Here is a 57,671-nt window from a genome sequence, read left to right on the forward strand (position 1 = left end):
CTAGTAAGACCCCTTGAAGAACACAAGGTTGATAGGTCAGAGGTGTAAGTGCAGTAATGCATTCAGCTGACTGATACTAATAGGTCGAGGGCTTGATCTAGAATTTTAGTACTCTGTGCAATTTTGAGAGAACAACTCTCAATAAAAATGGTTATAATGAATAACCTAAAAAGGAAACTCCTCAGCGTAGCTGATGAGTACTCTATCTCTAGAAAATCGAAGATTTTAAGAGCTAGAGCATCTGGTGATTATGGCTTGAAGGTAACACCCGTACCCATTCCGAACACGAAGGTTAAGCTTCAAAGCGCCAATGGTACTGCCGGGGAGGCCCGGTGGGAGAGTAGGTCGTTGCCAGATGAATTTATTCCGTGGTAGCTCAATGGCAGAGCATTCGGCTGTTAACCGAAGGGTTGGAGGTTCGAGCCCTCTCCACGGAGCCATTTTTATTTTTTGAAGAATTAAAGCACAACGAGTTTAATTAATGCAAATATTAATTAACTTATTGTGCTTTTTCGTATTTAAAATATCCTAAGATTTCTAAAGGTATAACAAAACACAAAAGAAGTGGCAAGTAGTACCGGCAAGTACAAATAGGTGCCAGATTGCATGGTTATAAGGTATTTTATGGAACATAAATAAAACTGCACCTAAGGTATAAAGAACTCCACCAGCTACTAAAAGAAATAAACCAGTGGGCGGAAGAAGTATGATCAATCTTTTTATAGCAAATACTATAATCCATCCCATCCCTACATAAGCTGAGGTAGACAATAATTCATATTTTTCAACCCAAAAGGATTTTAGAATAATTCCTACAATAGCAAGTCCCCATACAATCCCAAATATAGTCCAGCCTAATGGCCCTCGAAGTATAGTAAGAGTAAAGGGAGTATAGGTACCAGCAATAAGCAAGAAAATGGAACAGTGATCAAAAATCCTAAATATTCTCTTAACTTTTTTATTTGGAATGCTATGATAAAGTGTAGATCCAAGATACAGTATAATCATACAAACTCCAAATATAGTGTAACTTACAACATGCCAAGGATCCTTATAAAGAGCTGCAAATACAATCAAAAGTACTAAAGCTGCCACGGATAGAAGTACACCTAATCCATGTGTTATGGCATTAGCTAATTCTTCTCCAAATGTATAAAAGTTATCTTGATCCTCCAAATTAAGACACCTCCTTTATATTAAATCTCTATCTATAATATATTAACTTATAAAACATATTGTAACATTTATATATTATACTTGCATTAATATATTTTATACAAGTTAAAAAGTTTATAAAATTCTTAAATATTATTTTATACCTTTTTTACAAACAGACTATTTTTAAATTGTAAAACATATATTAATTTATGGCTTTGAATCTTTATAAAAGTAAATAAGGTTGAGTAGAAGTTTATATTTTATTAAATATTGTAACAAAAATGGATATTTTTATGTAAAAAATGTGATATAATGGAGAATGAATATTTCTTAATAAGGGAGGCAGTTATGAAATATATGGGTTGCTTTAAAGGTAATATAAATAAATATATCATTCATATAGTTTTTGGAGTTTTTTTTATAATAGCTATGTATATAAGTTCGTTTAAATATCTGATGTTTCATACCATTTGTGAACTTCTTATTATAATTGTAAGTTTTAGTATTATGATTATAACACTTAACATGAGTAAAAGCCCCAAAAATGATTATTTCATATTTTTGGGAATAACTTATGGATTCGTAGCTTGTATTGAATTATTACACACTTTATCTTATAGAGGTATGAATATAATAGATATAGGTAGTACAGCAAATATACCTACTCAATTATGGATAGCTGTAAGATATTTAGAATCAATTTCTATATTAGTGTCATTTAGTTATATTAAAAAGAAGATTAATATTTTAAAGGTTTTTGTTTCTTATGCAATTATTGTAGTATTAATTATTTTAAGCATATTTAAGTTTCATATATTTCCTAACTGTTTTATAGAAGGATATGGATTAACACCCTTTAAGATGATAAGTGAATATATAATAATTGTAATTTTAGGAGTATGTTTGTTTATATCTTATGATGAGTATAATATAAATTTTTTATCTGATAAATCCTATAGTTATTTTATTATATTTTCAATAGGATCAGAATTGGCATTTACTATCTATAGAGATGTGTATGGAATTATTAATGGAACTGGACATGTACTTAAATTTATATCCTTTTATATTTTATATAGTGCAATTATAAAAGAAACTTTGGGTAAGAATATCCATAAAATTACGGATAATGGGAAGATACTTAAGGAAACAGAGGGAATCTAAAGACTATTGGAAGTTTATTTTTTATAATTACAATTAATAATAATTATTTGTTAATAGATTATGTATGAATTGTAATATTTTTTTACTTATATCCCATAATATAGAAAACAGGTTTGAGATGTGTTATTATATTTCTATAAAAATTATGGATAAAAGGGGATGGGGAATATAAGCTTAGATAGAATAGAAAAAGATAAATCCATGCTAGAATTTTTAGCGAACATCTCTCATGAACTTAAGACTCCTATAAATCTAATATATAGTATCAGTCAGGCTGAGGAATATTTTATTAATGAAGCAAATCTACAAAAGATAAGTGAATATAATAAAATAATTAAGCAAAACTGTTATAGACTTATTAAATTAACTAATAATATAATTGATGTTACTAAAATAAATGAAGGGTCTTTAAGACCTAAAATAGCTTATGTTAATATAGTTGAGGTAGTAGAAAATATAGTCATGTCAGTAGTACCTTATCTTGAAAAAAGAGGAATAAATATAATATTTGATACAGATATAGAAGAGGAGTATGTAAATATAGATAATAATCTCATGGAAAGAATAATGCTAAATTTAATATCAAATTCAATTAAGTATGGCAATAATAATGGTAATATAAGTATAAGTTTATATCATGATAATAAAGATTATATAAATATAAGTGTAAAAGATGATGGAGTAGGAATTCCAAAAGAAAAACATAAAATAGTTTTTGAAAATTTTACTCAGGTGGACAATTTGTTTACAAGGAAATGTGAAGGAAATGGTATGGGATTAGCCTTGGTGAAGTCACTTGTAGAGCTTCAACAAGGAAAAATAAGATTAATAAGTGAAGTAGGACAAGGTACTGAGATAATTATAAGTATACCTATAACAGAAATTAATGAAGTTGCATGTACTACATTGAATTTTGACAACATAGAAAATAAGTCTATCATAGAAAAAATGAATATAGAATTTTCTGATATATACTGGTAAATTAAGACGAGCTATCTAAAAACCGCCTACTGTTTTACAATATAAAAAATTGAGGATTACTCCTCAATTTTTTTTAATGGCTTTTGTGCAGGCCCTTCAACTACATCCCCATTTATAGAAAATCTAGAACCATGGCATGGGCAATCCCAGGTTCTTTCTGCATCGTTCCACTGAACTTCACATCCCAGATGGGTACAGGTAGTGTCCAAAATATGAAGTTCTCCTTGCTCATCTCTATATGCCCCGGCTCTTTTGCCATTTATGAACACAACTGCGCCTTCATCATTTTTCAAATCATCAGGTTTTCTATTATTAGCTGATACTTTTCCTTTAATAAGTTCTTTAGCTACATCTGTATTCATTGAAATAAAGTTTTTCACACTAGGATCAGCATTAAACCTAGAAGGTGTATAGAGATTAGAATAAGGATTTTCTTTCTCCAAAATAGAATCTCTTATAATTAAAGCAGCTAGGGTTCCACTTGTCATACCCCATTGTTTATACCCTGTTGCAACATATATGTTTGGATTGCTATCAGTAATATGTCCTATATAAGGTATATTATCTAAAGTCACTAGGTCTTGAGTAGACCATCTGTAAGGTATACTTTTTATTTTAAACAGTTCATCACCAAAGGATTTTAAAACTTCGTATCGACCAGATGTGGGAATATCACTTTGGCCAGTTTTATGACTTTCTCCTCCAATTATAACTAAGTTTTTTCCATTAAAAGGTGTATATCTAAGAGAACGTCCAGGATTTTCAGCATTTATATACATACCACAAGGATAAGGCTTCTCGGTTATAGCTCCTAATACATAAGATCTAAGTGGATACATTCTTGAAAAATATAATCCCATTCCATCGTAAAAAGGATAGTGGGTACAAATAACTACATTATCACAGCTTATTTTATGGCCAGCTTTTGTTATAACTTTAAGTTCTGGAGATTTTTCAATATCTATTGCTTGAGTATTTTCATAAATAATATTTCCATCTTCATTAATAGAATTTACAAGACTATTTAAATATTTAAGTGGATGAAATTGAGCTTGATTTTTCATAACTAATGCAGCTTTTATATCTAATGGTATAGGTATACTATTTAAGTATTCTCCAGGTATGCCTAAGGATTCATAAGCCTTTGATTCATTTAATATTTTTTGCACATAATCTTCAGATTGAGTGTATATGTAAGCATCTTGTTCAATGAAATCACAGTCGATATTTTTTTCCTGTATAGTGCTTTTTATAAAGTTTAATGCCTCTATATTAGACTCATAGTAAAGCTTAGTCTTTTCATGACCTATTTCATTTAAAAATTCATCATATATTAATTCATGTTGTGCCGTTATCTTAGCCGTAGTATGACCTGTAGTTGCGCTTAATATTTTACTGGATTCTAAAATTACAACTTTTAGACCTTCTTTCTTAAGTAAATAAGCTAAAGTGATACCAGTGATTCCTCCACCGACTATAACAACATCTACTTTCATATTGTCAGAGTAATTTGAGAAGGATGGGAACTTTGTAGACTCCATCCAATAGGCTTCAGGGTATTTAGGGATATCTTTATTTTGTAAATTATCTTCAGTCATATTATATGCCTCCTGTGTTATCAATTAAGATTAAAGTAAAAGATAAGTTAATCAATAAATCTTATCAAATGACAATTTCCTAATTATTACTTAATCAATAAGATTAATTTTTCCTTAAATTTAAATTTAATACATGTTCTTAATTATAAGTAGGATGGCATAAAGTGAAATTATATAACTGTAAATATTTAATGAAATATTGGACAAATGAAAACGAATTCTGTGGTATATGTTGGAAATGATATGAATAATATATTAATGAAATTCAATTAATAAAATATTAATATTATAATGGGGGTAACTTTATGAAAAAGGTAATGGCAAGTATAATCCTTGCTTCTGTACTTACAGGGGCTTTGGTAGGGTGCTCAGGTGGACAAAAACCAGCAGGAGATAAGGCAGAAGATAAGAAGGATAAGCCAACTATAGGATGTGCTATTTATAAGTTTGACGATACATTTATGACAGGAGTTCGTAATGCAATATCTGAAACGGCAGGAGATAAGGCAACAGTAGACATAGTAGATAGTCAAAATTCACAGCCAACTCAAAATGACAAAGTGGACTTATTTATAACAAAGAAAGTAAATAGTCTTGCAATAAACCCAGTTGATCGTACTGCAGCAGGAGTGTTGATTGACAAAGCTCAAAAGGCAAATACACCAGTAGTATTTTTCAATAGGGAGCCTTTACCAGAAGATATGAAAAAATGGGATAAAGTTTATTATGTTGGAGCTAGAGCTGAGGAATCCGGAACAATATCAGGACAACTTGCAGTTGATTATTGGAAGGGTCATCCTGAGGCTGATAAGAACAAAGATGGAGTTATGCAGTATGTAATGTTAAAGGGAGAACCAGGGCATCAAGATGCAGAGCTTAGAACTAAGTATTCAGTTCAAGCTGTAACAGACGCAGGTATAAAGGTAGATAAGCTTGCTGAAGATACAGCTATGTGGGATCGTGTAAAAGGACAGGAAAAGATGGCTGCATTCCTTGCTGCAAACGGCGATAAAATAGAAATGGTATTTGCAAATAATGATGATATGGCACTTGGAGCTATTGAAGCATTAAAAGCAGGTGGATACTTCAAAGATAATAAATATATGCCAGTTATAGGCGTTGATGCAACTGCACCAGCATTAAAGGCTCTTGAAGAAGGAACTATGCTTGGAACAGTTTTAAATGATGCTAAAAATCAAGGTAAGGCTACATTTAATATAGCTGAAGTATTAGCTAAAGGTGGAACTCCAAGCAAAGAAACTATAGGATTTGACTTAACTGATGGAAAATATGTATGGGTACCATATAAAAAGATTACAAAGGAAAACATGAACGAAGCAAAATAAGGATTCATTAAAGAGTGAAGGGTTAGTGAGGGTTAAAACTACATTAGCTTTTCACTCTTAATTCTCAATAAATAGCTGAAAATAAAGTAAGCGGAGGTGATTAAATGAGCGAAGATGAATTTATTCTCCAGATGAATGACATATCTAAAGAGTTTCCGGGAGTTAAAGCATTAGATAATGTAACTCTAAAAGTAAGAAAAGGAAGCGTTCATGCTCTTATGGGGGAAAATGGAGCTGGCAAATCAACTCTTATGAAATGTCTTTTTGGCATATATAAAGAAGATTCAGGAGAGATAATTTTAGATGGAAAAAAAATTGATATAAAAGAACCTAAGATTGCACTAGACAATGGTATTTCAATGATTCACCAAGAACTACATCCTGTGCCTTATAGAAATGTTATTGAAAATATATGGCTTGGAAGATTTTCAACTAAAAAAATAGGACCATTAAAATTTGTAGATGAAAAAAGCATGTATGAGGCCACAAGGAAGCTTTTTGAGAATCTTAATATAGATATAAATCCTAAAGACATAGTTCGAAATATGTCTGTATCTAAGATTCAGTTAATAGAAATTGCAAAGGCAGTATCATATAATTCCAAAGTTATAATAATGGACGAACCTACATCATCCTTAACTGAAAACGAAGTAGAGCATTTATTTACGATAATAAATAAATTAAAAAATCGTGGAGTTTCTATAATTTATATATCACATAAAATCGAAGAAATACTTAAAATATCTGACGAAGTGACAATTATGCGTGATGGTAAATATATAGGTACATGGAAGTCTTCAGAGCTTACCACAGATATGATAATCTCTAAAATGGTAGGACGTGATATGACAAATAGATTCCCGCCTAAAAGTAATGTCCCAGGAGAAGTAGTGCTGAAAATTGATCAATTGACATCTATCATGGGAAAATCCTTTAGTGACATTTCATTTGAATTGAAAAAAGGAGAAGTATTAGGAATAGGTGGACTTGTAGGGGCACAACGAACAGAACTTGTGGAAGCGTTATTTGGACTAAGGGGAATTAGTAGTGGAAAGATATTTATTAATAATAAAGAAGTTAAAATAAAATCACCAATAGATGCAAAGAAGCATAAAATTGCACTTTTAACTGAAGAAAGAAGAGCAACGGGAATATTTCCAGTACTTTCAATACTGGAGAATACTGTGGTTGCAAATATAAATAGATATGTCACACCTTTACGCATTATAAATGAGGGTAAAAGACGAGAAGATGTAAAGAAAAGTATAAAAATGCTTAAGGTAAAAACCCCTTCGTTTAGAACGCTCATAAAGGATTTATCTGGTGGAAATCAACAAAAGGTGCTTATAGCAAGGTGGCTTTTAACAGAACCTGAAATACTTATATTAGATGAACCAACTCGCGGGATTGATGTTGGTGCAAAGTATGAAATATATACAATTATTGCAGATCTTGCAAAGCAAGGCAAAAGCATCATAATGATATCTTCTGAAATGCCAGAGCTTATTGGAATGTCTGATCGTATAATGGTTATGTGTGAGGGACATCTCTCTGGAATTATAGATGGGAGCGATGCAACAGAAGAAGAAATAATGCGTCTTGCAACAAAGTTTAGTTCATAGGTAAGGAGGATTTATTATGGAAAAATCCGATATTAAGAAAATAGATATGAAGAAAGTAAAGGGATTTTTATCCCAGCATGCAATTTATATAGTTTTAGTAATGCTTGTACTGGCTATTGCCGTAAAGGATTCAAGATTTTTATCGCTTACTTGCTTAAAAGACATTTTACTTCAAAGCTCTACAAAGGTAATTATTGCCCTGGGAATAGCCTTTGTACTTATAACAGGTGGCGTTGACCTTTCTGCAGGGCGTGTAGTAGGATTTGCAGCAGTATTATCTGCATCTATGCTTCAAACTCCTGATTATGCAAGAAGATTTTATCCCGATTTACCTCAACTTAATTTAATCATACCTATTTTAATTGCCATAATTGCAGCACTTTTAGCTGGTGCCGTAAATGGATTTATTATTTCAAAGTTTAGTGTACCACCTTTTATAGCAACTTTAGGTACCATGGTAATTGTGTATGGATTAAATTCAATTTATTTTGACCTACCTCCAAATGACTCACAGCCTATTGGAGGACTTAGAAAAGATTTTACTAATCTAGGATCAGGGCATATATTTTCATTTCCTGTTATAGTATTAATTGCAATAATAGTATCAATAATAGTTTGGGTAATATTTAATAAAACTCGCCTTGGAAAGAATATGTATGCTATAGGTGGAAATAAAGAAGCAGCTAAAGTTTCAGGTATAAATGTAGGACTTACACTTTTAATATTATATGCAATTGCAGGTTCGTTATATGGACTTGGAGGAGTGTTGGAAGCTGCCAGAACTGGAGGGGCTACAAACAACTATGGGAACATGTACGAAATGGATGCCATTGCTGCCTGCGTTGTAGGGGGCGTATCCACCTCAGGAGGAATAGGAACTGTTCAAGGAATTTTGGCTGGAGTTTTAATATTTAGTGTAATAAATTATGGACTAACATTTATAGGAGTAAATCCATACTGGCAGCTTATAGTAAAAGGACTTATTATAGTAACCGCTGTGGCTTTTGACATAAGAAAATACATTGCGAAAAAGTGATATTTAGGAATTAGTAGTAAGGTGATAGGTAGAAGTATTGGAAGAAACTTTGACTAGTCAAGATTTCTCCATTTTATGGTACCTAAATCCTAGAAACTAATTCCTTTAAATTTATAAATTCGGTAATAGCCTCACTTATAAATTTAATTGTAATAATTATTCAAAAAGGGGTAAAAATATTATAGAGTTTTAAAAATCAATAATGTTAAAAATAACTATTACAATTGGAAGGGTGATTCAAGTGAGTGAAACAATTTTAGAAAAAGCTGAAGGACGTGTAAGCTATCATGATTCAGTTGAAGAAATGCTTAAGCGTATTAGAGAAGATGGAATGTCCAATGTTTTTGACAGGTGGGTACAACAAGAAAAAATACGTTGTAAATTTTGTCTTCAAGGATTAAGCTGCCAATTATGTTCTCAAGGTCCTTGTAGGTTAAATGATAAGGGTGAACCAGACAAGGGAGTATGTGGAATTGGGCCAGATGCAATGGCAATGAGAAACTTTCTTCTTAAAAATATTATGGGAGCTGGTACATATAGTCATCATGCCTATGAGGCATTTAGGACATTAAAAGCTACAGGAGAAGGAAAGACTCCATTTAAGATTAAGGATGTTAATAAACTTAAATGGATGTGTGAAAAGTTAGGAATCGATACAAATCAAGATACAAATAAAATGGCTATACAATTAGCAGAATTATTACAAAGACAGCAAGAAATTGGTGAAGATGACGAAAATCTTATGGTAGAGGCTTTTGCACCAAGAAAGAGAAAGGAAGTTTGGAAAAAGATAAATGTTTACCCAAAAGGAACAATTCATGAAGAGCAAAATTGTGTAGCAAGCTGTTTAACAAATGTAGATGGAAGCTATGTTTCCTTAGCAGCAAAGGCACTTCGCTTAGGAATAGCTACTATATATAACTCTCAAATTGGGCTTGAAATGGTTCAAGATATATTGTTCGGAACACCAACTCCTCATGAAGTAGATACAGACTTAGGTATCATGGATCCAGATTACATAAACATAGTATTTAATGGTCATCAACCTTGGATAGGTGCTGCAATGATTGAAAAGGCTAGAACCCCTGAAGTTCAAGAAAGAGCAAGAAAAGCTGGAGCAAAGGGACTTCACGTAGTAGGATCTATAGAAACTGGCCAGGAATTATTACAAAGATATAATGTAGATGATACTTTTGTAGGACTTATGGGAAATTGGCTTACAATAGAACCATTACTTGCAACAGGTACAGTGGACGTTTTAGCAATGGAAGAAAACTGTTCTCCACCTGCTATTGATATGTATGCTGAAAAATATCAGTTAACTTTAGTATCATTAAGTACCATCATTGATTTGCCAGGAATAGAACATAAACTTCCATATTACCCTGAAAAGGTAAATGAAACAGTAGATACATTAATTAATCTTGCAGAAGAAAACTTTAAAAAACGTCATGGCAAAATAACACCTATGGTTCCTAAAAAGATTCAAAAGGCAATTGCAGGTTTCTCAACAGAAGCAGTACTAGGTGCTCTTGGAAATAGACTTGAACCACTAGTAGACGTAATAGTTGCAGGAAAAATCAAGGGAGTAGTAGCTCTTGCAAACTGCTCGACCCTTAGAAATGGTCCACAGGACTGGAATACAGTAAACTTAACAAAAGAGTTAATAAAGAAAGATATATTAGTTGTTAGTGGTGGCTGTGGAAACCATGCACTTGAAGTTGCAGGACTTTGTACTTTGGATGCAGCGAACACCATGGCAGGAGAAGGATTAAAGGAAGTTTGTAACTTACTTAAGATTCCTCCAGTATTAAGCTTTGGAACATGTACAGATACAGGAAGAATATCAATGCTTGTTACAGCTCTTGCAGACCACTTAGATGTGGATGTACCACAACTTCCTATAGCTGTTACAGCTCCAGAATGGATGGAACAAAAGGCTACAATAGATGGTATATTTGCAGTAGCATATGGTGCATATACTCACTTATCTCCAGTGCCATTTATGACGGGTGCTCCTAAACTTGTGAAGTTACTTACAGAAGAAGTTGAGGGATTAACTGGCGGTAAAGTTGCTCTTGGAGATGATCCTGTAGAAGTTGCAAATAATATAGAGGCTCATATTATTTCTAAGAGAAAAGGAATGGGGCTTAGTTAGTAAGTAATATAAATTAATATTAAATTAAAGGGGACTTCGAAGAGATTTGAGGTTCCTTTTGATTTTTAAATATTAAAATAATGATATAATCTTTATAGAAATTATAAGAAATAAGCCAATAATTAATGATTAGATACCATATAATTAATAGAGCATGAAAAAGGGGTAATAAAATGAAAATAATAGAGGTAGTAAAAAAAAGGACATCAGTAAGAAGTTATAAAAATCAAGAACTAAGTAATGAAATTAGAGAGGATATATTAAATCATTTAAATAACACTAAAGGGCCTTTTAACGTGAATGTAAGATTTTCGATTGTAGATTTAAATGACAAGAGTTTAGATAATCTAAAGCTTGGAACCTATGGAATTATAAGAGGATGTAATGTATTTATAGCAACAGCTGTTAAAAAGGATCCTAGAAGTATGGAACAGCTTGGGTATAGGCTGGAAAGCGGAATACTTTATGCTGCATCTAAGGGTCTTGGAACTTGTTGGCTTGGTGGGACATTTAAAAGAGAAGAATTTAAAAAGGCAATAAATTTGAAGGATGAAGAAATACTTCCAATAATAACTCCTATAGGATACGCTAGAGAAGGTAGAAGCATAATAGATTCAATCGTGAAATTTTCATCAGGATCAAAAAATAGAAAAGGTTTTGAAGAAATCTTCTATAATAAAGGTTTTCAAAATGCTTTATCAAGAAAGGATGCAGGAATGTATGAAGAAGCATTTGAAGCTGTAAGACTTGCACCATCTGCAGTAAATGCTCAGCCTTGGAGAATAATAATGGATAATAATAAATTTCATTTTTATATAAAAAGAAAAAAAGCCTATAAAGAAACAGTACCTTATGATATTCAAAAAATTGATATAGGTATAGCAATGTGCCACTTCGAGCTTGCAATTAATGAGCTTGGATTTAAGGGAAAGTGGATAGAGGATGGAGAAGCTCCGAAAGGTGAAGGTGAATATATAATAAGTTTTGAAATTTAAGTTTATGAAAAAAGGAAGTTTGTCTTGCAAGCTTCCTTTAAATGTCCCCCGATATTATAAATAATATTAATTTTAAATCTTTGCATGAAGTGACGATATAGAATATAATTGTAATGCTAGACATTTAGTTAATATCTAATATTTTGAAGTTAATGCAAAGACTTGTTTAGGTAGATTTTATACATTTGAGTATGTTTTGCCAAAAATTAAATGAACTAAGGAAGGTAGTAGTTATGAATCTAATAACACTTGAAAATATATCAAAGAGCTATAGCGAAAAGGAACTTTTTAATAATATAAACTTAGGAATTAATGAAGGAGATAAAATAGGAGTTATAGGTATAAATGGTACAGGAAAAAGCACTCTTCTTAAAATAATTGCAGGAGTTGAAGTAGAAGACAGCGGAAGAATTATAAAAAATAGTTTAATTAATATAGAGTACTTACCACAATTACCTGAATTTGATGCTGAAAAGACAGTTATTCAGGAGGTTTTCAGAGGTAATTCTCCTATAATCAAGGTTATTAGAGAATATGAAGAAGCACTTGAAGATAAGAACAGTAATCCGGAAAGAATAATGAGACTTACTCACAGTATGGATAATTTAAATGCATGGACTATTGAAAGTGAGGCTAAAGCGGTGCTCACAAAGCTAGGAATTATGGACTTTAATGTGAAGGTAGGAACACTTTCAGGAGGACAAAGGAAAAGAATAGCACTAGCAGGAGCCTTAGTAAATCCATCTGATTTACTTATATTAGATGAGCCAACTAATCATTTAGATAATGAAACTATAGATTGGCTGGAGCAATATTTAAATAAGAGAAAAGGTGCTCTCTTAATGATAACTCATGATAGATATTTTTTAGATAGAGTTGCAAATGAAATAATAGAGTTAGACGGGGGGAAGCTTTATACCTATGAAGGGAATTATAGTGCTTTTCTGCAAAAGAAAATTGAAAGAGAAGAAATAGAGGCTTCTAGTGAAAAGAAAAGACAGAGTCTTTTAAAAAAGGAACTTGCTTGGATAAGAAGAGGAGCTAAAGCAAGAAGTACTAAGCAAAAGGCAAGAATTGATCGTTTTGAAAAGCTAACCGATGAAGCAATAGACTTAAATGAAGATAGGCTTGAAATATCTCTTGCAGGAACAAGACTTGGGAAGAAAGTTATAGAGCTTAATAATATTACAAAGGTCTTTCGAGATAAAAAAGTTATAGATGATTTCAGCTATATAGTACTTAGACGTGATAGAGTAGGAATTATAGGACCTAATGGAGAAGGAAAATCCACACTTATGAATATTATAAGTGGTAAACTAAAACCTGATAGTGGAACTATAGAAGTTGGAGAAACAGTGAAAATAGGTATGTTTTCACAGGAAAGTTATCATATGGATGAGGATATGAGAGTTATAGAATACATAAGAGAAGGAGCAGAATTTATAGAAAATAGCGAAGGATATAAATTAAGTGCTTCTCAAATGCTTGAAAGATTTTTATTTACTGGATCAGATCAATGGACTCCTATTTCTAGGCTTTCAGGTGGTGAAAAAAGAAGACTTTATCTTTTAAGAGTTTTAATGGAATCTCCAAATGTTCTTTTATTAGACGAACCTACAAATGACTTAGATATAGAGACTTTAAAGGTATTAGAAGACTATATCGAAGAGTTTCCTGGAGCAGTAATATCAGTATCTCATGACAGGTACTTTTTAGATAGAATGGCAGAAAGAATTTTCTCATTTGAAGGAAAAGGAAAAATAGCTCAGTATACGGGAAATTATAGTGATGTAAAGGAATTAAGAGATGAAAATACAAAGCTATTAGAAGAGGAAAATAAGTCTTTAAAAGATGGAAAAGCTAATCAAAAGCATAAGGAAGATATAAATGTATCAAAGAAAAAAAATAATACTTTAAAGTTTTCCTACAAGGAACAAAGAGAGTACGATGAAATAGATAATATTGTTGCAGATTTAGAGCAAAAGTTAGAGCAAATTGAACAAGATATGCATTATTACTCAACAGATTATGGAAAACTTAATAACCTTATGAAAGAAAAAGAAGAAACAGAACAGCTTTTAGAAGAAAAAATGGATAGATGGATGTATCTTAATGAATTAGCAGAAAAAATTGAAGAAAGTAAAAAATCCCTACTTTAAATAAGTAGGGATTTTTTAGCGTTTTTGGAGAAAAAAAATTTAAAATTGGTCCTTTAGTTTACAAGGGAGCAGATGCACAAACTGTAGTAAAGAGTTCATAGATAACTAAACCTAAATATGCCGCAAGTAGTATTTAACCTGCGGCATATTTTGTTAAGTTATTAACATTATTATAGGTTTTATAATGAATGCAAATGACATTCTAGAATTATATTTATTATAAGAATTTTTTACATGTATATACATATGAATTTACTGTAACGAATGCGCTTAAAATTCATAAAAAATAAATATAGTTAGAAAAAAATTAAGGTATATGGAATTATTTTACATAAAATGCATAGTATAAACTATAAACAATTTCAAAGTGAAGAAAATTACAAAACAAAAAATTAACATTATAGGAAGAGATACTATATGACAAGAGCATTGAGGATCAATGGACCTTAAAAGTGGAAAAAAGAAACTTGAAGAAATGTTTGATAAAGATGGAATACCTTACGGGCTAGTAGTTAATATGAAGGATGGTAAAATAATTAATAAAATTTTTACAAAATATGGAATAAAATTCCAAGGTGGTGTATAATATATATCAGATGGAAATAAATTACATCTAAGCTGATAAATTAAATTAATATTAATTTAATTTAAACTTTTATACTAAATAAATATTTTTAAATTTGGGGGTATGGAAAATGGCATTTATTAAACCAGAAAAAAATTATGAAACTATGATTCGTCTACGTATGTCTTCAGGAGATGCTCATTATGCTGGAGAATTAGTTAATGGGTCACATACAGTAGAGCTTATGGGAGATGTTGCTACAGAATTAATGGCTATGTATGCTGGAAGTACAGGAGAATGCATAGGCTATGATAAAATAAGCTTTACAGCTCCAACTTTCGCAGGAGACTTTGTTGAAGTATGCGGAAGAATCATTGGTGTAGAAGGAAACAAAGTAAAAGTTCAATGCAGATCCTTTAAAATAGCTGAAAATGCTAGAATTGAAGCTCAAAACTCAGCAGTAAACGTTCTTGAAAAACCAGTTATGACAGTTGAAACAGTTTCAACTTATGTAGTTCCAGAAAGATAATCAAAAAAATAAGATTAAGCTAAAAGGATCTTATAATAAATTATTTTAAATAAAAGAAAATTTATATAAATTTGGGGGTGCCTCTTATGGTAAGAGAATCAATATTAAGATATAGAATGGACGAAGGAAAGTATGCAGGTGAAGTTGTTAAACCTAACATACATTTAGATATATATGGTGACGTTGGAACAGAACTTTGTGTTTTACAGGATGGAGACGAATCATTATTTGCAGGTTATGAAAATGTAGAGTACTTAGCACCTGTATATGCAGGAGATTATGTTGAGGCTAGAGGCAGAATAATAAAATTAGGTAACAGCTCACGTAAATGCGAATTTGAAACTTACAAAGTTGCAACACCATCTAGAAAAAATGGAAAACCAGATGCAGCTGAAACAGATATGGATGTATTAGATCCTCCAGTACTTGTAGCTAAAGCTATTGGAACTTTAATCGTTAAGAAACCTTGTCAGCGTGGAGTTCAGCCATCAGGCGTTGTAGAAAATAAATGGGAATAAGATACTAAATAAATATTTTTAAATATTGGGGGTATGGAAAATGGCATTTGTTAAACCAGAAAAAAATTATGAAACTATGATTCGTCTACGTATGTCTTCAGGAGATGCTCATTATGCTGGAGAATTAGTTAATGGATCACATACAGTAGAACTTATGGGCGATGTTGCTACAGAATTAATGGCTATGTATGCTGGAAATACAGGAGAATGCATAGGCTATGATAAAATAAGCTTTACAGCTCCAACTTTCGCAGGAGACTTTGTTGAAGTATGTGGAAGAATTATTGGTGTAGAAGGAAACAAAGTAAAGGTTCAATGCAGATCCTTCAAAATAGCTGAAAATGCTAGAATTGAAGCTCAAAACTCAGCAGTAAACGTTCTTGAAAAACCAGTTATGACAGTTGAAACAGTTTCAACTTATGTAGTTCCAGAAAGATAATAAAAGAAAATAAAATTTATATGAATTTGGGGGGTGTCTCTTATGGTAAGAGAGTCAGTGTTAAGATATAGAATGGACGAAGGAAAGTATGCAGGTGAAGTTGTTAAACCTAACATACATTTAGATATATATGGTGACGTTGGAACAGAACTTTGTGTTTTACAGGATGGAGACGAATCATTATTTGCAGGTTATGAAAATGTAGAGTACTTAGCACCTGTATATGCAGGAGATTATGTTGAGGCTAGAGGCAGAATAATAAAATTAGGTAACAGCTCACGTAAATGCGAATTTGAAACTTACAAAGTTGCAACACCATCTAGAAAAAATGGAAAACCAGATGCAGCTGAAACAGATATGGATGTATTAGATCCTCCAGTACTTGTGGCTAAAGCTATTGGAACTTTAATTGTTAAAAAACCTTGCCAGCGTGGAGTTCAGCCATCAGGCGTTGTAGAAAATAAATGGGAATAAAATAATAAATATTTAATTAGAGTAATAGGTTGCTAAATCTTGTATTTAACAGCCTATTATTTTTAGGTTATAAAGGAATTTCAGGACTTCAAAAGATACAATTTCCAAATACGTATTAGATAGTAAATAGCATAAGGGGGCAAAAGTAAATGAAAGTTATAGTTTGTATTAAACAAGTTCCAGATGTAAATGAAGTTAGAATAGATCCAATAAAGGGAACATTGATTAGGGAGGGAGTTCCAAGTATTATAAACCCTGACGATAAAAATGCCATAGAGGAAGCTGTAAGAATAAAAGAGAGTATGGATGATGTGCATGTAACTGTTATATCTATGGGACCACCACAGGCAGAAAGTGCTTTAAGAGAGGCTCTTGCTATGGGGAGTGATGAAGCTATACTTTTGAGTGATAAAGAATTTGCAGGTTCAGATACTTGGGCAACTTCAGCAATACTTGCTGCTGCTATAAACAAAATTGGGGATTATAACATAATACTTTGTGGAACACAATCTACAGATGGATACACTGCACAAGTTGGTCCCAAAATAGCAGAGCATTTAAAATTACCACAGATAACTTATGTTAGCAATCTTAAAGTCAATGGAAATGAGGTAATCACATATAGGGCAGTTGAAGATGGATATTATGTGATTAAGTCACAAATGCCAGTATTACTCACAGCTATAAAGGACTTAAACACTCCAAGATATCCTTCCATTAAAGGAATATATAAGGCCTATAGGGAAAAAGAAATAAAGGTATGGAACATAAATGACATAATTGTTGATAGGGAGAATATTGGCTTAAGGGGTTCTCCAACAAATGTTAAAAGTTCATTTACCCCTTCTGTTAAATTTAATGGAAAAATCCTAAATGGAACAACCAAAGAAGTAATAAATCAATTGATAGCAAAACTTAGAGAAAAACAGGTTATATAGGGGAGTGACAGATATGAATATAAATGATTATAAAGGTATTTGGGTATTTGCAGAGCAAAGAGATAATAAAATTTTAAATGTATCACTGGAGCTACTTGGAGAAGGAAAAAAAATAGCTGATAAATTAGGAGTAAAGCTTACAGCAATACTTCTCGGAAATAATATTGACGATATGGCTGAAAAGCTTGTAAAATATGGAGCAGATGAAGTATTAAGTATTGATGATAAGTTTTTAGAAGTATACTCAACAGAATCTTATACTAGAGTAATAAGCGAGCTCATAAAAGAAAAGAAACCTGAAATAGTACTCATAGGGGCAACAGCTATAGGTAGAGATTTAGGACCAAGACTTGCAGCTAGAGTTAAAACAGGCCTTACAGCAGATTGTACTAAACTTGATGTAGATTTAGAAACAAGAGGACTTCTACAAACTCGTCCAGCTTTTGGAGGGAACCTAATGGCAACAATAATTTGTCCCAAACATAGACCACAAATGTCTACAGTAAGACCTGGAGTTATGGAAAGAGGAAAATTTGATGAAAACAGAACAGGAACTATTAACAAAGTTTTCTTTGAGCTTATGGAAGAAGATAAGAATACAGAGGTGCTTGAAGTTGTTAAAACTCAAAAGCATGAAGTTAAACTTGAAGAAGCAAAGATAATTGTATCTGGTGGAAGGGGACTTGGGGATGCTAGGGGATTTCAACTTTTAGAAGCTTTAGCTAAAAAGCTAGGTGGGGAATTAGGTGCTTCTCGTGGTGCAGTAGATGCAGATTGGATACAACAAAGTCATCAAGTTGGGCAAACGGGTAAGACTGTAAGACCCAAATTATATGTAGCTTGTGGAATATCTGGAGCAATTCAGCACTTAGCAGGAATGAATGATTCAGAGTGTATAGTTGCTATAAATAAGGATAAAAATGCGCCTATATTTCAAGTTGCACACTATGGAATAATAGGAGACGTATATGAAATATTGACAGAGCTTATAGAGTCCTTAGATAATGTAAATGATATTGTGGAAACTCTTAAAAGTAGATAATAATTAACAATTAATATAAAAAGTCAGCCCAAAGGCTGACTTTTATCTTAAATTGTTAGTTGTTATTTACCATTTCTCATTTCTAGATACTCGTCATAGCTCATTTGTCTATCGATTAATCCATCTTCAGTTAATTCGATTATTCTATTTGCTATAGTTTGTATAAATTGATGGTCATGAGAAGCAAATAATATGTTACTATTAAAGTCTCTTAAACCATTATTTACTGCTGTAATTGATTCAAGGTCTAAATGGTTTGTAGGCTGATCTAGTAAAAGTACATTCGCATTATTAAGCATCATTTTTGAAAGCATACATCTAACCTTTTCACCACCAGATAAAACCTTAGCTTCTTTTAAAGCTTCTTCTCCAGAGAAAAGCATTCTTCCTAGGAAGCCTCTAAGATAGCTTTCAGACTTTTCTTCTGAAAATTGTCTTAGCCAATCTACAAGATTTAAGTCAACATCGTTGAAGAATTCAGAGTTATCTTTAGGGAAGTATGACTTAGTAATAGTAACACCCCATTTAAATTCTCCACTGTCTGGTTCCATTTCTCCCATAAGTATCTTAAATAATGTAGTAATTGACATTTCATTTTCACCAACAAAGGCAATTTTATCTCCCTTAGTTATGATAAAGCTTACATTATTAAGAACTTTTACACCATCAATAGTTTTTGATATTCCATCAACTCTTAAAATATCATTTCCAACTTCTCTTTCAGGTTTAAATCCTACGAAAGGATATCTTCTACTTGAAGGCTCTATATCTTCTATGTTTATTTTATCAAGAAGCTTCTTACGAGAAGTAGCCTGCTTTGATTTAGAAGCATTGGCACTAAATCTTGCAACGAATTCTTGAAGAGCTTTAACTTTTTCTTCTTTTTTCTTATTTTGATCCTTCATTAATTGTAGAGCAAGCTGACTTGACTCATACCAGAAATCATAGTTACCCATAAATAACTTGATTTTTCCAAAGTCCACATCTGCCATGTGAGTACAAACTTTATTTAAAAAGTGTCTGTCATGGGATACAACAATAACTGTTCCTGGAAAGTCAATTAAGAACTCCTCAAGCCAGTTAATTGATTGAATATCTAAGTGGTTAGTAGGTTCGTCTAAAACAAGTATTCCAGGATTTCCAAAAAGAGCTTGCGCAAGAAGCACCTTAACCTTTTCTCCACCTGAAAGTTCAGACATTTTATTTTCATGAAGACTTGTAGGAATTCCAAGGCCCTGTAAAAGTGATGAAGCTTCTGATTCAGCTTCCCAACCATTTAATTCAGCAAATTCTCCTTCAAGTTCAGATGCCTTTATACCATCTTCATCAGTGAAATCAGCCTTTGCATATAATTCCTCTTTTTCAGTCATGATTTCATATAATCTAGCATTACCCATAACTACTGTTTGAAGTACGCGGCAGTCATCATATTCAAAGTGATCCTGCTTAAGTACTGACATTCTAGAACCAGGTGCAATAGAAACTTCTCCGGTATTAGGCTCAATTTCACCAGATAAAATTTTTAAAAAGGTACTTTTTCCAGCACCATTTGCACCTATTACTCCATAACAATTTCCTGGAGTGAATTTAATATTTACATCTTCAAATAATTTCTTATCACCATATCTTAAACCAACATTTGTAACTGTAATCAACGCTAATCATTCCTCAACTTTCTACTTTTAATCTAACCGTCATATTATAACATAAAGATGTAATAATCGCTAGACTTTAAAATAACATTGACAATTAGTAATTAATAACTTAAAATTGACATTTGATAAATGAATATAATAGAAAAAATTAAAAATCGATAATCAACACAGGGGGAAGTATTTATGTCAGATAAGAATATAGAAATGATGAAAAAGCTTATTGAAGCAAAACAGAAAAAAAGTGCTGAGCAAAAGGGAAATGGAAGACCAACCAAAAGCATGGGAGGGGCTAAAAAGGCTGTAAGAAATAAGAAAACAGGTGGATTATTCGATAAATAGTAAGCCTATGGGGAGCCTTTTTAAGAATAATATTTATATGATTATCAAAATACTTTAAATCTTGGTGTTTATGTGAAGTAAAAATTACCCACACCAAGATTTATTTTATTTGTATTCTATGAGCATTTTCATTGATTACGGGTGAATAAAATTGGCGGTTATGGCAAATTATATTAAGATAAGAATTAAAAAGTTATTTAAAAGCTGAAATAAAGCCTAACATATAATTAATATCTAGTAATTAACACTAAAAATCTCAATTGTTATTCAGAGGTGAATGAGATGGAAAGTCATAGAGTTTTAATGCAAGAAGTGGATAAATTTATAAATATAGATAGTGATACCAAAAAGGTGGAACTAGATAATTTTTTTGTTGTTTATTTTGTTCAAAGTCTTATAGAGAAGTCAGCACTAACTGAAAATGTTAAAATACCTTACTTTAATAGGGATTTAAACTTTAATTCATATATTCAAAGTATTAGTACAGAAATAACACTTGAAGAGGTAAGTAAAAGTATTACAGAAGGAAATGTTATAGCAATTTATAAAGGTACATTAAGAAGTATTAATGTTTGTGTCAGAAAAAACTATAGAGAAGTTCAACAAAACATAAAAGAAAGCTCTTTTCAAGGAAGTTTAGAGGAATTCGTAGAAGAGATAACCTTAAATATAGGTCTTCTGCGAAGATATTATCCAAGTTCCAATCTTATAATAAAGGAAACTGAAGTGGGAGAGTTAATTAAAAGTAGAGTTGCTATAATATATGATGAGGAGAAGGTAGATAAAAGTTCATTAAACTTTATAGAAAAAAATATCAGTGAAGTTAAGGCTCCTGTAGTTCAAACATTAAGAGAACTAGAGCAGCACATAATAAAGAGACAATGGCTTTTCCCAAGAGTTTTTATAACTTATAGGCCAGATAGAGTGGCAAGGCTTATAGCTAAAGGAAGGACCGTTATATTATTAAATGGTACTAATGGTGCAGGAGTGGCTCCTGTGACTTTTCATGAATATTTTGTTGCAGTAGATGATTATTATTTATTCCCCATACCAGCCTTTATGCTTATAATACTAAGATACATAGCATTTTTTTTAAGTATAACGCTTCCTTCATTATATGTTGCAGTTACTTCATATAATCCTGAAATATTTAGAGTACAGCTAGCATTATCCATTACAGAAAGCCGCTCAGGGGTAACATATCCATCTTATCTAGAAGTACTATTTATGCTTGCAATGATAGAGTTTTTGATTGAAGCCAGCATTAGACTTCCTAAAACTATAGGTCAGGCAGCAACAACAGTTGGAGGACTTATACTAGGCCAGGCAGCTTCACAGGCACAGCTTGTAAGCAATATACTTATAATAATAGTTGCAGCAACTGCTATAACTAATTTTTGCATGCCTACAACTTGTATAAGTATACCTACAAGAGCGTTGAAGTACGTAGTCTTATTATTTGGAAGTTTAGCTGGGCTTTATGGAATTTTTATAGCATTATTAGCTTTAACAGTATATGCATTTTCAATTTATAATTTTAACATTCCTTATTTAAATCCATTAGATGCAATTTCGGTTAAAAATTTAAGGGATTTCTTTAGGAGAACTGAGTTATGATCGAAAAAAAGTATTATTATATGATGCTTATAGTTTGTACGTTTTCTAATTTTATATTTTATAATACGCCATATCTAATTACACATATATTAGATGGAGCAATAATAGCTTTATTTATAGCACTTATAATGATATTATTAAGTTCCTATGTAGCTATTTACGTATTTAATCATTTTAAAAACTTTACTCTAATAGAAATAAATAATGAGCTTTTAGGTAAAAAGTTGGGAAGTATTATATCTTTTATATCAATAATTTTTAATTTTACTTCGGGATATTTTATGTTTATGGGTCTCATTGAAATAACAAGAAAGTTTCTTTTAGCTACTACAAATACTTGGTTTCTAAGAATATTACTTATTATTCCTGTAATACTAGTTTTATTAAATACAAATAAAACATTTTTATATCTTTTGGGATACCTTGGAATATTTATTATATTAGGTATAATTATGTACTATCTGTTAAGTATTAAAGAACTTAGAATTGACTATATAAAAGGAACCTTTATTCATTCTTTAAAAATGCCTGATTTGCCTTTGATTAGTATAGCAGGTTATTTTTATGTTGGAGTTCGACACCTACAAGCATTTAATACTGAATTTGGAAAGATAAGTTATAGGAAAACTATGCTAATATTTGCACTTATAGGACTACCAATGGCGTTGTTAACTATTTTAATTCCAGTATCCTTCTGGGGGGTTGAAGCTGTTAGAAATATTGAACATCCTTGGATTGCTAGTTCAGATGCCATACAAGTTAATCTATTTTTTATTGAAAGAGGTCTATATATACTATTCCCATTATTTTTAACACTTGGATCTGTACAAATCATACTTTATACTTTTGTAGGAAAAAGTTTATTGGACAGGATGAGTATTAATAATAAAATAAAAAAAGGTATTATAGTAGCAGTATTGATTTGCTATGTTACACTAGGTGTTTTTATAAGAAATACAAGGCAACTTACTGAGATGACATTAGTAAATATGGTCGTTAGTAGTCTTTTTACTAATATATTATTTTTTATACTTTTTTTCTTAGCTAAAAGAAGGGAAAAGAGGAGCATATGAGATATTTTAGTAAATTATTAATTGTACTTTTCATATTATCTTTTTTTACAGGTTGTGATTTTAAAGATATAGATAGAAGAACTTTTATAGTAGCAGTAGGTATAGATTCAATTGGTAAAAATGGTGAGATAGAAGTGAGTTTTAAGGCAGCTATACCAAAAACAATTGGGCAATCAGGCTCAGGACAGGGAGAAAAAAATTTTGAGTTTTATACTGTAAGGGGAAACTCACTTGGAGAGATTTTTAGGCTTTTAAAAACCAAAACAGCGTTGGAACCAGATTTTGGTCATATGAAGATTATAGTACTTGGAGAGGGTTATGTTAAGAATAATGAAATTGATGACGTTATAGACTTTTTTTCTAGGAGAAGGGATACGCAGCTTATAGGCTATGTAGCTGTCGGATCTCCAAGTGCTAAGACAGTGCTAAATGTAGAGCCGCAAGGAGAAAAAACTGCAGGAAGTGCACTTTTTATGAAGTTTGGCCAAGGAACAAATTCTGAATATGGGCTTATTACAATGTTAAAGGATGTAAAGTATTCTGCTACGACCAAGGGAATGACTGTATTTTGTCCAGTACTTGAAGTTGTTCAAGGTAAAGTTGTACTAGAAAAGGTAGCATTATTCGATAGAGTTAAATTTAGTATGTTTTTGAATAGAGATGAAACCAAACTGTTTAAGTTACTTTTTGAGGGAGTGCAAAATGGATACATAGTTATAGATACTTTGGAATCTAAGAATCCTTTAGGTATAAATGTTAATAGCGGAAAAGGAAGTATAAAGTTAAAAGAAGCGAATAACGATATTATATGTAATATAAAAGTTACAATTAAGGGGAACCTAGAAGAAGTAGGAGAATATGTGGAATTAAAAGAAGTTGAGGCTAGAGCAAAAAAAATAGTAGATTCTCGTGTAAATGCTTTAGTAAAAAAGCTTCAAGAAAAAGGCTTAGATCCTCTTCAGCTCCAAGTAAAATACTGGGCTAATAATAGAAATTATAATTTTAGTGATGAATGGCTGGAAGACCAATATAAAAAGGTTCAATTTAAGGTAGATAGTAACGTAGTTATAGAGAGGACTGGAATTTTTAAATAATTAAATAAAATTAAAGGGAGAGTTAAATATGGAAAAGATGCTTTATCCAGTAAAAATTAATGGAAAATATGGATATATAGATAATACAGGAGAAATTATAGTAGAGCCAAAGTTTGATTATGCTGAGGACTTTATTAATGATTTTGCTATAATAGGAATAGAAGATAAATTTGGCTTTATAAATAAAGAAGGAAGCTTAATTGGGGAAGACTTATATGATGATGTATATGAGTTCACTGATGGATTAGCTACAATTGAAGTAAAAGGTAAAAAAGGATTTATGAATAAAGAAGGGAAAGTAGTTATAAATCCAGAATATAAAGAAGCTAACGGATTTTCGGATGGGTTAGCAGCTATACAAGTGAATTATAAATGGGGATATATAAATAAAGAAGGGCAAGTGGTTATAGAGCCTGAGTTTTTAGATGCTTTTGATTTCAGTGAAGATTTAGCTTTAGTGCAATTAGGAGGAAAATTAGGATACATAAATAAAGAAGGCAAGATAGTTATAGAGCCTAAATTTGATTATGCTTATGGATTTTCAGAAGGGTTAGCAGCGGTACAGTTAAAATCTAATTATGGATATATTGATAAGGACGGAAATACAGTTATCAAAATTAAGTATCATACGGCTAATGATTTTAATGAAGGGTTAGCATGTGTTGAATTAAACAATAAATATGGATTTATAAATAAAAATGGGGAAGCTGTGATTCCACTTAAATATGATTGGGCAGATAACTTTTATGAAGGATTTGCAACAGTTGCTATTGATGAAAAGTATGGATTTATAGACAAAGATGGAAATGAAGTGATTCCAGTGAAATTTGACAACGTAGATACTATTAGTGAAGGTTTAATATCTGTAGAAGTAAATGGCAAATGGGGATACATAGATAAGGAATGTAATTTTATTATAGAGCCAATTTATGATGAAGTGTCAAAATTTGTGGATGGAGTTTCTAAGGTTATATTAGAAAATAGAACTAAATATATAAACAAAAATGGGGAAAATGTTTTTAGTAGAGAGTGAAAACTTAATCTCTACTAATTACTCAATAGTAAGGCACTAAGCATAAGTTAAAACTTATGCTTAGTGCCTTCATAATGTTTACAACTAAAAATAGTATTTTTATTACTTTCCACCACTAGTACTGCCTGACATACCACTAGAAGTACCTGAATTGCTAGTGCTATTGCTACCATTATTACTGCTATTACCTTTGCTAGAGCTGTTTTTCATATTATTATTATTATTATTATTATTATTATTATTATTATCAGTAGTATCATCATTATTGTTAGTATTTTTATCATTATTATCGTTATTTTTCTCAGCGGAGCTAGAGCCATTGGTATTAGCATTATCTATATTTTCGTTATTGCTATTATCATTGTTATCATCACTATCATCCTTAAAAAAGCTTAAGATCTTTTTGAAAATGCCATTAGGTTTATCTTGTTCATTATTCTCATTATTGCCACTTTGATTCTTAGAATCTACTTCATTAGTATTACGGATATTACTATTATCATTACTTTGATTTTTAGAATCATTAGAATCAGTGTAATTGCTATTATTATTATTATTATTATTATCTTTATTGTTATTTTTGCTAGTTTCATCTTTATTTATATTAGTATTATTATTGTTTTTATCTGAGGTATTATCTTTATCATCACTACTTTTAGCTGGAGAATCAGGATTAGTGGCGTTACTATCTCCTTCTTTATAAAATTGAAGTTGAGGTAAAAATTGATCCTTAATCTCACAGGGAGTAAAAGGTGCAATAGGTTCAGCATAGGGTATTCCGAAGCTTCTTTGGGATATTATATGTACGGCTAGAAAACTTAAGCCTATTAAAAATCCAAATAACCCAAGAACTCCAGTAATCATTATTAAAATAAATTTTAATACATTTAATGGAGTTACAATATTATAATCTGGCAATAAAAATGATGAAATACTTGAAAACGATACTATTACTATTGAAATTGGGCTAGTAAGACCTGCTGCAATAGCACCTTGGCCTATTACTATACCTCCAACTATACCTATGGCACTTCCGATTTTGGTAGGAAGCCTTATGCTAGCTTCTCTCAGCATTTCTATTACTATAGTCATAAAAAAGATTTCAAGTACTGCATTTAGTGGGACAGCAGAACGAGCAGATGCAATACTTAATAGATAACTAGCTGGAAGCATATCAGGATTAAACGATGTAACTACCAAGTAAAGGGCAGGTAATGAATATGTGGATATTATACCAAATATCCTTAAAGAAGTATTAAAAGGTCCAAGAAGTACAGTACCATAATGATCATCGCCTGAATCTAAAAAGTCAATAAACCTTTCAGGAAGCATTAAGGCAAGGTTACTTCCTTCTACCAAAATACAAAGCCTTCCCTTTAATATAGTCGAACAAGCCTTATCGGATCTTTCAGCAATCGATACAGTTGGCAATATTTTACGACTTTTGCCGTTTAGAACTTTTTGAATATAGGATGACTCAAGAATACCATCTATAGTTATATTACTTATGGTATCCTCTACATATTTTACCACACTTTTATCAGCTAAGTTATCTAAATAAGCGACTACTACTCTTGTTTGAGTCCTTGTTCCAACAATAAAGTTTTTGAAACACAGGTGAGAGTCCTTAATTCTATAGCTTATAAGTGAAAGATTAGTATCTAAATTTTCTACAAAGGAGTCCTTTGGGGCTCTTAGGGCATATTGGACTTCAGGTGCTGAAACATTTCTTTGAGCTACTCCACCAGTATCAGCAACAATATAAGTTGACTCATGAGATATTCCAATGATGGACTTTCCTAAACGAAGATGGCTAAGTACTTTAGAAAAATCATTATCTACAGATAAATCAGATGTATAAATAACAGATTCCCCAATTTGCTTTGCACTTGATATGGTATTTTGATACTGCATAAGTGGTTTTATTATTTCTTCAGTTAATTTATCTTTAGTTGTAATGTATGGGAGATATGCTACATATATCATGGTTTGTTTATTCTTAATTTTTCTAACAACCATATTTGTATTATTATTTTCAATATAAGAAATAACATCATCTATGCTAAAAAAGTTTTCCATAAAATCACCTTTTATCTAATTTCTCTTTATTTTCATATTCCATTGCGTTTTTATCTGTGATATTAACCTTAACATCCACATTAACTTTTGCTTCAGGGTAAACCTTACCCCATTCTATTTGCCTATACTGAATTGGATTTTGAGCTTTAAAGTACTTAATAAATTCAAATATGTCTACTTTATAATTATTTTGAGATTTATTTACTGATTCCATGATAATCTCTTTAATATGCTTACTTAATATAGCTTCAAGTTCTTTTATATCCTCTGGTGACTTTCCTTGTAATTCATATTGAAATGACAATGATGCATTAGTTGATAAAGATACATTTATAATAGCCTTTCCATTTTCCCAACTTGTTTTAATTTTACGATTTTTAACTCGTGTGGTAATAGTTAAGACATTAGTTGGATGTTTTGGATCAGGTAAGGTTAAGATCAGTGGATTGTTAGGAGACATTAAAAACATTATTCCCGTGATATTTGGTATATCTATTATATCTACAAGCTTAAAGTCCTTTATTACACTTAATCCTATGTACTGTGGTTTTCCTTCTACTATATCAATGGTAGGAAGAAGCAGGCCTAAATCCTTTATACGGCTTTCAGAAATTACATTTGCTATAGATATGTCTACATGTGTATCCTTGAACAGGCTTTGTATATTATTTTCTACGAAAAAACCTATGGATGTATTTTGTTTAGTGGATAATTCCATAAGTTCAGCTGGAGGCCTTTTACTTACTAATAAAGTTACAGTTTTTCTTAAGTCATATTGTCTATTTGCCCTATTTAAGTAATCTTCAAAGAAGTTTGATTGCGCAAATCTTTCGCTAACTATTACAGCTGTGGCAGGACCATTGGAAAGTGGGCCTTTAGCTTGAACTTGCAAATTTGCTCTTGCTGCATCAAAGTTGCTGCCTTCCCCAACAAAATGACCTATTTCATAGGTAGTCTGCTGTGCACTCATAGGACGAAATTCAGCTATTTCAGCATCAAAACGAACTCTATCTGCAGCGGGAGTATCTACTCCAAAGGATACTATAAGGGCCCTGTCTTCTATATCTTTATAGTCCCAGCAAGCGGTAAAAAATAAACTAAAACAAGTTGACAACAGTAAAAATAATATTTTTTTATAGTATTTTTTTTCCATAGTTTTTCACCTTAACAATCGTAAATAATATTATTGGTATTATATAAGAAGAAACTACTGCTATATTAGACGTAATTTTAACGTAAGTTTCTGAAGAACATATTGACATAAAACTGATACACATTATAGATGCAAGAATATATATAATAACTGAAATAGCAGGGACAGATATACTTTTAAAATTTAATTTTTGTAAATAATGACTTATTATCATATTTGAGGCATATAAATTAAATGAAACTATCATAAGTGAGCTGAAAATAAAATTAGAAAGTGCAAAGAGGTCCAATCTCCTCATAAGATCAAAGTGATGTAATTCAATACCCCTAATTGAAAGAAAAAAAATATCATCATAAAGTACAGTTTCATTTACGCCCGAAACTGCAAGAGTAGCCTCAAAAGTAGCAATATAGCAAAAGGTAATTAACAGTATACTTATAATTAAATATTTATGAATATTTTTATTTTCTCTTCTAAACAATGGTACAAATAAGAGTTTATCAAAGCCAGCAAAGGCTATTAAATTTCCAAGACTTTCCTTAAAGTAAATAGGTACATCTTCTTTAACAAAAAAAGGTCTTAAATTTATAAAATCACCCTTTGTAAACATTGCTAAAATTAATAAGGAAAATATGAAAGTTAATACTAGCCCGTAAAACTCATATATATAAGATAAAGATGTTAAGCTTTTAGATGACGTATAGCTACAACATGCAATGAAAACTATAAATAAAGCCCACAAAGGAGTAAATTCTAGTATAGTAAGTCTTACTAATCTTGTAATAGATCCAGCTACCATCATAGTTGAAGATAAATATCTTATTAAAAAAAATATCATAATAGCTAATGATAAATATTTCCCAGTAATATCTTCTATATATTCATGAAATCCTTTTTTTTCATAGTGCATGTTTATTGATGATATCATGAATATAGGTGGAGCTGCTAGTAGTGCACATATAATAGCTATTGTCCATCCACCAGTACCTGCATATATAGCAAAGTCCTTAGGAACAGTAAAGGGAAAGCCTACAATGCTTGCAAAGAGTATAAATACTATTTGTTTATTACCTATAGCTTCTTTCAAGTGAATTCCTCCATATACAAATTAACAAATTCAGTCTTGGTATAAATCAGCACATCTCAATTCTGTTGAGATGTTTCCTTATTAATCCTCCTTTTAATCTTAACAATGATAAATAGCACCATAGGAAGGATCATAGAAGTAAGCCATGCTATTTTATAACTAATTAACAGATATTTCCTCAAAGCAAATGTACTAGGGATAATAACACAAAGTACAAAACCTATAATTGATATAACAATACAGGAAAAGGAAAGAGTCATTTTTTTAGGCATTTTAGTTTTTTCTAAATAATACTTAAGTATAACAGCTGCTCCATATATATCTACTGCCACCATCATCAAACTAGTAAAGGTAAATGCAGCAATTGCTAAGCCATCAAGTCTTTTCAAAATTTCTAGATTTTGAATTTCAACACTTCTAACTGCAATGAAAAATATATCATCAAATAATACGGTTTGATTTATTCCTGAAACTGAAACAGTCCCCCAAAATACAAATAGATAAAATAAAGTTATTATCATGTAACCTATCAATAAATACTTCCCAGTTTTTTTATTATCCTTTTTTGAAAATGGCACTACTAAAAGCACACCAGCTCCAAAAAAGATTCTTAAGTTTCGAATACTCTCTTTAAAATAGAGTGGTATATCTTCTTTAACAAAGAAAGGCCTTAAATTTATAAATCCACCTTTACTAAGCAATGCAAAGAACAATATAGAGGATAAAATCAATGCAGTTAAAATAAAAAATTGACATATGTAGCTTAAGGATTTTATCCCTTGTGCTGCAGCATAGCAAGCACAGGCTAAAAATATGAAAGCCAGAGGCCAAATTGGAGTTGTTTCTAATGATGTAGACTTAACCATGCCTAAAAGTGCTCTAGTCATTAGGGGAACTAACATGAAATATCTCATAAAATAAAGAACATTTATAGGTAGAGATATATATTTTCCTAAGATTTCAACTAAATATTCTGGTATGATTCTTCCTTCATACTGCTTATTTAGCCATACAATGGCAAAGCTTGGAGGTAATATTAAAAGCAAATCTATAATGATAATTACCCATCCACCAGTACCAACATATGTTCCGTATTCTTTTGGAATATTAGTAAAAAGTCCAACTACACCTGAAAAGACTAAAAATATAATATATTTGTCTTCTATAATAGTCTTCACATAAACTCCTCCAAATACATGCTAATAAATTTTGCCTTTTTATAGTATTAGTAGTTTTTTTTTTTATTATTCACCAATAATTAAATATAATGGATCCCAATTTGAAAGAAAATATCTCAATAAAAATGTAGTATATCTTTTCACTGAGACATTTTTTTATTAATCCTCTTTTTAATTTTAACAATGATAAATAATATAATAGGTATAATGACAGAAGTAGCCCATGATAGTTTATAACTAATTGAGAGGTACTGGCCTAAAGCAAATTCATTAGGAATAATAATACAAATTATAAAACTTACAATAGATATAATAATACAGGAAAATGAAAGAGCCATATTTTTTAAAGCTTTTGTTTTGTCTAAATAGTATTTAAGCACAATAGCAGCTCCATACATATATAACGCGACTATTAGTAAACTAGTGAAGGTAAAAGCAGCAATTGCTAAAGCATCAAGTCTTTGTAGAATTTCTAGCTTTTCAATTTCAACGCTTCTAACTGCAATGAAAAATGCATCATCAAATAACACAGTGCTATCTATTCCACAAACGGAAATAGTTCCCCAAAATACCAATAAGTAAAATAAGGTTGATATCAGGAGGCCTATTAATAAATATATACTAGATTTTTTATTATTTTTTTTATTAAGAGGAACTACTAGAAGTACCATGGTTCCAAAGAAAAACCTTAGGTGTCGGATACTTTCATTAAAATACAATGGGATATCTTCTTTAACAAAAAAGGGTCTTAAATTAATGAATCCACCCTTGCTAAGTAATGTAAAGAACACTATAGAGGATAGGATTAATGCAATTAAAATAAAAAACTGACATATGTAAGATAGATATTTTATTCCACAGGATGCAGCATAGCATCCACAGGCTATAAATATCAAAGCTAATGGCCAAATAGGAGTAGTTTGCAATGCTGTAGACTTAACCATACCTAAAAGCGATCTAGTCATTGAAGGAATTAGCATAGCAAATTTTATGAAATAAAGTATGTTTATAGGCAATGCTAAATATTTTCCTAAAATTTCATCTAAATAATCGGGTACGATTCTTCCGTCATACTGCTTATTTAGCCATATGATAGCAAGGCTCGGAGGTAATATTAATAATAAGTCTATAATAATAACTACCCATCCGCCAGTGCCTACATATGAGCCATATTCGGTGGGAAGATTAGTAAAAAGTCCAACTATCCCTGAAAAGACTAAAAATATAATATATTTATCTTCTATAATAGTCTTCACATAAACTCCTCCAAATACATGGTAATAAATTTTACATTTTTATAGTATTAGTAGTTTTATTATTTTTATTCACTAATATTTATATATATTGAATAACTAATAACATGTAGCAAATTGGATTAGTTTGAATATTATGATACTGTAGTAAAAAATTGGGGGATTATATTTATGGCACAAGAAAATAAAATAAAAGAGTGTAATGAAAATAACCAAAACATACCGAGGTGTGATTCTAGGGTTAAAGATTCTACGACTTTAAATGAATGCGAAAATCAGTGCAATATTCCTACGGGTAGAACGGGACCACTTATAGCTAAGATTCCTGTAGTGTTATCTGATGTGGAAGTACAAATTGATTTGGAGTCAGAAATTAGATTAGAAGAAAGAGCCTTGGATATTAAAAATGTCGATAAACATATTGTGATTACGGAGTGTAAACTTATTCCATATACAAATAAGCTTTTCATAGCAGGTCATGTTCAAAAGAATATACAATTTTCTACCATTGACTGTACAAATCAAACAAGCATAAGTGGAAGTATTCAGCATACCACCGTTAACATCCCTTTCAAATGTGTAACAAAAATTCACTTTTCCAATTGTCCCATATACGGAAAAGAATATAAGAAAAGATTAAATTCTTTAGATAATAATATGTTAAATAAGAATCAAAAAGAAGACTCTTGGATTCACTACAATAAACTATATGAACCAGTTTATTGTGAATTAGAGCATGCTAGAATATTGGAAACAGATATTTTAGATAGAAATACACCTCTTTTAAATACCTTACCTAATGAAAAATCTTTCCATGAGATAACTGAAAAAATGGTTGTATATATAAGGCTTAAGGTACTACAAAACCAAAATATATGTATTCCTGAGCCTAGCTGTGAAGTAACTGTGGTAAAAGATTGGCCTGGAGAGTGTGGTTCTAGTAAAGATGTAAAATGTGTTGAAATAGAAGTTGGATTTGATCCTGAGAGAGGAATGATTGGCAAGGAGGTACCTGTTGAAGAATTAGATGAAGAATAAGGTGTAATATTGAATACTTAGGAATTTGTATTGGTAAGGTACAAAATTTAAGGATTTGTAGCAAATTAGTCTTCTCAGAATAATATGATAGTAGATATTAAGCTTTAAGAGCAAAAAAGTTAGACCTTAAAGTTTTAATATACTTAAGATTATAAGGAGGGGGGCTTGAGTTATGGATGAAGGAAGAGATCCAGGATGCAGACCAAGGCCAATTCCAGAGTGTGACTCACAGGTTATAAATTGTGAGACTTTGGGAGAATGTGATAGTAAATGCTATGATCCAGTTGGAATATGTGGGCCATTAGTTGCTAAGGTTCCAGTAGTACTTTCAGATGTTAAGGTACAAATAGATGTTGAAGCAGACATTAGATTAGAGGAGCCTGCTTTTGATATAAAAGCTATAGATAAAAAAGTTTGTGTAACACAATGTCACTTAGTTCCTTGCACCAATAAGTTATTTATTGGAGGATTTGTTCAAGCAAATATTCAGTACTCTACTGTAAGGTGCGTTAATGAAACAAGTATTAGTGGAGATATAAGGCATACAACAGTAAACATTCCTTTTAAATGTGTAACTAAAGTTAGGTTTGATAAGAAGCCCATATTTGGAAAGTCCTATGAAGGTGAATTAAACTCATTGGATAATAAAATGACCTGCTCAAATGATGAAGAGGAGTCTAGGATACACTTTCAAAAGTTTCATGAAAAAATCTTTTGTGAATTAGAATGGGCAAAGATTTTAGAATCAACTATTTTAAACCGTGATATAAAATGTACTGGCAGATTCAAAAGAGAAAAATGCTTTAGAGAATTTACTGAGAAAATGGTAATTTATATTAGACTTAAAGTGCTTCAAAATCAGCCAGTATATGTACCAAAGTCACGTTGGTATCCACCATATAAAGAACAATGTGAATATGAAGAATAAAAAAAACTGTAAGTTATGTAACGCTTATTTAAGTTTCTCATATATTATATTAGAAGGCTAGAAACCTTTCTAAAGTTAAAAAATTGATGAGTTAAAGATAATAAAGAGGAGGATTTTTATGAAACTATATTATGACAACAAACAATGTGACGATCAACCAAGATATCCAGCTTGTAGACCATACCCTTACAGAAGATATTGTGGATATGGAAGAGACTATGATTATGACAGAGATTATGATTATGATAGAAACCACAAAGATTGCGATAAAGATGAGAAAAAGTGTATATGCGAATGCAGAGAATGTGAAGAATGCAAGGATAAACATGAATATAGACACTGCTGCCCCAAAAACCCATGCCCATATCCAATATTATTTGAATGTGCACAGGGTACAGGTGCTAGAATAGACAGAACCATAATAGGCGGTCAAGGTGAAGGTAATACTGGAACAACTAACTTCTTCTATCCAAGATCATTAGGATGTATTACTATTGATACAACTTGCTTGAAGAATCCAGTTGTAAAATTTGATTTCTGTAGTATTATTCACTATAGATCTGGCGGAGAAAGTACTGTTCCAGTAAGATTGGTATTTGGATTATTCAAAACTTGTGATGAAGGCCAAGAAGTACCATGCGGAACTTGGGACTTTGCAATTGCTTTAGATGTAGAAGATGAACAATTAACCACATCCTTTAACTTCTGTCACTGTGAATGTAATGGCTGCCCAGGATGCTGCAAATATAGTGTTAGATTAGTTGAAGCTGTAAATGTAAATGAAGACGATATAGTAGATGTATGTAATGTAACACTTTCAGTTATAGCTAAAGCAGGATGCTAAAGATTAGATAATAGATAATAATTAATAATCTAAGATGAAAGTCGCCTTTGGGCGGCTTTCTAAAAATTATCGCATCGCAATTCAGTGGTAGGATTCATTAATTGCTATCTATTATTTATTATATATCTTTTATCAATAATTAAGGAGAGTCTATATGTCAAAGAAACATAGACATAGACGAAGATGTGAAGAGGAATTAGAGCTTATACCTCGAAACAATATGCTCCCACAAAATCCACCTCAAGGAGTAGAAGACTCATCCCTAATGTTTATAGGGTTACTTGAAATGTTAGGCAGTCAATTTAATCTTTTTGGTAATAACAAAGAAAATAATAATAAAGATTTATCAAGTAATGTACAGACAGAAGATGAGAATGATGCATTTAATGTTTATGAAGAAGAGCAGGAGGTGTTGAATACCGAAGTAGATGATAATATTGAACATAATATTAAAAATATAGTAGAAGATGTAGAATATGAAGTTAAGGAAAATATTGTAGAGGATATTGACGATAACAATGTAGCGGATATATATAATATAGAAGATACGGAAGATAAATATAACGCAGATAATATAAACAGTACTGAGAATATAGAAGAGATAGATAATAATTTAGATGAAACAAGTGATATCAATGACATAGAGCTTACAGAAAAACAGGTTACTGTACACTGTAAAGCTAAAGTTTCTAATAATACAGTATTAGAATGCTGCTCGAGCAAAAACATAAAGTCAAAATTTATTAAAGAACCAGTGGTTTGCAAACTTCCAGTTATAATATCTCAAATTGAAATTCCAATTTGTATAGAAACATTAACAAAGTTTAATGAACCAGCTTTTAAAATAATAGATGTTAATAAAGAGGTGTTTTTAGAAAGCTGTAATCTAATAAATAATTCAAATAAGCTTTTTATAAAAGGATTTATAAGAGAAAATATAACATACTCAAATATAAACTCTGCAACAGATTATGCAGTAAGTGGTAATGTGAAAAATTTGGAAATAGATATTCCGTTTAAATGCTCTACTAAAGTTTGTTTTAATAGCTCTCCTGTTTCAAACAATAAAATTTACTGTAAAATGGACAGCACCAATATATTAGAAACTATGAGTCAAGAGGAATTGAAAGATGTAAAAAATACATTACCTAAAACACACACATTCAAAGAAGTAAGAAAGAAGATTATATTAAATTTGGGACTTAGCTTATTACAAGAACAATATGTGTTTATTGATAAATAAAAGGATTTTGCCATGCAAAATCCTTTTATTTATATCTGAAAAATACTGCAATTTTTTATTTTACATAGAATTTATAGATAATGGTAAGGATATATATTAATTAGTAATCATTAATTGAGATGGAGGTAAAAAAATGAGATGTAAGCTCATGAAAAATATGTCTCTATATATAGCCTTATTTTGTACATTATGTTTATTAGCATATGGAAAACAACCTTTAGATAAAAATAATGCCTTTGCAAGCTCTATAGAGAATACATATGAAGCTACAATGAAGCAGGACATATTATCACTTATGATGGCTTATCCTGAATATATTGTAGGCGTAGAAACAAGAGAAAATGAAAAGGTATATTTGATTATGAAGTCTGGAAAGAGAATTATATATGATGATAAAGCTGTAAAGAGTTTTGAACAAAAATTAGCTAATCCAGATTTACAAGATATGATGGAACAACAATATCCTTTAACACCCATTAAGAATTTAATGCCTAAAAATGAAGACCCTGGCCGTGGCAGAGTATATAGTTTGCTTTCGGAAGTCTACGGTGGATCAAGAAATAAAGTGGAGTCTAACCTTGTAAATGTCAATGTTGGTAAGTATTCTAGATTTAATAAGAATAATGAGGCGGCAGAGGAATTAAAAAAAGTTATGCAGGAGCTTATACCTATAGCTCAAAAAAATTCTAAAGTTGCAGCAAGTTTATTTCCAAGTAGTGGAACATATAATTATAGAATAATCTCTGGAACAGGCAGATTAAGTCCTCATGCCTTTGGAATTGCAATTGATTTAGCAAGAGACAATAGGGATTACTGGCAGTGGGCATCTGAAAAGCAGGGGGCAGAAAGAATAGCCTCTTACCCTCAAGAAATTGTAGATGTTTTTGAAAAACATAATTTTGTTTGGGGAGGGAAATGGTATCATTTTGATATATTACATTTTGAATATAGACCTGAAATTATATTAAAAGCCAGATATTTTGGAAATAAAGATATAAGCAGAAAGGCATGGTATGAAGGAGCGCCGCTTGAAGATTCAAGTGTGAAGGAATATATTAAGAAAATTGAAGAGGGAATAAAGTAGTAAAAAAGAATTATGGATTAAAAAGGATGAGAAGAAAGTTTTACTTAGATAAAATTTTCTTCTCATCCTAGTGTTTGTACATATAACTATGAGAAAAGTGTTCTATCGCTTAAAACACCTTTGTCAGCAACATTTTTAAAGTAGTCTAAAAGTGATTCAGTGGTGAGATTTTTCTTTTCATCTCCATGGATATCAAGTATTATTTTCCCTCTATGAAGCATTATAAGTCTATTTCCAAGGCTTATTGCATCATTTAGATCATGAGTTATCATTAAAGTGGTCATTTTATTTTCATTTACAATTTGAGAAGTAAGTTCTAGTACTTTAGATGACATTGAAGGATCAAGGGCTGCAGTATGCTCGTCTAAAAGCATTAGTGAAGGCTTTGAAAGACTAGCCATAACAAGAGATAACGCTTGCCTTTGGCCTCCAGATAAGGCTCCTACCTTTACATCTAGCTTTTCTTCAAGACCCAATGAGTATTCTTTCAATAACTCTTTAAATAAATTTCTTTCCTTTTTAGTAGCTCCAAAGGATAGTCCAAATTTGGTTCCTTTACTATAGGCCATAGACAAGTTTTCTAAAACCGTCATTGAAGGAGATACGCCACTTGATGGATTTTGAAAAACTCTACCAATGAACTTAGTTCTTTTATACTCAGGGAGCGTTGTTATATCCCTCTCATTAAGGGTGATTTCGCCTTCATCAAGTTCAGTATTTCCTGATATTATATTTAATAGTGTAGATTTTCCTGCACCGTTACTTCCTATTATAGTAATAAAATCACCATCGTTTATAGTTAAAGATAAATTATCAAATAATACGCTCTCATTTACAGTACCTTTGTTAAATATCTTGGATAGATTTCGTATTCGTAACAACTTGACTACCTCCTTTTTTAACTAAGGGTTTTAATGATTTTTTAGGATTGGCTTGATATAATGCTAAAATCACTATAACTATTACTGAACTTATTAATTTTAAATCTGTAGGAGGAAGTCCTAGTTTTAAGGCTAAGGCTATAATTGCTTTATAAACCATAGCGCCTATGATTGCTAAGGTTGTGCCTGTGATAAAGTTAAAGTGCTTTAACAGTGCTTCGCCAAGGATTATAGAGGCAAGACCAGTTACAATCATACCGCCACCCATACCGATATCTGCAAAACCTTGATGTTGTGCAAGTATGGAACCTGATAAGGCTACTATACCATTGGAAAGCATAAGGCCTAATATTTTCATTGAATCAATATCTACCCCTAAAGAAGTAACTAGTTGATGATTATCTCCTGTTGCCTTTAGTAAAAATCCTAATTTAGTTTTTAAGAATATATCTAATGTTAGTTTTACAATTAAGGCTACAGCTAAGATAATCAATACTTTTGGTACTGAGTTATTAAATATTATGGATTGATTGAAAAGAGGAATATTTGGCTTTGACATAATTCTAAGATTTATTGAATAAAGGCCTATCATAACCAAAATTCCAGATAATAAATTTGTTATTTTTAATTTAACATGCAAAACTCCAGTTGCAAGACCTCCAAACATACCAAAGAATAGTGCAGCTAGGGTAGCTAAATAAGGATTTACACCTTTTAAAAGTAGTGCAGAGGTTATAGCTGCTCCTAGTGGAAAAGTACCATCTACTGATAAGTCAGGAAAGTCCAATATTTTATAAGTTATATAAACACCCTGGGCCATGATTGCAAATATTAGGCCCTGCTCTAAAACGCTTATCCAAAAACTTGACATATTAATTACCTCCTATGATTACTGCATTTTCCTTTAGTTTGGAAGGTATAGATATTCCTAAGGCTTTTGAAGTTTTTTCATTTACAGCAACTTCTAAATCTTTTAGATGCTCAATAGGCATATCACTTGGCTTTTTACCATTTAAAACATCTACAGCCATAAGACCCGTTTCATATCCTAATTTGTAGTAATCAATTCCTCTTGTAGCTAAAGCTCCATTTTCTACATGAGCCTTTTCTCCACCAATTACGGCAATTTTCTTCTCAGTAGATTTCTGAACTATTAATGACATTGATGAAGCTACAAGGTTATCTGTTGGAGTATAAAGAACATCAATTTTTGAAAGTAGGGCATCTAATGCTGAAGCTACTTCATTTGAACTTGTGATTCCCATTGGAACTATTTCAAATGAAAAACTAGATGCTGCTTTTTTAGCTTCTTCTAATTGTTTTTCAGAATTAGCTTCGCTGGTATTATATATAAAACCTACTCTTTTAGCTTGTGGTAATAATTCTTTTATAAGGTCAAATTGATTTTTTATATCAAAGAAATCGCTAGTTCCAGTTACATTGGTTTCAGACTTTTCAAGAGATTTTGCAAGACCAGCCTTAACAGGGTCTGTAACTGCAGTTATTAATATTGGAATTTCCTTTGTGGTATTAAATGCAGCTTGGGCACTTGGCGTAGAAATTGCAAATATTAAATCTTTCTTTTGAGAAACGAAATTTTGAGCTATAGTTTGAGTTGTTGCAGTATCACCCTGAGCACTTGAAAATTCAATAGCTAAATTTTCGCCATCCTTAAAACCTTTATCAGAAAGTGCCTTGATAAATCCATTTTTAGAAGCATCTAATGCTGGATGCTCTATTATTTGGGTGATTCCAATGTTTTTAACGTTTGATTTGCTGGTGCTAGAAGGCTTAGAGGTTGTGCAACCTGCTCCTAGAAGTGTAACAGCACATAAAATTGAACATAATAATAAATTTTTTTTCTTTCCTACCATACTACCATCCTCCAATTATAATTAAATTATTATTTAATACTTAAATAGTTAAGGGAACATCTCAATAAATTGAGACTTACTGATTTATAAGAAAATCATAAATTACTATAAATAATATAAATTTTTACAATAAAAAAACTCTCACTAGGAGAGTTATATGCAACAAAACAAAGCCTAAACAAAGGCCTGATTTTCTACTATCTCCTACTTTACTACAATACTACGGTTTTTGAGAATTAATTTATTAAAAAACTTATACTACTACTACAAAACTACTAATCTACATTAAACTACAATACTACGGATATAAAAATTTAAGCTGTTTCTACTAAATTATCATGCATGATTTGCAAAAAAAGATTTTATAACAAATCACCATACCTCAATTTCTTTGAGGGTTTTCCTACCATAAACTACTAACAGCTTAATAAGATTTTATATTAAGTACTACGTGTTGTCAAGAGTATGTATAAAGTTAATTTTCGTTTAAATATATGCTTAAATTGCAGTTTATATTTCAGATATAGAGCGATGTCCAAGTCCTATTACAACTTCATTCAAATGTAATAATCCTATGCTCATGAATATACATACGCTCAAGTGCTCGCCAGATCTTGCAATTCCTATTTTTCCACCTACATTAAGACCATTTGCCTTTGATGCAACTTGTATTATAGCTTCTCTTGTGGCGCCAGCAACAGCACCATCATGAGGATGACAATCCTTTATAAGACCGTGCCTTTTTGATGCTACTAATGCTCTTTCAATTATCTTAGGTATAGAAGATATTAAATTACCACCTATATCTACAGCAACAGTAAGTATTTCTTTATCTTTAAAATCTTTAATTAACTTAGATTCATTTTCTCTTGAAGAGATTGCCATTTCAATAGATGCCTTGGCTACGTCATTACTATCCCAATTCATATTATCAACTCCAAACAACTATAGTTAATATTTAACAGCTAATGGTGAATATTTAATAAAAATGTCTTAAATAAGCTAAGATATGATTGATTTCATACTAACTATTAAATACATATAGATTATGGCACCATAAGGGAACTTTGTAAACAGTAAATTGTATATTTATTATATTATTCTAACAACATAAAAATGTGCAAATTTTTTGAATAGTAAAATTTTGATTAAATGTGTATAATGATAGTATATAGGGAAATAAAGGGGGAAAGAAAAATGACAGAAGTATCACCAAAAATTGTAGGTTTAACAGAATCAAGTGTTAATGATGGAAGAGAAGTATATGATTTTTTACTCTTAAATGATGAGATAGTAGAAAAATCATATAAATCAATTAGAGATAGACTTATATTCACAAATAAGAGGATAATTGTTATTGACGTACAGGGCATAACAAGTAGAAAAAGAGGATATATGAGCATACCTTATTCAAAGATTTCTTCATTTTCTTGCGAAAGTGGAGGGAATTTTGATATAGATGCAGAACTAAAAATTTGGGCAGCAGGTTTTGGAAAGATATATTTTGAATTTTCAATAGATACTGATATAAGACCTTTAGCTAAATTGATAAGTATGTATGTGTGTATGTGAATAAATGTATATAAATTTTAAAGAATTTATACTAAAAAATATTAATCTAAAAATTGCCTTAAACATATATAATATATATATGAATTTACAAAGAGTTTTGTGTAATACTAATATAGAAAGCATCTTAAGAAAACGAACTATGCTGATTTATAAAAAAATTAGCTATAATAAGAAAGATGGGATGCGATATGAAAAAAATAGTATTACGCACTTTAAGACTACTATTAGGATACTTAGTTTCTTCAATAGGCGTTGTGATAATTATTAATACTAATTTAGGACTTTGTCCTTGGGATGTACTAGATCATGGCATTGCGAAGGTGGGAAATATTTCAAGAGGTAAATCTCATATTGCTGTAGGCGCTATGCTTCTAGTAGCAAACGGAGTTTTAGGAGAAAGACTTGGTTGGGGAACTGTTGGAGGAATGGTATTTGTAGGTGTTTTTATGGATTTTTTAATGGGAAATAATATAATACCTATATTTGAAAGTATTTTTTTAAGATTTCTAATGCTGTTTATAGGGTTATTTATAATTGGAATTGGTACTTATTTATATATTGGAGTAGGGCTAGGAGCGGGCCCTAGAGATGGAATTATGGTGGCGCTGACAAGAAAAACTCATAAATCCGTGTGCGTAGTTAGAGGATTTATTGAAGTAACAGTACTGGCAATAGGGTATTTCTTAGGTGGATTTGTAGGTATAGGTACAGTAATAACAGCATTTGCTACAGGATGTTTTATACAACTTGCTTTTAAAATGTTTAAATTTGATGTGAAAAAGGTTAAACCAAGGTTTATAGATGACGATATAAGAGCATTAAAGAGGAAGTTTGATGAAAGAAGAAGACAGAAAAGAAAACTTTGAGTGCAAAAATATAATGATTTTTGCACTCTTGTTTTTAGAGTCAAATTTAAATAAATAACTCGTATAATCCAAGAGCTATAATGATGCATGCAGAAATTATCTCTGAGTATTTTGATAATTTATTAGAAAATATCTTTTCACCAATGTAATATCCGAATGAAATAAATACTAAACTAAAAAGTATTGAGAATATTGATGTTGTATAAATATTTAACCCTGTAATACTTGCGCCTATCCCAAAGCCAATATTATTTAAACAGAGAAGAATGCCCAATATAATAGATTCTTTAAACTCAATAGTTTTAGAGTGATTAGTATCTATTATTTCTGGACTTCTAAGTGCAGCTTCATAGCGGCAAATTTCACACATATCTTCACTTAATTCTTCTGAATTATTGTCATTATTTGCACATTTTTTTAATGAAACTATTAATAGATACAGCCCTAATAGAATTAATATGCTGCTTCCTATTATATTTGTGTACATTAATGGAATTAACTTTGTGAGTAATTTTCCCAATATCATTGCTAAAAAAGTTCCCATACCGGCAATAAAGGATACTACAAAATTATTAATTAAATTTATTTTGACTTTTTTTGCTCCATAATTAAACCCGACAATAAGACTATCGCTGCTTGAAGATATAGCAAAAAAGAGAATTGATAAAATATGCATTAAATCCCTCCGTATTAAAAATGATACAAGATTATAATATGGAGGAATTTATCAAATGTTTACTAAGCTCTATATATTTCATTTTGAAAAAGTAGTAAGAGGATACAATACTTTTAAAAAAATTCAAGATTACACCTATGTAGTTTTTTAGATTGTGATATATAAGATAATACATAATGCATAAAATGTATTGTATGATTATATGAATATATACAATATAATCATATAGAGGGTTGAAGATCAAAATAGGAAGCTTAAGTATTAGTAAAAATATATAATTTATAGTATATAGATAAAAACTTATACAGGAGGTATTAATGTTTGAAAAAGATTATATTACAAGTTTTTAGACTTTTTTTCGGACTTTTTCTCTTTGCTTTAGGTGTAGTTATGACATTAAATGCAAATATAGGAGTTGGATGTTGGGATGTTTTAAATCAAGGGATTGTGAGAAAGGTTCCTATAACTCTGGGACAAGCAAATATTGCAGTAGGAGCAGTTTTGCTTATAATAAATTGCAAGCTAGGGGAAAGAATAGGATGGTCTTCTGTTGCTAATATGATATTTATTGGAATTTTTATGGACATTCTTTTAATCAATGATTTTGTGCCTATGGTGTATGGGGGCATAGCAAGTGTTTTAATGATACTCTTAGGATTGTTTATAATTGGGATAGGAAGTTATCTTTATATTGGAGTAGGATTAGGCACAGGACCAAGGGATGGACTTATGGTTGCATTTACTAAAAGAACTAATAAATCTGTTAGGTTTATTAGAAATTCAATTGAGATATGTGTATCAATTATAGGATACATGCTGGGAGGATTTGTAGGAGTAGGAACTGTGATTATATCTTTAAGTATAGGATACTTTGTGCAATTTGCATTTAAGCTATTTAGATTTGATGTGAAAGCAGTTAAACATAGATTTATAGATGAAGATATAAAATTTTTAAAGAATAAGTTTTTTACAAGCAAAGACATTAAGAATAAGGAAATTGAGGAAAATAATTAGAGAAGGTTAACAACAATTTTAGTTTCAGGGACGATTACTAAAATAATCAATAACCGCGTACTTTGAATATCTAAAGGAATGCTATTTTGTATCAAACTTTTCCTTAACTTAAAGGGTTGACTTTGACAAGCAATATATTTCATAATAGTTGTAGGATTAAATATTTGATTGGAGATGTTCTAAATGAAAAGACCGAATAGAAATGATTTATGTTGGTGTGGTAGTGGGAAAAAGTATAAAAAGTGTCATTTCGAAGAGGATAACAAGTTATATGATTATGAAGAACAAGGATTTATAATACCTCCCCTTAATATAATAAAAACCCCAGAACAAATTGAAGGTATAAGAAAAAGTGGTAAGATCACTAATGAAATATTAGATATTGTTGGAGAGAGAATTAAAGAAGGAATAACTACTAATGAAATAGATAACTGGGTTAGTGAGTATACCATTAAAAGTGGAGGGATTGCAGCCCCATTAAATTATTTTGGCTTCACTAAAAGTGTATGTACCTCTATAAATAATGTTATATGTCACGGTATACCAGAGGATAGAGTTTTAAAAAATGGTGATATTATTAATGTAGATGTAAGTACTATACTAAACGGATATTATTCTGATGCAAGTAGAATGTTTATAGTAGGAGAAACAAGTGAAAAAGCTGTTAAACTTGTAGAAGCAGCAAAGGAAGCTTTATATATAGGAATTAATGCAGTAAAACCTTATGGGGATCTTAATGATGTAGGAAGAGCTATAGAAAGTTACTGTAATAAACTAGGTTACTCTGTAGTAAGAGATTTAGGTGGTCATGGAGTAGGTTTAAAATTTCATGAAGAGCCTCATGTTGATCATTTTGCAAGACCTGGTAAGGGAGTACTTTTGTTGCCTGGAATGGTATTCACCATAGAACCTATGATAAACGAAGGCAGCTATGAATGTGTTACACTTGAAGATGGTTGGACTGTAATTACTAAGGATGGTTCACTATCAGCTCAATGGGAACACACTATAGCTGTTACAAAGGATGGAGTAGAAATATTGGTGTAGTTCGGTTTGCTATTCTAAAATTTGTAGATGTTAATGATTTAAAATAGCATTGACAATATTTATATAAAGTGGTAAGATGGTAAAAAGTTAAACGTAAATAATTTGTTTTAATAAATTCATTGAAGTGGAAGAGTAGCTATATTGCCTAGTTTCAGAGAGTTGAGGATGGTGGAATCTCAATACGATGTCATGTAGTGAATGGACCATTTAGAAGTAAGCCGAAAGTTTAAGCGAAATCTTAAATTAGTAGTACTTAACGGAGGCCACCCGTTATAGTGGATAGGACATGTTAGTGTCTGATTGAGAGATATGCTTTTGCATAATTTAGGTGGTACCGCGAATAATACCTTCGCCCTAATTTTTTTAGGGTGAGGGTTTTTTTATTTTCTAAAATATTAAATGAAACATCTCAATTAGTTGAGATGTGATGATTTACAACGAAATTAAAAATTTTTATAAATCATGTATAAATGATGTAAGGAGGTGAGTACTATGGTTTGAAATGAAGATATATCTGATTGGCATTGGTTAATTTATAAAAAAACTATAAGATTTTATGAAATATTTAGGGGGTTATTTATTATGAATTTAAAAAAAATTATTATCAATTCACTTCTTTTAGCCATAGGTTTGATTTTACATCAAGTTGCTCCACCGCTTTTATTTGGGATGAAGCCTGATATTTTGCTTACTATGATGTTTATAACTATACTTATTAGTAAAGATTATAAACTTGCTGTAATTATTAGCATTGCATCAGGAATACTTACTGCTGCAACTACCACCTTTCCAGGAGGACAAATTCCAAATGTTATAGATAAATTAGTTACTGGACAAATTGTATACTTGATGTTTAAAATTACAGATAAAAAGTTAAATAATCAATTTCAGATGGCATTAGTTTCAGTTATAGGAACAGTAATTAGTGGTACTATTTTTCTAGGAAGTGCATTTTATATCTTTGGATTACCAGCTCCGTTTTCAATTTTAATGTATACAGTAGTGCTTCCTGCAACTATAGTTAACACTTTAGTTGGAGTGATACTTTATAATTCTATTCAATTAGCATTAAAGAGAACGGCTTATTAGAAAAATTGGGACGGTGAACAACAAATTTTAATTTTAAAGGGATGGTTATTGTAATTACAATAACCATCCCTTTTTAGCATAGCAAAACATACCAAAAATAAAAACTAAACAATGCATTTGTTGGGAACCATCTCTGCTTATCTTAATGTTTCCACAAGTTGGGGATTAACAACTTTATAAATCAATTGAATTGTTAGTTGGCTAATAATTTTTTGCATATGTATTTTTTGTTAAATACAATAATATAGTTGACTAAGGAGTAAGTCGGTGCTAAACTAATTACTTAGTCGGCTAATTTAAATTTAAGCTTGTATAGGTATTTAGGCATATTGAGGATTTGTTAACATAGGAGGAATTAAAAATGGAGGATTTTAAAAAGGATTCATTATATCATGTGTTTTCTCAGGTGATGAAGCTTCACTTTCATCGTGTACATTCTTTATTAAATACAATTGATATATACCCTGGCCAGCCACCCATGCTTTTTGCACTACATATTAAGGACGGGCAGAGTCAAAAAGAACTTGCTGAAAAGCTTAGGGTTAAACCTGCTACAATTACAGTTATGCTGAAAAGAATGGAAAATGCAGGGCTTTTAGAACGCAGGCCCGATGAAAATGACCAAAGAATATCTAGAGCATATTTCACAGATAAGGGTCGAGAAGCTTATGAAACGGTTCATGGACTAATGAAGATTATAGAATCAGAGTGCTTTGAAAATTTTACTATAGAAGAAAAAATACTGCTTAAAAGGCTTCTAATGCAGATGAAGGATAATTTAGAAGATAAAGTGGGAAGGGTTAACAACCATTGTATGGAAAAGCAAGAAAATGAGGATAGTTAACCACTAGTGCAAATTAGTAAAAGTATTACATTGGCATGCAACCATAATTATTTGATGTTATTGATTAGTTTAAAGGAGATGAAAATTTATGATTAAATTGTTTAGGTTTTTGAAGCCTTACAAAAGATATGTAGCTATGGTTTTGATTCTTTTATTTCTTCAGTCCATGGCTGAACTTTACTTACCTACATTAATGTCAGACATTGTTGATACAGGTATAGTTAAAGGGGATACAGATTACATTTTGAAAATTGGAGGATTTATGCTTCTTGTAGCATTTGCAAGTGCTATATGTGTAATTTTATCAAGCTTTTTATCATCCAAAGTTGCTACAGCATTTGGTAGAGATATTAGAAGAGAGGTTTTTGTTAAAGGAGAGAGGTTCTCACTTCATGAGTTTGATAAAATAGGAACTTCATCTATGATTACAAGAACTACAAATGATGTTACACAAATTCAGCAAGTTACAGTTATGATAATGCGTATGATGGTTAGTGCTCCTATAATGGCCATTGGTGGAATTATTATGGCTTTATCAAAGGATAAAAAGTTATCCTTAGTGCTTGCAGTTGCAATTCCACTACTTGGATTAGTTATATTTTTAGTAGCAAAAAAGGCAGTGCCTTTATTTAAAGTAATGCAAAAAAAAGTTGATAAGATAAATCTTGTACTTCGTGAAAACTTAATAGGAATTAGGGTGATTCGTGCCTTTAATCGTATTGAAGATGAGAAAGAGCGTTTTGAAGAGGTAAGTTATGACTTTACTACAACTGCTATTAAAGTAAATAAGATGATGTCAGTTGTTATGCCTGTTATGATGATAATAATGAATTTTACAAGCATTGCAATTATTTGGTTTGGTGGTCTTCGTATTGATACTGGAGATATACAAGTTGGAGATATGATGGCTTTTTTACAATATGCTATGCAAATTATGTTTTCTTTCCTTATGGTTGCAATAATGTTTGTTATGATACCTCGTGCAGAGGCTTCAGCGGTTAGAATTAATGAAGTGCTAGATATTGATCCAGAAATTACTGATACTAAAAATCCTAGAAATACTGATGGTAGAAAGGGATATGTAGAATTTAAGGATGTTACCTTTAGCTACCCAGGAGCAGAGCAGCCAGCCATAAAGGATATTTCCTTTAGTGTAAATCCAGGAGAAACAACTGCAATAATTGGGGGTACAGGTTCTGGTAAATCAACACTTATAAATCTTATTCCGCGTTTTTATGATATCCAAAGTGGAAAAATTTTAGTTGATGGTGTGGATATTCGAGAAATGTCTCAAGAGAATCTTAGAAAAAAGATAGGATTTGTGCCACAAAAGGCAGTGCTGTTTACTGGAACTATTAGTGAAAATATTAAATATGGTAAGGAAGATGCAACAGAAGATGAAATAAAGCATGCAGCTGAAGTTTCTCAAGCCTCTGAATTTGTAAATAACATGAAAGAGGGATATGATGCTGTAATTGCCCAAGGTGGTAACAATGTGTCTGGTGGACAAAAACAGAGATTATCCATTGCACGTGCTCTTATAAGAAGACCGGAAATATATATATTTGATGATAGTTTTTCAGCTCTTGATTTTAAAACTGATGCAAAGCTTAGGGGCGCCCTAAAGGGAGAAACTAAGGAATCAACGGTAATTATAGTTGCTCAAAGAGTAAGTACTGTAATGGATGCAGATAGAATTATAGTTTTAGATGAAGGCAGAATTGCAGGAATTGGGACTCATAGAGAGCTTTTAAAATCTTGTGAAGTTTATAAAGAAATTGTATCTTCACAGCTTAGTGAGGAGGAATTAGCATGAGTGAAAATAAAGGACAAAAACTAGGGAGGCCAGGAAGGGGACCAGGACACGGCGGTGGTCCCATGGGAGCACCTGTAGAAAAGGCAAAAGACTTCAAAGGAACGCTAAAAAGACTTATGAAGTATTTAATGCCAAGGAAGTTTAATCTTATAATAGTATTTATAACAGCAATTATAAGTACAATTTTTAGTATTGTAGGTCCTAAAATTATGGGTAATGCTACAACCAAGTTATTTGAAGGCCTGATGGCTAAAGGGAAATATGCCATGGATTTATTTAAGCCTGAAAATATAGTAAATACTTTAAAGATGCCGGATTTGCCGGAGTCTCTTAGAAAAATGATAACTGGAGCCATGGCCAATCCAGAAGCGGCTAAAGGGACAGCAGCTCCTAAGGTAGACGTTACAAATATCGACCCAGAACTTTGGACATTTATTAGTAAACATGGTCCTAAAATAGACTTCGACTATATTGGGAAGATAATTTTAATACTTATAGGACTCTATTTAATCAGTGCTTTATTCAGTTATATTCAGCAATATATCATGGCAGGAGTTGCACAAAATACTGTTTTTGATATGCGTAAAGATGTAAATGAAAAGCTTAATAAATTGCCACTTAAGTACTTTGATTCCCGTACTCATGGAGAAATATTAAGCAGAGTAACCAATGATTTAGATACAGTTGCATCAACTCTTCAGCAGAGTTTAACACAATTTATTACATCTATTGTAACTATTGTTGGAGTAATAGTTATGATGTTAACTATAAGCCCAATGCTTACTTTAGTTACTATTACAACATTACCGCTTTCTGTACTAGTTACAATACTTATAGCTAAAAAGTCTCAAAATTATTTTAAAGAACAGCAAAAGGCTTTAGGAGAGCTTAATGGACACGTAGAAGAAATGTATACTGGTCATAAAATAGTAAAGGTATTTGGACATGAAGAAAAGGCTATAAATGAATTCAATGAAATAAATGAAAGACTTTATAATGTAGGTTGGAAGGCTCAATTTATTTCAGGTATAATAATGCCTATGATGAATTTTATAAATAATATTGGTTATGTTTTAGTATCTGTAGTTGGAGGTATATTTGTAACTAATGGAAAAATTACAGTAGGAAACATTCAGGCATTTATTCAATACTCAAGACAATTTGGTCAGCCGATAGTTCAAACTGCAAATATAGCAAACATTTTACAATCCACTGTAGCAGCAGCAGAACGTGTTTTTGAAATATTGGATGAAGTTGAGGAAATGCCTGATGAAGAGAATGCTAAGATAATTGACCTTAAAAACAATGAAATAAAAGAGAAAAATTTAAATAATGGGGAACTTAACGTAGTAGGAGAATTAAAGGGCGGCGTTAAGTTTGAAGGAGTTAAGTTTGGATATAAAGAAACTGTAACACTGATGGAAAATATGAATATAGATGTAAAGTCTGGCCAAACCGTTGCAATAGTAGGGCCGACTGGAGCGGGAAAAACTACTCTTGTAAATTTACTTATGAGATTTTACGAAATTCAAGGTGGCAAAATTTTAATTGATGGAGTAGATATAAAAGATTTTAAACGTGGAGATTTAAGAAGCATGTTTGGAATGGTACTTCAAGATACTTGGTTATTTACAGGTTCTATAAAGGATAATATAGCCTATAGCCGTAAAGATGCAACCTTTGAAGATGTAGTTAGAGCTGCAAAAGCTGCTCATGCAGATCATTTTATTAGAACGCTACCTGAAGGTTATGACACAATATTAAATGAAGAAGCTTCTAATATTTCACAAGGTCAAAAACAGCTTCTGACTATTGCTCGTGTAATACTTGCAGATCCTTCAATATTAATACTTGATGAAGCAACATCAAGCGTTGATACAAGAACAGAAGTACAAATACAAAAGGCTATGAATAGCTTAATGCAGGGAAGAACAAGCTTTGTTATTGCACATAGATTATCAACAATTCGTGATGCAGATTTAATACTTGTTATGAACAACGGAACTATCATTGAGCAAGGTAATCATCATGAGCTTTTAGAGAATGGCGGATTTTACGCTGATCTTTATAATAGCCAATTCTCAGCTGCCAGCGGAGAATAGAGAATATTAATAACAATTAAATGATTAACAAAGAGTGATATGCACTGATATAGTTTGACATGATAAGCCAATTTGATAAAATTAAATAATAAGCTTTAATATTTAATAGTTAATATTTTGTGAGGAATTTTTGCGAATAAATCTTCTAAACAAAGTATTAACTATTATGCATTTAATATTAGCTAAAAATAATAGTGGAGGATTTTATAAACTATGGAAAATACAAAGGATAATATTTATAAGAACAGATGGCTAATACTCCTTATCGTTGTTATGCAGCCATTTATGGCATGCTTAGATGGTAGTATTGTCAATGTTGCTTTGCCTGTTATGGCAAGAAGGCTATCAGTAACTATGTCATCAATAGAGTGGGTGGTAACAAGTTACCTAATAGTTATTTCAGCAACTATTTTAGTTTTTGGCAGGCTTGGAGATATAAAAGGAAAGACTACTGTGTTTAAATGGGGACTTGTACTTTTTGCTATAGGATCATTGCTTTGTGGCATTTCAAGTACATTAACTATGCTTGTGGTTTCTAGAGTGGTACAAGCTATTGGAGCATCAGCAACCATGGCAACAAATCAGGGTATTATAACTCATGTATTCCCAGCAGAAGAAAGAGGACGAGCACTCGGAATATCAGGGACATTTGTTGCACTTGGAACACTAGTAGGCCCCCCACTTGGAGGCTTCATAGTATCTGTTGCAAGCTGGCAATACATATTTTTAATCAATGTACCTATAGGAATTTTAATATTTATATTTGGTATGAAGTTTTTACCTAAGTCCAATGATGGAGTAAATGAAAAGTTAGATATTAAAGGAGCATTTTTATTTTTAGTAGCAATTGTTTCATTATTTATGTGTGTTACAAAGGGCCAGGAAATTGGGTATAATAATTTCATGATAATTTTAGGATTTATATTAGCAATAGGCTCATTTACAGCATTTATAATACTTGAAAAAAGAACAGAGTCACCATTATTGCAGTTAGATATTTTTAAAAATAAATTATTTTCAATAAGTGTATTTTGTGCATTTATTTCATTTGCAGCAATTAGCTGTATAAATATCATTCAACCATTCTACCTTCAGGAAGTCATAAAATTATCACCTTCATCTACAGGATTGTTTATGATGGTTTACCCTCTAATTTTAACTGTAGTTGCTCCAATTAGTGGGTACTTATCAGACAAGATTGGATCAGAATTTCTTACATTTCTAGGGATTTCGTTTACAGCAGTAGGGTTAATATTTATGTCTACCTTAAATGAGTATTCAACTATAGGAGTTATGATGATTTTTGTATCCATACTATCTTTAGGAAATGGACTATTCCAATCCCCAAACACTTCTTTAGTAATGTCTACTGTACCAAAGCATAAACTTGGTATTGCAGGCAGCGTCAATGCTTTAGTAAGAAATGTAGGAATGGTTTTTGGAGTCTCATTTTCAACAACTTTATTATACAACAGAATGAGTTATAAAATTGGGTATAAGGTTTCAAGTTTTGTTCAAGGTAGAGAAGACGTATTTATTTATGGCATGAGAATTGTGTATATTTCCGCGGCAATAATATGTGCAATTGGTGCTTTAACTACAGCTCTTAGATTATATCAGAAAAAAAGAAGTAAAAAAGAACTGTCTAAGGTTGCCTAAGGTGGGGACGGTTAACAACAATTTATTAAATCCATTTAATTTATGGATTGTGATAAATAACATTGAAATTATAAGTATTTTGCACTAAAATAGAAAAGAATAAGATTTATAATTATACGTTCCAACATGAGGTGATAGAATGAGTGATAATAACAGTAATAATAGTATAGCAGGAGAAGGCTGCGAGTTATTAATTCCGATAAATGAAAGAAAGCCATTGAAAGATATAGAAAGAAGTATAATTAAAACATATAGAAAAGGAATATGGTCTAAGTTTATTAGAGCAATTAGCGATTTTAAATTAATAGATGAAGGCGATAAAGTTGCAGTAGCTATTTCTGGAGGTAAGGATAGTTTGCTCTTGGCAAAGCTATTCCAAGAATTTCAAATACACTCAAAGACTAAATTTGAGTTAGAGTTTATTGCAATGGACCCAGGTTTTCATGAAAGTAATAAAGAGATGCTGTTAAGTAACTGTGAGTATTTGAATATTCCAGTTAAAATGTTTGACTCTGGAATTTTTGAAGTTGTAGATAGGATTGCAAGGGATTATCCATGTTATATGTGTGCAAGAATGCGTAGAGGTTCATTATATAATAAGGCAAAGGAACTTGGATGTAATAAATTAGCGCTGGGTCACCATTTTAATGATGTTATTGAAACAACTTTATTAAATGTATTATACTCTGGAAATTTTCAAACTATGAGACCTAAATTAAAAGCTAAAAACTTTGAAGGTTTAGAATTAATTAGACCGATGTTCTATATCCATGAAGATGATATTAGACGTTATACATTAAATGCTGGAATTTCTCCTATGAACTGTGGTTGTATGGTAGCAGCTAGTAAGATTTCAGGTAAACGTACTGAAATAAAAAATTTAATTAAAGATCTAAAGAAGAACTTTAAAGATGTAGAAAAATCTATATTCCAATCAGCACAAAATGTTGGAATGGATTCCATTTTAGGCTGGGTAAAGGACGGAAAAAAATATTCATACTTAGATTTTTATGATGAAGAATAGATTTTAAATAATAGGGGCGGTTAGCAATAGACGTTATGAGAGTCATTGTTGACCGTCCCTATTATTAACTATAAAAAGTGGTATAATAATATTTATGGATTAAGAAGATAGATGAGGACGGTTAGCTAAATTGTTAACCGTCCCAAAAGTTTTAAAGTTAGGAGAGAATATATTGAGAAGGGAAATGTTATTAGAAATATTTAGCAAGGGGATTAGTGGTAAGAATTATGATAAGGGACAAATAGTGCTGGATAATGATTTGGTTTCTTCTATAAATATTACTAGTGAAGAAAATTTAATTTGTATAGATGGAAATGTTATTTCTGAAAATCTTTTTAATGAATACAGTACAAAAATTGAAATGGATGCTGAAAAGAAAAGTATTTTCTCCACTTCTTGCAGTTGTAAGGATTATGAAAATAACGAATTTAAAAAGGAAAATTATTGTTGTAAACATTTAGTTGCAACTTTCTATAAATGCTTAGATGAATTAACAAAACATCCTCTTTTAAAAGAAGAACAAGAGAAAAATTTAATAGTGAAAAATCTCGAGGAAAGTATATTTAAAAATGAAAATAGTACTTTAGAAATGCTTTTACAAGATGAAAAATATAAGGATGAAATAAAATTAGAGATTTATATAAATAAAAATGAATTTAATGGTAACATTACAGCGGAATTTAAGATAGGACTTAACTCTATGAGCTCTAATAGTCTTTATGTTTTAAAGGATATAGATCAGTTTTTAACTTACTACTATAACAAAGTTCCTATAAAATATAGTAAAAACTTTACATTTGATATTAGAAATCAAAGACTTAGTACAAAGGATAAGAGAATTATTGATTTTGTTATTATGTTAAAGGAAATAGAAGGCCCTCATAAATATATCAATAGAACTGAAAAAAAAGCCGTAAATGGTAAGTATATCAATATACCCCAATATTTAGTAAGGCAATTTTTTTATACTATAAAAAGTCACAGAGTTTATTTAAATGAAGGATTTTTTTATAGGGCTGTTGAAACCGAAATATTAAATGAATCTCCGCCTATAAAATTTGATTTAAAAATGGTAAAGAGTGAATATGTGCTTAAATCTCCAGATGGAATGCCAATGAGTTTAGGCTCTAAAAATGATGTTTTTTTATATGGATCAACAATATATTTACCAGACTATGAGTTTTGTTATAAAATAACACCATATCTTGAAGTGCTTAAAGGAGTAAGAGTTGTCACAGTTCCAAGAGAGGAGGAAGAGACTATATTACGAAAGTTAATTCCAAATCTTAAATTTTTATCTTCTAACATTACATTAACCAAAAATATAAAAGATAAAATAGTAATGGATGAGTGTAAGTTTAATTTTTATTTTGATCAGGAAGGGAAAAATATTAATCTTACTTTAAAGGTTAGGTATGGGGCCTTTGAATTTAACATATTTGAAGATTACAATGAGAAAATTATATACAGAGATTCTAAAAAAGAACATGATGTTATCTCACGCCTTAGAGCATTTGGATTTGAAGCAGTAGCAGGAAAATTTTATTTATTAATGGGAGATGACTACATATTTAGGTTTTTTAAAAGTGAAATAGATAAGCTACAGGAAATAGGGGATGTATATTATTCCGAGAACTTCAAAGGTATAAAATCTATTGGTAAAAAGGGTATTAGTGGAGATATTAAATCTGGTAAGTACAATTATTTTGAAATGGAGTTTAAAATAGGGGATATTTCACCTCAAGAGACCTCTAAAATATTAAGAGCATTTAGAGATAATTTAAAATATTACAAGCTTGAAAATGGAGAATACCTTGACTTAGAGGAACTAGAACTTAATAAGTTTTTGAAGCTTTTAGATGTGGTTTCTCATGATGATATAGATGAAAATAATATTAAAATATCTAAAAGTAAGGGAGTTTTCATAGATAATTATTTAGATGAAAATGATATTAGGTATATAAAAGGCAAAAAAGAATTAAAAGAAATAAGAGATAAATTTAAGAATATAGAAAAATTAAAGTTTGAGGTCCCAAAGGACTTAAAGGGAAGCTTAAGAGAATATCAGAAGGTTGGATATAATTGGATGAAAACTCTAGATTATTTAGGCTTTGGAGGGATTTTAGGAGACGAAATGGGACTTGGTAAGACCCTTCAAACTATTGCTTTTATATTATCCAACAAAGGGAAGAAGTCATTAATTATAGCTCCTACATCATTAGTATATAATTGGATAAATGAATTTGAAAAATTTGCACCATCTATTAAGGCAGTTGCCATTAACGGACTAAGAGAGGAAAGGGAAGAAATAATTAAAAATATAAAAACTTATGATGTAGTAATAACAACTTATAATTTATTAAAGAGAGATTCAGATATTTATGAGACCATAGAATTTGATTATTGCATATTAGATGAAGCTCAATATATAAAAAATTCAAATTCTCAAAATGCTATATCAGTAAAAGATATAAATGCAAAAACAAAATTTGCATTATCAGGTACACCAATTGAAAATTCTCTTATGGAGTTATGGTCTATATTTGATTTTATAATGCCTGGATATCTATATGATGAAAAGAGATTTAGCGTAAGATATCATAAAAAACTTAAAGAAGGTCCAGAGGTTTTAGAAGAATTAAATAAGCTTATAAAGCCATTTATTCTTAGAAGAAGAAAAAGGGATGTTATAAAAGAATTGCCTGATAAAATAGAAAAAAGGCTACTTGTGAGTTTAGATGATGAGCAAAAGAAGGTATATAAAGCTTATGCAAATTATGCAGTGGAGCTTATTGAAAAAAAGGTACGTGATGACGAATTTAAAAATAGCAAGATAGAAATACTTTCTTACATAACAAAGCTAAGACAGCTGTGCTTAGACCCAAAGGTACTCATGGATGATTATACTGGGGGCAGCGGAAAGATAGAAGCCCTTGTGGAACTCTTGTTTCAAAGTATAGAAGAAGGCCACAGGATACTTGTATTTTCACAATTTACATCTGTGCTTAAAAACATTGGGAAAAGACTTGAGTTAGAATCAATATCTTTTAGTTATCTAGATGGTTCTGTCCCTTCAGAGAAGAGAATGAATATGGTAAAGGCCTTTAATGATGGGAAGAACTCAGTATTTTTAATAAGTTTAAAAGCTGGAGGAACGGGGTTGAATTTAACTTCAGCAGATGTGGTGGTCCACTTTGATCCTTGGTGGAACCCAGCAGTTGAAGAACAGGCTACAGATAGAGCACACAGAATTGGTCAAGAAAATGTGGTAGAAGTAATAAAAATCATAGCTGAAGGAACTATCGAGGAAAAAATTATATCACTTCAAGAAGAAAAGAAAAAGCTAATTTCACAATTGATGGGAGACGAACTTTCAGGAGGTGAAGGCTTTGCAGCTTTAAGTGATGAAGAAATATTAGGGTTGTTTGAAAATGGTGATGGTTAGCAACTATTGAATTTATATATGATATTTCTATTTAATAATTGTAAATATAAGCATTGTATATAAAAGAGGTTTTGATCCTACTAAATTAAATAACTATAATGAGGTAAAGTAAAATGGAACTTATTCCTGCAAAGCAAATACTATCATCCTGGGCAGATAATAACAACTGGTTTGGAATAAATTATAATATGAATATATATAAAGGCTGTTGTCATGGATGTATATATTGTGATTCAAGAAGTGAATGTTATCAAATTAAAGATTTTGATATTGTTCGTGCAAAAGATAATGCTATTGAGATATTAAATAGTGAACTTAAATCAAAGAGAAAAAAGGGCGTAG

The 57,671-nt window shown here is 31.0% G+C and carries 50 protein-coding genes, 1 tRNA gene, 2 rRNA genes and 1 other annotated feature (1 of these 54 running past the window's edge); of the genes, 40 read left to right on the forward strand and 13 right to left on the reverse strand.

Annotation, left to right across the window (positions count from 1 at the left end; all coding sequences use genetic code 11):
- From BSD9I1_RS02270 to BSD9I1_RS02280, 3 genes are all read left to right on the forward strand, one after another.
- Nucleotides 1-100: ribosomal RNA gene (locus BSD9I1_RS02270) — 23S ribosomal RNA — on the forward strand; the annotation flags it as partial.
- Between the two features lie 140 nt (nt 101-240).
- Nucleotides 241-357 (forward strand): 5S ribosomal RNA (gene rrf, locus BSD9I1_RS02275).
- 8 nt (nt 358-365) lie between these two features.
- Nucleotides 366-440, forward strand: a tRNA-Asn gene (locus BSD9I1_RS02280).
- 97 nt (nt 441-537) lie between these two features.
- Here the strand turns inward: BSD9I1_RS02280 and BSD9I1_RS02285 are convergent.
- Nucleotides 538-1,176, reverse strand: a complete 639-nt coding sequence (locus tag BSD9I1_RS02285; RefSeq protein WP_186428957.1) for a hemolysin III family protein — start codon at nt 1,174-1,176, stop codon at nt 538-540.
- A gap of 330 nt (nt 1,177-1,506) precedes the next feature.
- Between BSD9I1_RS02285 and BSD9I1_RS02290 the strand changes: the two genes are divergently transcribed.
- Both BSD9I1_RS02290 and BSD9I1_RS02295 read left to right on the forward strand, forming a co-directional pair.
- Entirely contained in the window at nt 1,507-2,322 is an 816-nt protein-coding gene (locus BSD9I1_RS02290) for an MASE3 domain-containing protein (protein WP_186428958.1), read from the forward strand.
- Nucleotides 2,323-2,481: 159 nt separating this feature from the next.
- The gene (locus BSD9I1_RS02295) at nt 2,482-3,303 is read left to right on the forward strand and encodes a sensor histidine kinase KdpD (protein WP_186428959.1); all 822 of its coding nucleotides are present in this window, start codon (nt 2,482-2,484) and stop codon (nt 3,301-3,303) included.
- A gap of 56 nt (nt 3,304-3,359) precedes the next feature.
- On the opposite strand, the gene BSD9I1_RS02300 is transcribed toward BSD9I1_RS02295, so the two are convergent.
- On the reverse strand, nt 3,360-4,901 hold the full coding sequence (locus BSD9I1_RS02300) for an FAD-dependent oxidoreductase (RefSeq protein ID WP_186428960.1): 1,542 nt from the start codon (nt 4,899-4,901) through the stop codon (nt 3,360-3,362).
- Nucleotides 4,902-5,206: 305 nt separating this feature from the next.
- Here BSD9I1_RS02300 and BSD9I1_RS02305 point away from each other — a divergent pair, with 305 nt between their 5' ends.
- The 13 genes from BSD9I1_RS02305 (at nt 5,207) to BSD9I1_RS02365 (ending at nt 18,722) form a co-directional block, all read left to right on the forward strand.
- Nucleotides 5,207-6,247: a galactose ABC transporter substrate-binding protein gene (locus BSD9I1_RS02305; protein ID WP_186428961.1), complete on the forward strand. Its 1,041-nt coding sequence runs from the start codon at nt 5,207-5,209 to the stop codon at nt 6,245-6,247.
- A 104-nt stretch (nt 6,248-6,351) separates the two neighbouring features.
- A complete protein-coding gene (locus tag BSD9I1_RS02310; protein ID WP_186428962.1) occupies nt 6,352-7,869 on the forward strand; it encodes a sugar ABC transporter ATP-binding protein in 1,518 nt (505 codons plus the stop codon).
- A gap of 16 nt (nt 7,870-7,885) precedes the next feature.
- Nucleotides 7,886-8,905 carry a galactose/methyl galactoside ABC transporter permease MglC gene (mglC, locus tag BSD9I1_RS02315; protein WP_207653874.1) on the forward strand — a complete coding sequence of 340 codons (1,020 nt, stop codon included), beginning with the start codon at nt 7,886-7,888 and terminating at the stop codon, nt 8,903-8,905.
- Between the two features lie 202 nt (nt 8,906-9,107).
- The gene (gene cooS, locus BSD9I1_RS02320; protein ID WP_186428963.1) at nt 9,108-11,063 is read left to right on the forward strand and encodes an anaerobic carbon-monoxide dehydrogenase catalytic subunit; all 1,956 of its coding nucleotides are present in this window, start codon (nt 9,108-9,110) and stop codon (nt 11,061-11,063) included.
- Nucleotides 11,064-11,236: 173 nt separating this feature from the next.
- Nucleotides 11,237-12,058, forward strand: a complete 822-nt coding sequence (locus BSD9I1_RS02325) for a nitroreductase family protein (protein ID WP_186428964.1) — start codon at nt 11,237-11,239, stop codon at nt 12,056-12,058.
- A 233-nt stretch (nt 12,059-12,291) separates the two neighbouring features.
- Entirely contained in the window at nt 12,292-14,217 is a 1,926-nt protein-coding gene (locus BSD9I1_RS02330; protein WP_186428965.1) for an ABC-F family ATP-binding cassette domain-containing protein, read from the forward strand.
- Nucleotides 14,218-14,656: 439 nt separating this feature from the next.
- A complete protein-coding gene (locus BSD9I1_RS02335) occupies nt 14,657-14,803 on the forward strand; it encodes a hypothetical protein (RefSeq protein ID WP_186428966.1) in 147 nt (48 codons plus the stop codon).
- Between the two features lie 109 nt (nt 14,804-14,912).
- Entirely contained in the window at nt 14,913-15,311 is a 399-nt protein-coding gene (locus BSD9I1_RS02340; protein WP_186428967.1) for a MaoC family dehydratase, read from the forward strand.
- Nucleotides 15,312-15,397: 86 nt separating this feature from the next.
- On the forward strand, nt 15,398-15,829 hold the full coding sequence (locus tag BSD9I1_RS02345) for a hotdog domain-containing protein (RefSeq protein ID WP_186428968.1): 432 nt from the start codon (nt 15,398-15,400) through the stop codon (nt 15,827-15,829).
- A 40-nt stretch (nt 15,830-15,869) separates the two neighbouring features.
- A complete protein-coding gene (locus tag BSD9I1_RS02350; RefSeq protein ID WP_186428969.1) occupies nt 15,870-16,268 on the forward strand; it encodes an acyl-CoA hydrolase in 399 nt (132 codons plus the stop codon).
- A gap of 42 nt (nt 16,269-16,310) precedes the next feature.
- Nucleotides 16,311-16,742, forward strand: coding sequence for a hotdog domain-containing protein (locus BSD9I1_RS02355; RefSeq protein ID WP_186428970.1), 432 nt, complete (start codon nt 16,311-16,313; stop codon nt 16,740-16,742).
- A gap of 149 nt (nt 16,743-16,891) precedes the next feature.
- Complete coding sequence (locus BSD9I1_RS02360) at nt 16,892-17,680, forward strand: electron transfer flavoprotein subunit beta/FixA family protein (RefSeq protein ID WP_186428971.1); 789 nt, start codon at nt 16,892-16,894, stop codon at nt 17,678-17,680.
- A 13-nt stretch (nt 17,681-17,693) separates the two neighbouring features.
- Nucleotides 17,694-18,722, forward strand: a complete 1,029-nt coding sequence (locus BSD9I1_RS02365) for an electron transfer flavoprotein subunit alpha/FixB family protein (RefSeq protein ID WP_186428972.1) — start codon at nt 17,694-17,696, stop codon at nt 18,720-18,722.
- A 62-nt stretch (nt 18,723-18,784) separates the two neighbouring features.
- Here the strand turns inward: BSD9I1_RS02365 and BSD9I1_RS02370 are convergent, their stop codons facing one another.
- A complete protein-coding gene (locus BSD9I1_RS02370) occupies nt 18,785-20,377 on the reverse strand; it encodes an ABC-F family ATP-binding cassette domain-containing protein (RefSeq protein ID WP_186428973.1) in 1,593 nt (530 codons plus the stop codon).
- Nucleotides 20,378-20,560: 183 nt separating this feature from the next.
- On the opposite strand from BSD9I1_RS02370, the gene BSD9I1_RS02375 reads away from it, so the two are divergent.
- The 5 genes from BSD9I1_RS02375 (at nt 20,561) to BSD9I1_RS02395 (ending at nt 25,533) form a co-directional block, all read left to right on the forward strand.
- Entirely contained in the window at nt 20,561-20,716 is a 156-nt protein-coding gene (locus BSD9I1_RS02375; protein ID WP_186428974.1) for a hypothetical protein, read from the forward strand.
- Nucleotides 20,717-20,998: 282 nt separating this feature from the next.
- Entirely contained in the window at nt 20,999-22,333 is a 1,335-nt protein-coding gene (locus BSD9I1_RS02380) for a spore germination protein (protein ID WP_186428975.1), read from the forward strand.
- Nucleotides 22,330-23,406: a GerAB/ArcD/ProY family transporter gene (locus BSD9I1_RS02385; protein ID WP_186428976.1), complete on the forward strand. Its 1,077-nt coding sequence runs from the start codon at nt 22,330-22,332 to the stop codon at nt 23,404-23,406. Before BSD9I1_RS02380 ends, BSD9I1_RS02385 begins: the two co-directional genes overlap by 4 nt.
- A complete protein-coding gene (locus BSD9I1_RS02390; RefSeq protein ID WP_186428977.1) occupies nt 23,403-24,500 on the forward strand; it encodes a Ger(x)C family spore germination protein in 1,098 nt (365 codons plus the stop codon). Before BSD9I1_RS02385 ends, BSD9I1_RS02390 begins: the two co-directional genes overlap by 4 nt.
- A 28-nt stretch (nt 24,501-24,528) precedes the next feature.
- Nucleotides 24,529-25,533: a WG repeat-containing protein gene (locus BSD9I1_RS02395; protein WP_186428978.1), complete on the forward strand. Its 1,005-nt coding sequence runs from the start codon at nt 24,529-24,531 to the stop codon at nt 25,531-25,533.
- Between the two features lie 102 nt (nt 25,534-25,635).
- On the opposite strand, the gene BSD9I1_RS02400 is transcribed toward BSD9I1_RS02395, so the two are convergent.
- The 5 genes from BSD9I1_RS02400 to BSD9I1_RS02420 form a co-directional block, all read right to left on the reverse strand.
- Complete coding sequence (locus BSD9I1_RS02400; protein WP_186428979.1) at nt 25,636-27,612, reverse strand: spore germination protein; 1,977 nt, start codon at nt 27,610-27,612, stop codon at nt 25,636-25,638.
- A 4-nt stretch (nt 27,613-27,616) separates the two neighbouring features.
- The gene (locus BSD9I1_RS02405; protein ID WP_186428980.1) at nt 27,617-28,765 is read right to left on the reverse strand and encodes a Ger(x)C family spore germination protein; all 1,149 of its coding nucleotides are present in this window, start codon (nt 28,763-28,765) and stop codon (nt 27,617-27,619) included.
- Complete coding sequence (locus BSD9I1_RS02410; protein WP_186428981.1) at nt 28,746-29,852, reverse strand: GerAB/ArcD/ProY family transporter; 1,107 nt, start codon at nt 29,850-29,852, stop codon at nt 28,746-28,748. The genes BSD9I1_RS02405 and BSD9I1_RS02410 overlap by 20 nt, the downstream gene beginning before the upstream one ends.
- Before the next feature lie 56 nt (nt 29,853-29,908).
- A complete protein-coding gene (locus BSD9I1_RS02415) occupies nt 29,909-31,030 on the reverse strand; it encodes a GerAB/ArcD/ProY family transporter (RefSeq protein ID WP_186428982.1) in 1,122 nt (373 codons plus the stop codon).
- A gap of 140 nt (nt 31,031-31,170) precedes the next feature.
- Nucleotides 31,171-32,286 carry an endospore germination permease gene (locus tag BSD9I1_RS02420; protein ID WP_186428983.1) on the reverse strand — a complete coding sequence of 372 codons (1,116 nt, stop codon included), beginning with the start codon at nt 32,284-32,286 and terminating at the stop codon, nt 31,171-31,173.
- A 168-nt stretch (nt 32,287-32,454) separates the two neighbouring features.
- Between BSD9I1_RS02420 and BSD9I1_RS02425 the strand changes: the two genes are divergently transcribed.
- The 5 genes from BSD9I1_RS02425 (at nt 32,455) to BSD9I1_RS02445 (ending at nt 37,420) form a co-directional block, all read left to right on the forward strand.
- On the forward strand, nt 32,455-33,321 hold the full coding sequence (locus BSD9I1_RS02425; RefSeq protein ID WP_186428984.1) for a CsxC family protein: 867 nt from the start codon (nt 32,455-32,457) through the stop codon (nt 33,319-33,321).
- Between the two features lie 172 nt (nt 33,322-33,493).
- The gene (locus BSD9I1_RS02430) at nt 33,494-34,249 is read left to right on the forward strand and encodes a CsxC family protein (protein WP_186428985.1); all 756 of its coding nucleotides are present in this window, start codon (nt 33,494-33,496) and stop codon (nt 34,247-34,249) included.
- A 118-nt stretch (nt 34,250-34,367) separates the two neighbouring features.
- Entirely contained in the window at nt 34,368-35,093 is a 726-nt protein-coding gene (locus BSD9I1_RS02435) for a DUF4489 domain-containing protein (RefSeq protein WP_186428986.1), read from the forward strand.
- Between the two features lie 154 nt (nt 35,094-35,247).
- Nucleotides 35,248-36,336, forward strand: coding sequence for a hypothetical protein (locus BSD9I1_RS02440; RefSeq protein WP_186428987.1), 1,089 nt, complete (start codon nt 35,248-35,250; stop codon nt 36,334-36,336).
- Nucleotides 36,337-36,484: 148 nt separating this feature from the next.
- Nucleotides 36,485-37,420, forward strand: a complete 936-nt coding sequence (locus BSD9I1_RS02445) for a M15 family metallopeptidase (RefSeq protein ID WP_373419335.1) — start codon at nt 36,485-36,487, stop codon at nt 37,418-37,420.
- Nucleotides 37,421-37,506: 86 nt separating this feature from the next.
- Here the strand turns inward: BSD9I1_RS02445 and BSD9I1_RS02450 are convergent, their stop codons facing one another.
- The 4 genes from BSD9I1_RS02450 to BSD9I1_RS02465 all read right to left on the reverse strand — a co-directional run bounded on the left by BSD9I1_RS02450 (nt 37,507) and on the right by BSD9I1_RS02465 (nt 41,102).
- Nucleotides 37,507-38,301 (reverse strand): ABC transporter ATP-binding protein, encoded by a 795-nt coding sequence (locus BSD9I1_RS02450; protein WP_186428988.1) that lies wholly within the window; start codon nt 38,299-38,301, stop codon nt 37,507-37,509.
- Complete coding sequence (locus BSD9I1_RS02455) at nt 38,267-39,172, reverse strand: ABC transporter permease (RefSeq protein WP_186428989.1); 906 nt, start codon at nt 39,170-39,172, stop codon at nt 38,267-38,269. The genes BSD9I1_RS02450 and BSD9I1_RS02455 overlap by 35 nt, the downstream gene beginning before the upstream one ends.
- A gap of 1 nt (nt 39,173) precedes the next feature.
- Nucleotides 39,174-40,175, reverse strand: coding sequence for an ABC transporter substrate-binding protein (locus BSD9I1_RS02460; RefSeq protein WP_186428990.1), 1,002 nt, complete (start codon nt 40,173-40,175; stop codon nt 39,174-39,176).
- Nucleotides 40,176-40,685: 510 nt separating this feature from the next.
- Nucleotides 40,686-41,102: a HutP family protein gene (locus BSD9I1_RS02465; RefSeq protein ID WP_035311592.1), complete on the reverse strand. Its 417-nt coding sequence runs from the start codon at nt 41,100-41,102 to the stop codon at nt 40,686-40,688.
- 270 nt (nt 41,103-41,372) lie between these two features.
- Here BSD9I1_RS02465 and BSD9I1_RS02470 point away from each other — a divergent pair, with 270 nt between their 5' ends.
- A complete protein-coding gene (locus BSD9I1_RS02470) occupies nt 41,373-41,747 on the forward strand; it encodes a PH domain-containing protein (protein ID WP_186428991.1) in 375 nt (124 codons plus the stop codon).
- A 188-nt stretch (nt 41,748-41,935) separates the two neighbouring features.
- Nucleotides 41,936-42,613 carry a YitT family protein gene (locus BSD9I1_RS02475; protein WP_186428992.1) on the forward strand — a complete coding sequence of 226 codons (678 nt, stop codon included), beginning with the start codon at nt 41,936-41,938 and terminating at the stop codon, nt 42,611-42,613.
- A 46-nt stretch (nt 42,614-42,659) separates the two neighbouring features.
- Here BSD9I1_RS02475 and ytaF read toward each other — a convergent pair whose 3' ends face one another.
- Nucleotides 42,660-43,289, reverse strand: coding sequence for a sporulation membrane protein YtaF (gene ytaF, locus BSD9I1_RS02480; RefSeq protein ID WP_186428993.1), 630 nt, complete (start codon nt 43,287-43,289; stop codon nt 42,660-42,662).
- Between the two features lie 321 nt (nt 43,290-43,610).
- On the opposite strand from ytaF, the gene BSD9I1_RS02485 reads away from it, so the two are divergent.
- From BSD9I1_RS02485 to BSD9I1_RS02530, 10 genes are all read left to right on the forward strand, one after another.
- On the forward strand, nt 43,611-44,303 hold the full coding sequence (locus BSD9I1_RS02485; RefSeq protein ID WP_186428994.1) for a YitT family protein: 693 nt from the start codon (nt 43,611-43,613) through the stop codon (nt 44,301-44,303).
- Between the two features lie 183 nt (nt 44,304-44,486).
- Nucleotides 44,487-45,350, forward strand: coding sequence for a methionyl aminopeptidase (locus BSD9I1_RS02490; RefSeq protein WP_186428995.1), 864 nt, complete (start codon nt 44,487-44,489; stop codon nt 45,348-45,350).
- Between the two features lie 110 nt (nt 45,351-45,460).
- Nucleotides 45,461-45,710, forward strand: a binding site (T-box leader).
- 222 nt (nt 45,711-45,932) lie between these two features.
- On the forward strand, nt 45,933-46,439 hold the full coding sequence (locus tag BSD9I1_RS02495) for a tryptophan transporter (protein ID WP_186428996.1): 507 nt from the start codon (nt 45,933-45,935) through the stop codon (nt 46,437-46,439).
- A gap of 361 nt (nt 46,440-46,800) precedes the next feature.
- Nucleotides 46,801-47,283: a MarR family winged helix-turn-helix transcriptional regulator gene (locus BSD9I1_RS02500; protein WP_186428997.1), complete on the forward strand. Its 483-nt coding sequence runs from the start codon at nt 46,801-46,803 to the stop codon at nt 47,281-47,283.
- 88 nt (nt 47,284-47,371) lie between these two features.
- The gene (locus tag BSD9I1_RS02505) at nt 47,372-49,099 is read left to right on the forward strand and encodes an ABC transporter ATP-binding protein (protein WP_186428998.1); all 1,728 of its coding nucleotides are present in this window, start codon (nt 47,372-47,374) and stop codon (nt 49,097-49,099) included.
- Nucleotides 49,096-51,201, forward strand: coding sequence for an ABC transporter ATP-binding protein (locus tag BSD9I1_RS02510; protein WP_186428999.1), 2,106 nt, complete (start codon nt 49,096-49,098; stop codon nt 51,199-51,201). The genes BSD9I1_RS02505 and BSD9I1_RS02510 overlap by 4 nt, the downstream gene beginning before the upstream one ends.
- Before the next feature lie 213 nt (nt 51,202-51,414).
- Nucleotides 51,415-52,860 carry an MFS transporter gene (locus tag BSD9I1_RS02515; RefSeq protein WP_186429000.1) on the forward strand — a complete coding sequence of 482 codons (1,446 nt, stop codon included), beginning with the start codon at nt 51,415-51,417 and terminating at the stop codon, nt 52,858-52,860.
- Between the two features lie 139 nt (nt 52,861-52,999).
- On the forward strand, nt 53,000-53,884 hold the full coding sequence (locus tag BSD9I1_RS02520) for a tRNA 2-thiocytidine biosynthesis TtcA family protein (protein WP_035311581.1): 885 nt from the start codon (nt 53,000-53,002) through the stop codon (nt 53,882-53,884).
- A gap of 169 nt (nt 53,885-54,053) precedes the next feature.
- Nucleotides 54,054-57,329: a DEAD/DEAH box helicase gene (locus tag BSD9I1_RS02525; protein WP_186429070.1), complete on the forward strand. Its 3,276-nt coding sequence runs from the start codon at nt 54,054-54,056 to the stop codon at nt 57,327-57,329.
- 113 nt (nt 57,330-57,442) lie between these two features.
- On the forward strand, nt 57,443-57,671 hold the start of the coding sequence (locus BSD9I1_RS02530; RefSeq protein WP_186429001.1) for a radical SAM protein. It continues 656 nt past the right edge of the window; the window shows 229 of its 885 coding nt (coding positions 1-229); it begins with the start codon at nt 57,443-57,445; the stop codon falls past the right edge of the window.

Source organism: Clostridium sp. BSD9I1 (assembly GCF_900185645.1).
GTDB lineage: Bacteria > Bacillota > Clostridia > Clostridiales > Clostridiaceae > Clostridium_AK.

Bases quoted from the DNA above. Each gene is read 5' to 3' on its own strand.
- BSD9I1_RS02395 (WP_186428978.1), top strand. From the start codon at position 24,529: ATGGAAAAGATGCTTTATCCAGTAAAAATTAATGGAAAATATGGATAT.
- BSD9I1_RS02340 (WP_186428967.1), top strand. From the start codon at position 14,913: ATGGCATTTATTAAACCAGAAAAAAATTATGAAACTATGATTCGTCTA.
- BSD9I1_RS02325 (WP_186428964.1), top strand. From the start codon at position 11,237: ATGAAAATAATAGAGGTAGTAAAAAAAAGGACATCAGTAAGAAGTTAT.
- BSD9I1_RS02440 (WP_186428987.1), top strand. From the start codon at position 35,248: ATGTCAAAGAAACATAGACATAGACGAAGATGTGAAGAGGAATTAGAG.
- BSD9I1_RS02470 (WP_186428991.1), top strand. From the start codon at position 41,373: ATGACAGAAGTATCACCAAAAATTGTAGGTTTAACAGAATCAAGTGTT.
- BSD9I1_RS02360 (WP_186428971.1), top strand. From the start codon at position 16,892: ATGAAAGTTATAGTTTGTATTAAACAAGTTCCAGATGTAAATGAAGTT.
- BSD9I1_RS02365 (WP_186428972.1), top strand. From the start codon at position 17,694: ATGAATATAAATGATTATAAAGGTATTTGGGTATTTGCAGAGCAAAGA.
- BSD9I1_RS02490 (WP_186428995.1), top strand. From the start codon at position 44,487: ATGAAAAGACCGAATAGAAATGATTTATGTTGGTGTGGTAGTGGGAAA.
- BSD9I1_RS02300 (WP_186428960.1), bottom strand. From the start codon at position 4,901: ATGACTGAAGATAATTTACAAAATAAAGATATCCCTAAATACCCTGAA.
- BSD9I1_RS02455 (WP_186428989.1), bottom strand. From the start codon at position 39,172: ATGTCAAGTTTTTGGATAAGCGTTTTAGAGCAGGGCCTAATATTTGCA.
- BSD9I1_RS02515 (WP_186429000.1), top strand. From the start codon at position 51,415: ATGGAAAATACAAAGGATAATATTTATAAGAACAGATGGCTAATACTC.
- BSD9I1_RS02500 (WP_186428997.1), top strand. From the start codon at position 46,801: ATGGAGGATTTTAAAAAGGATTCATTATATCATGTGTTTTCTCAGGTG.
- BSD9I1_RS02460 (WP_186428990.1), bottom strand. From the start codon at position 40,175: ATGGTAGGAAAGAAAAAAAATTTATTATTATGTTCAATTTTATGTGCT.
- BSD9I1_RS02385 (WP_186428976.1), top strand. From the start codon at position 22,330: ATGATCGAAAAAAAGTATTATTATATGATGCTTATAGTTTGTACGTTT.
- BSD9I1_RS02510 (WP_186428999.1), top strand. From the start codon at position 49,096: ATGAGTGAAAATAAAGGACAAAAACTAGGGAGGCCAGGAAGGGGACCA.
- BSD9I1_RS02465 (WP_035311592.1), bottom strand. From the start codon at position 41,102: ATGAATTGGGATAGTAATGACGTAGCCAAGGCATCTATTGAAATGGCA.
- BSD9I1_RS02400 (WP_186428979.1), bottom strand. From the start codon at position 27,612: ATGGAAAACTTTTTTAGCATAGATGATGTTATTTCTTATATTGAAAAT.
- BSD9I1_RS02355 (WP_186428970.1), top strand. From the start codon at position 16,311: ATGGTAAGAGAGTCAGTGTTAAGATATAGAATGGACGAAGGAAAGTAT.
- BSD9I1_RS02475 (WP_186428992.1), top strand. From the start codon at position 41,936: ATGAAAAAAATAGTATTACGCACTTTAAGACTACTATTAGGATACTTA.
- BSD9I1_RS02330 (WP_186428965.1), top strand. From the start codon at position 12,292: ATGAATCTAATAACACTTGAAAATATATCAAAGAGCTATAGCGAAAAG.
- BSD9I1_RS02290 (WP_186428958.1), top strand. From the start codon at position 1,507: ATGAAATATATGGGTTGCTTTAAAGGTAATATAAATAAATATATCATT.
- BSD9I1_RS02430 (WP_186428985.1), top strand. From the start codon at position 33,494: ATGGATGAAGGAAGAGATCCAGGATGCAGACCAAGGCCAATTCCAGAG.
- BSD9I1_RS02495 (WP_186428996.1), top strand. From the start codon at position 45,933: ATGAATTTAAAAAAAATTATTATCAATTCACTTCTTTTAGCCATAGGT.
- BSD9I1_RS02305 (WP_186428961.1), top strand. From the start codon at position 5,207: ATGAAAAAGGTAATGGCAAGTATAATCCTTGCTTCTGTACTTACAGGG.
- cooS (WP_186428963.1), top strand. From the start codon at position 9,108: ATGTTAAAAATAACTATTACAATTGGAAGGGTGATTCAAGTGAGTGAA.
- BSD9I1_RS02520 (WP_035311581.1), top strand. From the start codon at position 53,000: ATGAGTGATAATAACAGTAATAATAGTATAGCAGGAGAAGGCTGCGAG.
- BSD9I1_RS02345 (WP_186428968.1), top strand. From the start codon at position 15,398: ATGGTAAGAGAATCAATATTAAGATATAGAATGGACGAAGGAAAGTAT.
- BSD9I1_RS02335 (WP_186428966.1), top strand. From the start codon at position 14,657: ATGGACCTTAAAAGTGGAAAAAAGAAACTTGAAGAAATGTTTGATAAA.
- BSD9I1_RS02435 (WP_186428986.1), top strand. From the start codon at position 34,368: ATGAAACTATATTATGACAACAAACAATGTGACGATCAACCAAGATAT.
- BSD9I1_RS02310 (WP_186428962.1), top strand. From the start codon at position 6,352: ATGAGCGAAGATGAATTTATTCTCCAGATGAATGACATATCTAAAGAG.
- BSD9I1_RS02295 (WP_186428959.1), top strand. From the start codon at position 2,482: ATGGGGAATATAAGCTTAGATAGAATAGAAAAAGATAAATCCATGCTA.
- BSD9I1_RS02350 (WP_186428969.1), top strand. From the start codon at position 15,870: ATGGCATTTGTTAAACCAGAAAAAAATTATGAAACTATGATTCGTCTA.
- BSD9I1_RS02425 (WP_186428984.1), top strand. From the start codon at position 32,455: ATGGCACAAGAAAATAAAATAAAAGAGTGTAATGAAAATAACCAAAAC.
- BSD9I1_RS02445 (WP_373419335.1), top strand. From the start codon at position 36,485: ATGAAAAATATGTCTCTATATATAGCCTTATTTTGTACATTATGTTTA.
- mglC (WP_207653874.1), top strand. From the start codon at position 7,886: ATGGAAAAATCCGATATTAAGAAAATAGATATGAAGAAAGTAAAGGGA.
- BSD9I1_RS02375 (WP_186428974.1), top strand. From the start codon at position 20,561: ATGTCAGATAAGAATATAGAAATGATGAAAAAGCTTATTGAAGCAAAA.
- BSD9I1_RS02390 (WP_186428977.1), top strand. From the start codon at position 23,403: ATGAGATATTTTAGTAAATTATTAATTGTACTTTTCATATTATCTTTT.
- ytaF (WP_186428993.1), bottom strand. From the start codon at position 43,289: ATGCATATTTTATCAATTCTCTTTTTTGCTATATCTTCAAGCAGCGAT.
- BSD9I1_RS02405 (WP_186428980.1), bottom strand. From the start codon at position 28,765: ATGGAAAAAAAATACTATAAAAAAATATTATTTTTACTGTTGTCAACT.
- BSD9I1_RS02380 (WP_186428975.1), top strand. From the start codon at position 20,999: ATGGAAAGTCATAGAGTTTTAATGCAAGAAGTGGATAAATTTATAAAT.
- BSD9I1_RS02505 (WP_186428998.1), top strand. From the start codon at position 47,372: ATGATTAAATTGTTTAGGTTTTTGAAGCCTTACAAAAGATATGTAGCT.